Source organism: Vibrio sp. 10N.222.55.B11 (genome assembly GCF_041473705.1).
In the GTDB taxonomy this organism is placed as follows: domain Bacteria; phylum Pseudomonadota; class Gammaproteobacteria; order Enterobacterales; family Vibrionaceae; genus Vibrio; species Vibrio crassostreae_C.
Map to the genome: position 1 here is coordinate 1 of NZ_JBFRST010000047.1, position 57,671 is coordinate 57,671.

Genomic DNA, 57,671 nt, shown 5'->3' on the forward strand with positions numbered 1-57,671 from the left:
GTTTGTGACGCTTTAAGATCGGTTTGTAGAGCAAAAGTCATCGAGTTGCTTTGAACTAAGAACTGCACTCTGATACCCAGTTTACGTTCTTTTTGAGTTTGGGTGTCAGATTAGTTCTATTAGGCCAAAAACCACTCGACTGTGAATGCAGACTTTTTGGCTAAACCAATTTAGGGGCAAAAGCGAGTTAGCCCCTAATGACTCACCGACGTCGAAAACAAGTTAATAATCACGACGCCCACCAAAATCAAAGCGATACCGATGATCGCAAAGATATCGAGTTTTTGCCCGTAGACCAGCCAAGACAGCGCTGCGACTAGCACTATCCCTGCCCCACACCAAACCGCATATGCCACACCTAAAGACATAGTTTGAACCGTGAGAGACAACAGATAGAAAGCAAAGCCATAACCGACTAGCACTGCGGCAGTCGCGGGCAAAGAAGTAAATTGCTGCGTTTTAGGCAATAGAGAAGTCGCGACAACTTCAAATACAATGGCAAGTGACAGCATCACAGGAGGCGAGAGAGATAAAAGCATGTTTAAGTCCACAACAATAAAATACGGCGCTCAGAATATTGTAGTTTTATTTCCGATTCATGCGATTTTCAGCAAGTAATTATTATGATGCACCTTAAAAATTCTTAGGTGTAATTCTCGATTAAACCTACGCTTAGACAAAAAAAGAGCCCACTAATTCGTGGCTAGCAGACCCTTCATCAATCTAATCATCTAATCGGCAAAAGCGCTTAATTTGCAGACGTTGAGCCTCTTAGGATATCGCGCTTCACTTCACCTTTAAGATCGGTCAGGGTTTGCTGGTCGATATCAATCAAGAAGTGGTCACTTGCTTGGCCTGTTGCGAATTTTTCAAGAATCACGAACAAGCTACCGAAACGAGAGCGGAATACCTCTCCCACTGTATATTGGCCAAGATCACCTAGCTCTGAATCCACTGTGCCATCAAACTCGGCAAGCTCGCGGCTTAGCAGTTCGTATTGGCGTAGTTGTGTTTCACCGATATCACGGAACGCCAGTTCGTCTGCATTACGTAGTCGGTAGAAATCGGTTGCTAGTAGCTCACCACTCCACTCTGCAAAGTCAGCTAAGCTTAGCCCCTCAGTAGTTGCCAAAACCTCAGCTTCTACTTTGGCTGCCTGCCAATCTTTCTGGAACTGTTCCTCATCAACGACACCATTTGCAGTGCAGCCTTCAACTGGATAACCCAACTTGTCAGCTAATTGACAAACCGTGAACTGCGTTTCTAGTTGAGACATGATCATCATCTCTTCACCGTTCATGTGCATGATCATTTCACGCATTTCGATTGGCCAATCACTAGGAAGGAAACGCAAGCGCGTTAATTCACGGATATGCCAGTCGGTGAGTTCATAGTAACTCTTTGAATCAAGAATATTGATATCCCATATCTTAGCTTCTTCTTCCTCATTACTTGCGTTTGCTGTTAAGTACTCATGCTCTTCTTCGTAGTGACTAAATAGTTCGTTGTAACGTTCAACTTGATCGATAACCACAGTTTCAACTTCGATTTGGTTATCAGGGCGAATGTTCAGCAGCTTGTAAGCTGGGATGTAACCCGCTAACGATGGCGCTTGGATATTAAAGAGCGTGTGCTGAACACCATCGATATTGAAGCTTTTCTTACCAGTATCGTTAAAGTGCATATGACCGCCAACGTGGATATTCAATCCTGTTGCAGCAAGTGTACGACTAGTATTGTCATCTGGTTCACGAGCCAGTTGATGGCTTCCTTCACCAAACAGATCTTCAATCTCTTCAGAGGCACCGTTGTAGAAATCTGTCATTGGGAAGTGCGAGAAGGAAACAAGCGTCTTATTCTGCTCTTTGGCTGCTTTTACTACATCAGAGATCCAATCGATCACATGTTCTTTGTGAGTCAGCATCATGTTGTAGCCAGCGCTGCTTGATCCATCAAACGTGTTTCCGTCTACAGAGCTATCAGACGAATTTTCTTTAGGGCGATAAACATTCGCGTCAATGGCCAACAGCCACAAGCCTTTGACTGGCTCGACTAAGTAACTGGTATCCGGCACTTCAGAACAACTTGAGTAGCCATTCTCTTTATAACTACCACCTGTTCCTTCATAACAGATCTCGTACATGCGCTTATCAAAAGCTGCTTCTTCTTTCGCTAATTCATAGCTGTAGTTGGTACGAGCTTGCGCACTGCTATAAGGGGTTTCAAAGTAGAGATAATCTTGCTGAGGGTAGAAGCCGTGAGTACCAAGGATACTCATGATCTCTTCATAGCCCCACTCACGCACTTCTTCAGTACAGATGGTTGCTAGGTTATCGCCGTCACCGGGAATGGTTGTCCACTCATCTTCATAGCCAACACACTCTTCCTTACCCCGACTATAAATACGTTGGTTCTTACCCCCTTCTCCCAAAAAGTCCGACTTACCCGCAGGTATAGTAAATGGCCTCACTGGATCGTGGTTGCCAGGCGCTGCAAAAAACTCAAGGCCGTACGTGTCACGATAGTGGTCAAAAATGCTCACTAATCCACGCATATGTACTGGCTGACCGTCGTCACTGAAGTCCCCCGGCAGTGCTACGTACTTCACTCCGCGCTCAACCACATCATCAAGCGCTGCGATCATCGCGAAATAGTTTTCGTTGAATAGACGGGTAGAGTTCATCTGTGACTCCATCGTTCTGATCGTTGCATTCTTACCACTGATTGCATTCGGCAACCCTGCGAACGAGCCATCCTGAAAATCACCGTAAACATCATGGAAATGGATATCAGGCATGAACGCCACTTGCACTGCGCTATCCATATTGCCGCTGTCATCACTTGGCGAACTTGAATTGCAACCGACCAAAGCTGTTGCTATCAAGCCTGACAGTACGGTCAATGTACTCTTTTTCATTTTCTCTTCCCAAAAAGTTAGAACTCAAAATTTGGCGAGGAGATTAGGTGAGAAAAATGACACTATTGTTTCTGATATCTTACAAAACGTCGCATACAGAGTGCTTATGCGACATTGCTTCAATCCTTAAAATTCAATTAGTTAGTAATGATCATGAGTATTGATGACTCTATCGTACGAATCAGTTATTAATATATAAGCCGCCATAAGACAACCCCTCAAACATCAATGACAACTATGCATTCCGACTATTTGAATAAGTAGCCCTCCATCAAAAACCGGCTCGATCCGAATAAAGTAATCACAGGGAAAACAGATCAGCTCTCCATACTTATTATTACAAATACGTAATAATCATTTTCTATTTAAGGGGATTATCAAAACATGCACTCACACCTATACTAGCTCCAACAAAACGAGAGAGCGGAAACAATTAAGCTCAACTACGCTTAACGGGTTGAATTTAATTGCACAGTTATCCGCTGTACTGACATATAGGAAACATCCAATGACAATCGAAATTAAACCTGGTCAAACGCATATCAAATCAAAAGCAATGGTTGCATGGGCAGCTGGCGAGCCACTAAAAATGGAAGAAGTTGATGTACAACTTCCTAAAGCTGGTGAGGTTCTAGTTCGCATCGTTGCTACTGGTGTTTGTCACACTGACGCATTCACATTATCAGGTGACGATCCAGAAGGTATCTTCCCTTCAATTCTTGGTCACGAAGGTGGTGGTATCGTTGAGATGATCGGCGAAGGCGTTACAAGTGTTGAGATTGGCGACCACGTTATCCCACTTTACACAGCTGAATGTGGCGAATGTAAGTTCTGTAAATCTGGTAAAACTAACCTATGCCAAGCGGTTCGTGAAACGCAAGGTAAAGGCCTAATGCCAGACGGTACAAGCCGCTTCTCTATCAATGGCGAAACAATTTTCCATTACATGGGCTGCTCGACTTTCTCTGAGTACACAGTACTTCCAGAGATCTCTCTAGCGAAAGTAAGCAAAGAAGCACCACTTGAAGAAGTTTGTCTTCTAGGTTGTGGTGTAACAACAGGCATGGGCGCGGTACTTAACACAGCTAAAGTTGAAAAAGGCGACAACGTTGCTGTATTCGGCCTAGGCGGTATCGGTCTTTCTGCAATCATTGGTGCTCGCATGGCTGGTGCTAACCGCATCATCGGTGTAGATATCAACGAGAGCAAATTCGAGCTAGCAAAACAGCTTGGCGCGACTGACTGCATCAACCCAACTAAATTCGACAAGCCAATCCAAGACGTTATCGTTGAGATGACAGACGGTGGTGTTGAGTACTCTTTCGAGTGTATCGGTAACGTAAACGTGATGCGTCAAGCACTTGAGTGCTGTCACAAAGGTTGGGGCGAATCAGTCATCATTGGTGTCGCAGGTGCTGGCCAAGAGATCGCAACTCGTCCATTCCAACTAGTGACTGGTCGTGTATGGCGTGGCTCTGCTTTCGGTGGTGTTAAAGGCCGCTCTGAGCTTCCAGAAATCGTAAACCGTTACATGGCGGGTGAGTTTGGCCTTCAAGAGTTCATCACTCACACAATGGGTCTGCAAGACGTAAACGAAGCATTCGACCTAATGCACAAAGGTGAATCTATCCGTACTGTTCTACACATGGATAAGTAACACATCTTGGCCTCGATTCTTTCGAGCATCGAGGCCACAGCTACAAATGAATAGCAACAAACTGTCTTCACCACCTCCTGCCCGGTGGGTGGTGAAACTTTATGTAATATAGACAAATTTACTCCCAAACCATCAACCTAACGGAGCACAATAGATGACAATCGAAAACATTAGCCAAGTAAAGGTTGCTGGTGGTTGGCACAAACAATACACCCACTTTTCTGCAACGCTTGACTGCAACATGCGTTTTGCGATTTTCTTGCCACCTAACGCAAGCAAAGAAAACCCAGTTCCTGTTTTGTATTGGTTGTCAGGCTTAACCTGTACCGATGAAAACTTCATGCAAAAAGCCGGCGCTTTCAAAGCCGCGGCTGAGCAAGGCATCGCGATTGTTGCACCAGACACTAGCCCACGTGGCGAAGGTGTTGCCGACGATGAAAATTACGATCTCGGCCAAGGTGCAGGCTTCTATGTGAATGCCACTCAAGCGCCATGGGACAGCCATTACCACATGTACGATTACGTGGTAACAGAGCTCCCTGCATTAATTGAGTCGTTCTTCCCTGTTACATCCGTAAAATCGATTTCTGGTCACAGCATGGGCGGACATGGTGCCCTAACGATTGGCATTAAAAACGAAGATAGCTACCGTTCTATCTCTGCATTCAGCCCAATCACCAACCCAATGCAATGCCCTTGGGGACAAAAAGCCTTCAACCAATACCTAGGCTTGGATATTGAAGAGTGGAAACACTACGATGCCTCTGAGCTTCTAAAAACCAAAGGCACTAAACTGCCAATGTTGGTCGACCAAGGTGAAGCCGATAACTTCCTGATTGAACAGCTTAAACCTGAGCAATTAGTCGAAGCCGCTAAGGTAACCAATGCCGATTTAGATCTACGTATGCAGCCTGGTTACGACCACAGCTACTACTTCATCTCTAGCTTTATTGATGAACACATTGAGTTCCACGCTGCTTACTTAAACAAGTAGCCAGATGAATTTAGCCCGCACTTTGTAAACGCAAGGTGCGGGCTTTTTTATGCCTACTGATTTTATAACGGTTGCTTTTATAACTGCTTAATACGCTGCTTTAACGCTTCTAAATCTATATCATTGCCAACAATTCGTAATCGAACATACTCTTCAGTCATCGCGTCGCACGTAATAGCAAAATCGACACCCGAACATGTCTTAATACCGATACTCTCAAATAGCTTTGAAAGGTGAGTTCCTCTCTTTTTCAACAACATAATGGGCGTCGATATTGACGTGCCAACCACCTCAATATTGTTCTCAGACAACAAGCCGATCATTTGCTGCTTAAAGTATTCAGTTTTGCTGCGGTTCATTTCTAAGAAGTGTTTTGCATTGGGTAAGGTCGCCGATGCGATTTTTATTGAGGGGTAAGTCGGCGTAAACACACTCACCGCAGCTTCGATTGCAGAAGTCAGGTTTTCACTGCTGGCTAAGTAACCGAGTCGAATCCCAGCGAGCCCTAAACCTTTAGAAAAGGTTCGTAAAACTATTAAGTTGTCCAAGACTAAGGTCTGATCGAGCATAGACTGCTCAGGGGTCAGGTATTCACCATATGCCTCGTCGACAATCAAAATAGCGCCAGAACGCTCACATACTCTCGCTATCTCGACCAGATAAGCTCTGTCGTAGATTCGACCCGTTGGGTTGTTGGGATTATCGATATACACCAAGGCAGGATTTTGACTGCTTATTTTTGATGCCAACACACCGAACAGATCCGACTCGTTTTGATAATCAAACATGTTGATGGACTGGTACTTCCCGCCCACCAAAGTGAACTCTGATACTGCTTCAACAAACTGAGGGCCAATGCCTATCATGGTGCGATTGTTGTGATCGATAAGTTTATTGAAGATAAGTTCTAGCGCCCCAAGAGAGCCCGTGGTGTACGTAATACGACAATCTTCAATCCCAATAAACTGGCGAGTCAGATAAGTCAGCTCCGAAAGCTCCCTGTGGCAATAGTACTTATCAATACCGTAGATAATATCTTTGATCACATGTTCAGGAATTTCTGGTGCGCCAAATGGATTGGAGCCAAGTGAACAATCGATACGAAATGAGTGATCGACATAAGAATGGTATTCGCCACTTAACCGTGGATTTAAATGCATAAGAAAACGCTCAAAAAATATTCATGCGCTATTCTTATCGTACTGAATTTTATCTATATAGGTCATTTCGCGACAGTTCTTCGCCTTGTTTCGAGAGACTGGTTAAAAACCAAGATTGGTTCAAATAACGAATTCTCTTAAGCCATAATCAAGAGTTAAGCACTCGTGTTTACATTTCGAGTTAACCGAACCGCTTTCTTTGCGCTAGATTAAGCTGAGATAAGATAGGGTAATAACAGAGCTTGCATCTTTACTCTCCCTAGTTACCATAGCCCCATTAACATCCCCCATATTTTGAAGGTTGCTATGAAAGCAATTAAGACTCTTTTCTTCCTGATGGTTTTATTGAGCGGTCTGTTTACCGCTTGGCTGTTTATTCCAATTCCAGCGACCATGGACAAGCAAACGCTCGACGTTCCATTAACGGAACCATTCAAGCTTGTTGCGTATCGCAGCAACCCGAATGATGCGAGCAAGCCGCTGACTTACCACTACTATGTGATTTCAGATGTGGTTGGCGTAGATGATATGGACCCATTCCTGATTACCACGGACCAGTTCGTGAAGCTTGGCGAATTCGACGAGAACACATTCAACCTTACGGTTAACGGCAAGATTGATAGCTACACCAACGATTTGTGGATCAAGAAATCTGATGGCAAGCTTCAACACTGGTACGTGAGTATTAACGCGAACTATATTCGTTAAAATCGAACTGCAATAAACCTCATTTTAAAACTGCGCTTTGGCTTCCAAGCGCAGTTTTTGTTTCTAGCAACACCCTCCACTTATCCCGACCCGTTCGACATAAACTGCATTGCCTACTTTTGATTCACTGCTGCCCTTGCTCTCAAGGTGTTATAAGCTCTTTAGATACGATAAGCTCAGACCATGCTCGACGCCCAATAAATCAAAATAATAAAGGATCACCCGTGGAATTTACGCTCGACAAATTTAACGGCATCATCATTGACCCAGCAACAGCCCCTCACGATGTTGACTCATTCAATGCCGAACTCAGCGAGATCACCGAATTTTCAAAGCAGAATAGCAAAGGCATTATTTGGATTAGCTTACCTATTTCACTCTCGCACCTTATTCCGGTGGCGACTGAGCTTGGCTTTGTGTTTCACAACTGCTTAGAAGACGAGATTACGCTGATCCACAAATCCGAGATTGTAGAGTTTGTGCCTTTCATTCCGACCCACACCTTGGGTGCTGGCGCGTTAATCACTAACGAACACAACCAAGTGCTGATGATTAAAGAACACGGCATGACGGGCTACAAATTACCGGGCGGTCATATTGAGTTGGGTGAAGGCATTGAAGAATCCGTGGTTCGAGAAACCTTAGAAGAGACTGGCATCGAAGCCACGTTCGTTTCAGTGGTTGGCATGGCGACGAGACACCCGTATCAATTCGGAAAGTCTAACCTCTACTTTGTTTGTCACCTTATCGCTCAAACTCAAGAGATTGCGATTCAAGACACAGATGAAATTGCAGAAGCTAAATGGATTGATGTTGAAGAGTATATTAACAACCCCGACAGCTACCCGTTCAACCGCCAGTTAGTCGGCTCTTTGATAGGCAAACAAGGATTAGAACTCACTCAGTTAGAAGGCAACTATGGCCCAGTCCACAAGCCCGAGATCTTCTTTTCGCAAAACTAGAGCGATTCAAATATAAAAACGCCAAGCTCATAAGAACTTGGCGTTTTGCTTTTCATTTTACTTGTATTGTTTAAGCCATCTCGTTGCTAGTGACTTCCTAATAGACTGTTCTAGAACCTATCTATTTTAGAAAAATCCTAGTGGGTTAGTATCGTAGCTGATCAACAGGTTCTTAGTATTTTGGTAGTGATCGAGCATCATCTTATGTGTCTCACGGCCGATACCCGACTTCTTGTAACCACCAAACGCGGCATGAGCTGGGTAAGCGTGGTAGCAGTTCACCCAGATACGGCCGGCTTCAATGTTGCGACCCATTCGATACGCGAGGTTTGCATCACGCGTCCACACGCCTGCACCCAAGCCATATTCGGTATCATTGGCTATCTCGAGTGCTTCTGCTTCATCTTTAAACGTCGTCACCGCGATAACAGGACCGAAGATCTCCTCTTGGAATACTCGCATCTTGTTGTGCCCTTCCAACATTGTTGGCTGGATGTAATAACCATTACCGAGATCATCAGATTGCTGCGCAACTTCGCCACCTGTCAGCACTTTCGCACCCTCTTGACGACCGATTTCAAGGTAGCTCAGAATCTTATCGAACTGCTCTTTTGAAGCTTGTGCGCCAACCTGAGTATCAGTATCTAGCGGGTTACCTTGTTTAATAGTTTGAGCACGCTCGACCACCTTGGCGATGAACTTGTCGTACACCGATTCATGGATCAGCACACGTGATGGACAGGTACACACTTCACCTTGGTTGAAAAACGCCAGCAACATGCCTTCGACACACTTATCAAGGTATTCGTCTTCATGGTTAAAGATGTCTGGGAAATAGATATTTGGAGACTTACCGCCAAGCTCAACCGTTGATGGAATCAAGCTTTCAGCCGCACATTTCAAGATGTGGTGACCGACTTCTGTCGAACCGGTAAAGGCCAATTTCGCTAAACGATCGCTGGTTGCTAACGCTTGACCCGCTTCGTTACCAAAACCATTGACGATGTTGACTACGCCTGCAGGTAGAAGATCAGCGATCTTCTCCATCATCACTAAGATCGATGTCGGTGTTTGCTCCGCTGGCTTCATCACAACACAGCAACCCGCAGCCAGTGCTGGCGCCAATTTCCAAGCCGCCATTAAAATCGGGAAGTTCCAAGGAATGATCTGCCCCACCACACCGATGGGTTCTGGGAAGTGGTAGCTCGCGGTGTTTGAATCTAGCTCGGCTGCGCTGCCTTCTTGCGCCCGAATACAGCCTGCAAAGTAACGGAAGTGGTCAACAACTAACGGGATGTCTGCCGCTAGAGTTTCACGCACAGGCTTGCCGTTTTCCCACGTCTCCGCCACCGCGATTTCTTCTAGGTGCGCTTCAATGCGATCGGAAATTTTAAGTAGGATATTGGAACGTTCTGTCACACTGGTCGCAGCCCAACTAGCACGAGCCGCATGCGCCGCATCGAGTGCCAAGCTAATGTCTGCCTCTGTTGAACGTGCCACTTGGCAATACACCTGACCATTCACTGGGGAAGTGTTATCAAAATACTCGCCGCTGACAGGCTTCACCCACTCGCCACCGATAAAGTTATCGTATTGAGCTTTAAAGTTCACCACTGCGTTGTCACTACCCGGCTGTGCGTAAATCATAGTTAGATCCTTCTTCGATTTGATATTCGTTATTGAGCTAGAGCTGTCTTATTTTTGTGGCGGCTCCCCTTGAGAAAAGAACTCATGGCGAGACGCCCATGTTTATGCTTTCTGTTTAAAACACTGATACTTCGTGTTTTCTTCACAACAGTAACAACGCAAATCACACGCCAGAACTTCAAAACTTGTTGTTAAAAAATTGTAAAACTATGATTACCAAACGTTTACAACCCAAAGTGAGTTGGCATTGAACGGACGTATGGAAACCACTCCAGTGTTCAACTGTTCCAAATTGGTACACCCTCACTGTTACGACATGGAACAGTCATGCACCTTCAACAAGCAAACACCTCAGATTGGCTTTCGTCCTCTTGGCACCGCAGCACAGAAGCGGGTCTAAAACAGAGACGACTTCCTGAAGACATTCGCCTACCACAATCGATTCTTAAGCAGCGACGTCATCAATCGGCTGACTTGATCCACATCGTCGAACGCAATGCGCTGCCTTTGTTTAATCAGATGTTTGCTCGTACCGACAGTCGTTTGATTCTGACCGATATTGAAGGGGTGATTCTGGCGAGTTGGGGACAGGAGCGGTTTAAGGAGAAGCTGACATCAATTGCACTCAGCTCAGGAGCGTGTTGGCAGGAACAACTTAAGGGCACCAACGCGATTGGCACCGCGATTGTTGAAGCTAAACCCGTGACCATCATTGGTGAGCAGCACTTCATCCACCAGCATCGATTTATCAGCTGTTCAGCAAGCCCTGTGTTTGATCACCAAGGGAACATGGTTGGCGTATTGGACATTACCAGTGAGCAGCAACAGCACGACAGTTCGGTGCAGCTACTGGTTCAAAATATGGTTCAGCTTGTTGAAAACCAGCTACTGAGCCACATCCCACAAGGCACCACTCGCATCGACCTCGCATGTGAGAAATCGTTATTACACAGTGGTTGGCAAGGGATTGTAATAGCCAATGAAGCTGGGGAGGTGGTGGCACACAATCAGGTCGCCTCTCAACTATTGGATCAAACCTCGATCGTCGGTGAGAGTATCGATACCCTCTTCAACCGAACCTCATTAGACACGCCTTTTGTATTTGAGAAACAACACCTCAAACAACCAACCACCAAACGCACGCGCTCCATTTCAGCATCGTGTGATTTGCACCATGGCGAGCAACAAATCGAACACGCTTGGCAGCAAGCCAACAAGGTAATCGATAAAGGGATCAGTTTGTTGATCTTAGGAGAAACAGGAGTTGGCAAAGGCGAGTTTGTTAAAGCGCTGCACAAGCAAAGCCAGCGTAAGTCTTCGCCCTTGGTAGCGGTAAATTGTGGCGCGCTGCCTAAAGACCTTATCGAATCTGAACTGTTTGGTTACGCGCCGGGCGCCTTTACGGGAGCAAGCCACAAGGGCTTCCAAGGTAAGATCCGTCAAGCAGATAAAGGGATTCTATTTCTAGATGAGATCGCCGACATGCCTTTAGAAGCTCAGTGCCGACTACTGCATGTTCTGCAAGACAAATCCGTGGTGCCAGTTGGTTCTAATCAAAGCTATCAAGTCGATTGTCAGATCATCGCTGCAACTCACAAAAACCTCGAGCAGTTAGTCGCAACAGGTGAGTTTAGGCAAGACCTGTATTACAGACTCAATGGCTTAGCCTTCACCTTGCCAAGCCTACAACACCGACAAGACAAGCACGCTTTAATCGAGCACATTCATCGTAAATACGCCGAAGACGAACAGACAATCTGCCCGCACTTGATGAGCTTACTGTGCGCCTATTCTTGGCCGGGTAATATCCGCGAATTAGACAACTTACTTAAGGTTGCTGCTCTATTAGCAAGTGATGAACCCCAACTCACACTCGAGCATGTGCCCAGCCACCTTGCTCAACATCTCACGTCATTAGCACACGATAATCAGCATCAGCTAATGACTCCTAATGCCATCAAAGGTACAGCGAGTAACGATTTAAGAAGTACCGTTGAAGAAACCTTGCTGCAAACCTATCAAGCCAACCAAGGCAACATAAGTAAGACTTCGAGAATACTCGGTATCAGCCGCAATACCATTTATCGAAAATTGAAAAGCTTGGGAATCCTCCAATAGGAAGATGAACCTAAGCTACTCAGAACCCAGCTCCACAAGTTGATTGAGCACTTCTTTATCCAATACCGGGTGATGCTTGGTCGCTAGGATCAGCACAATATCGACCGAAGGCAACGGTGGCATATCATCGAGGATTCTCAAATCTGAAGTCACGCTCAGCTTACCCATCGCGCCAATGGCTAATCCAGCTTTAACGATCGCTCGCTGCGCTGAAGCAGTATTGCTACACGCCAATAACTGATAAGGCGTGCCCTGCTTGGTTAAGCCATTCACTGCCGCGGCGTGGTACTTACAATCGGTCTGAAACAAGGCTAATGGCACTGGTTTAGACTCATCGAACACATAATCAGGGCTGCTTATCCATACTCCGATATCATGAGTGAGCCAGTAACCCTCTTCACTATCGGGCGCTCGGGTGACAATCGCGGCATCTAAACGACCATCATCCAGCCACTCTCTCAGCGTAATGCTCGGCAGGCTATATATTTGAATAGAACAAGTGGGTTCTGCTTTCTGCAACAGGCGAATCACTTTTGGCAGAATAGTGTCATTGTAGTCTTCAGGGCAACCGAGTCGCAGAGGTTGTTTGTCTTCGTAACGCTTTACTTGCTTGAGGGCTGTATTGTGAAGGGCGACTAACTGTTCTGCATGAGAACGCAGCGCTAAGCCTGCTTCAGTGAGTATTAAGTTACGCCCTTCTTTTTGGAAAAGAGTGACGTTGAGTTCTTCTTCCAACTTACGCATCTGAGCACTGAATGCCGATTGGGTGCGATTTATCTGTTTCGCAGCACGTGTGAAACTACTGGTTTCTACAAACGCGAGAAAGCCTCGCAAAGCATCAATATCCATATTGAAATCACCACCCATCGTTTTTATTAATGTATTGCATCAAAATTATCCGTTAGTGCTCCGCAATACAATCCCCTAAGCTCAAAAGCATACTCACCAAACGCAAGGAAGCAACGATGCAGCTTTATATTGGAAACCAGAACTACTCAACTTGGTCACTGCGCGCATGGCTAATATTCGACAACTACAACCTGAGTACAGAAGTCATCAAGCTCAAGCTATTCACCTCTGATTTTTACGACACTCTGGCGAAAGTGACGCCAACGGCCAAGGTTCCAACCCTAGTTGATGGTAATGTTGCGGTGTGGGATTCATTGGCGATTCTCGAATACGTTAACGATGCCTATTTGGACGGTGCAGCGTGGCCTAGCTCAGTGAAAGAACGCGCCCATGCCCGAGCAATTTCCGCCGAGATGCACTCTGGGTTCTTTGCCGTCAGAAATGAAATGCCGATGAACTGCCGCGCACAACGAAAGCTCACACTGAGTGAAGACGCACTTAAAGACATCGCACGTACTGATGCAATATGGTCAGCACAAATGGAACAATACCCTGAAGGATGGTTGTTTGGTGAATGGTCGATTGCCGATGCGATGTTTGCACCCGTCGCATTACGCGTAGATACCTATGGAATACAACTTTCCGAAAAGGCATCGCAGTATCAACAACGTGTGCTTAACAGTCCATCGATACAAAAGTGGCTGGCAGAGGCAAGCTTAGAAACCGATGTGGTTGAAGAAGATGAGGCGGGCAAGCCAGTATAAAATACAAGACACCCTTCCAAAGCTCACTAGTCTGTGAGCTTTTATCTAAACCTTATTAATTTGGTCGATTGTGATCGCCTAATTACAATGTGCAGATGTGATTGTTTATATTCAAATAAATTCAAATAGTTAAGATAAACATCATGTTACGAGCAACGATCGCATTACTCAGTATTACTAGCTTCGCCGTATCTGCCAACGCCCATCTTCCTTCTGGAGAAGAGTGGCTCAACCATGCGACTGAAGGGCTTGCACCTTATTGGTTAATGCCTAGCGCTCAAGGAGAACCGGTAGGAAACTTCCCTACTTTCCGCTGTGATGACGGTACCTTGCTCGATATTTCTGATGTGTGCCATGAACTAAACAAAGGCTGGATCACGCCACACTTTGGCAAAGAGTTTACGCGGATGAAGTCACGTCAAACTTATGCCTATGGCGTGCTCTACCACCTTAGTGGCGATAAGCAGGCTTTAGCGCTTGCCAAGCAAGGAGCCTACTACATCATTGATCAGCTAGAAGATAAGCAAAACGGCGGCTTTATCGGCTACACAAAAGAGGGAAAAGTAGGCCAGAATTGGCAGCAGCGTACTTCTCAAGATCAAGCGTATGCATTAGTTGGCCTTGCCATGTACTACTACCTGACTCAAGACAAAAAGGTAGAAGAAGCACTCATCGCACAACAAGCTTTTATCTTTGATAAATATCGACTTAGCGACAACAGCGGTCTTGCTTGGGTACTTGCGGATGGTGAAGATGGCAAAGCCACACAGCGTGAACTGGTCGCGCAACTTGATCAGATTAACGGTTACATGCTGTTAGTCGCTCCCCTGCTAAAAGAGCCCACCAAGACAAGATGGCTTGATGATCTAAGTTGGCTGACACAAACCATGGTCGAGCACTACCACTCTGAAGATGAACAACGCTTCTACGGGGCCATTCACAGCAAAGCCGCCAAGATGCCGAATGCTAATCACAACGATTTTGGGCACACCATCAAAGCGTATTGGATGACTTACCTTACAGGCCAAACATTGAATAACTCTGAATGGAAAGAGTTTGGCATCAAAGGGATGAAACACACTCTCGTTCATGCGCAATATCAGAAAAATTTCGTGAGTGTATCCCAATATTATGGCGAAGAACTTCAGAAAGCGTGGAAAGGACAAGAGATAACTGGCTGGCAAAGCAGACCAAACACAAATTGGGCGTCATCATGGGAGTGGGCGGAGCTTGATCAAGCAGCCATGACGGTTTCGCTTGTCGATGGTTCAATGAAAGACGTCCTGCAATACACCCTACCGACCTTTCATGATGTATGGGTCGACCATAAATACGGTGGTGTCGGGCTTGACCCAAAACGCACCAAAGCTTTCCATTGGGGCAACGGTTATCACCAGTTTGAACATGCGCTGATTGGCTATTTGTTCGCTCAGCAAGTTGACGCGAAGCCAGCAGTATTGCATTACGCAAGGCCGACCAACAGCGAGGTGCCAATGGAACCGTATTACTATCAAGGCGATGTGGTGGAGCTATTGAATAAAGATGACGGAACGCAGAAGGTCAGTTTCAATAACATTCGACCTTAGCGTTGGTTGTTTGTTCTAAATGGACTTGAGATTCAGGGCTACGGGGAATGGACAAGGTCAAAGAGTTAGCACAATAGTGATGTCGCAGACCAAACAAAAGCCGCTGTTGATCAGCGGCTTTCTTGATGGAGATAAGCGGAGGTTAGTTGTCCAACCCTTTAATTGGGTTCATCGAGTGATAAACGGTGTTCACGTCACCAGTCATCGACAATGAACTCAAGTCATCAATGAAGAAACGGCTGGTCATTGTGTGCTTACCGCCATTGATAAAGATTTCGATCACTGACTTATCAACATAAACCTCGATGGTTTGCTTGGTGCTCAACCTCGGTGCTTTTCTCACTGAGCCAAACTCTTCCGCGTAGAGCTGAGACATCTTACTGCGATCAAGCATGAACTCCTTTTCTGTAGCACTGAACACGATGTTATCACCCGCAACGTTAGCAAGTGTAAACTCAAACTCGTCAGTATCAGTTTCGAGCTCAACCATGAAGCTGGTTGTATCCAATTCAAGAGCATTTTCAACCACCACAGCTTCACCCTGTAGCGCTTTCAATTCAGGTAAAGCAGACTGAACAAGATAGCCATCTTGGATTTGAAGTTCGCGTGGTAACGACAACATGCCCGCCCACTGATACTCATTAGATGGTGTATCAATCTCAGGCAGACCAATCCAAGCAATCAGAATACGGCGGCCTGTATCATCTAAATAAGTCTGTGGTGCATAGAAATCGAAGCCATAATCTGGCTGCGCAATATCTTGGTGGTTTTCCAGTTCTACCGAATCGAGATTTAAGCGGTCACCGACGATATAAGCCACCGAGTAGATATTTTTGAAATCGTATGGATTTTCGCTAGACACACCTTGTGGAGAAAACAGCATCACCGACTGATTCTCTATTTCAAAGAAATCTGGGCATTCCCACATATAGCCAAGGTTGTTGTAACGAGTTTGAATTGGACCTTTGTGCTGCCAATTCATCAGGTCTCGGCTGCAATATAGCGCCATAGAGCCAGTATTTTGAGGCGTTTGAGCACCCACAACCATCAGATAATCGCCGCCCTGTTTCCACACTTTTGGGTCGCGGAAATGTTCGGTGTAGTGATCGTTTTCGATAACCACGCCGTGCTTTTCTATTTTGCCGTCAGCAGTCATCTTGGCAAAACATTGAGTTGGCACTCGCAACCAATTTCCGTCGCGCTTGTTACCTGTAAAAAACAACAATGCATTGTCGTTTTCAACCAATGCACCACCAGAGTAAACACCGTGAGAGTCGTAATCTTGGTCTGGGTGCAAGCCAATACCGTGGTCTTCGAAATGAACGAAGTCTTTGGTAGAAAGGTGGTACCAGTACTTCATACCATGGACGGGGCCAACTGGCGTCCATTGGTAAAATAGGTGGTGTTCACCATTAAAGAAACACAGACCATTCGGATCATTAAGCAGACCAAACTTAGGCGCAATATGGTAGCTTGGATAGCCAGAGTCTTGTTTGCGAAGCTCTACCATCGCATCAATACTCTCTAGAGAAATATCTTCTATACGGCGATATCTTTGCTCTACTGTCCAGTTCGAGTTCAAACTCATACACTCTCCTCTACGGCATTCGTATTTGAAGAGTCTTTTTGAATAAACTGAGTAAGAGCTTCTTGCGTTGGAAGTGCGGTCATTGCGCCTTTTTGCGTGGTCGCCAGTGCGCCACACCCATTCGCCCACTGAATTGCAGAATCGACGACTTGTTGATTGTTCCACTCATCATCTTGAGAAAGCTTTGCAAGCAAACCGCCAACAAAAGCATCGCCTGCACCCGTGGTATCCACTGGCGTCACTGAGCGACCTGAAATCAACACACCTTGGTTTTCAAATACTCGCCAAACGCCTTTCGCGCCCTGCGTAACCAGAACAAGCGTGTTGTTAAGATCTGCAATGTTAGCCAAACCTTGTTCCATCGAAGTTGAATCGGTTAAGAAATCCAGTTCTTCTTCTGAGAATTTAACCACATCAGCCAATTCAACCGCTTTCATGACCACAGACTTAATTTCAGATGGGTTTTGCCACACTTCATCACGAAGGTTTGGATCGAAGCTGATGTAACCGCCCGCGGCTTTCATACGTCGGATCGCTTCGAAGGTACTGCTTCGGCTTGGTTCATTAGCCAAAGAGATCGAGCAGACGTGTAGCCACTCGTTTTTCTTAAATTCGGGAATGTCTTCAACAGACATAAACTGGTCGGCACTTGGCTTAACCATAAACGTAAAGCTACGCTCGCCTTGGTCATCAAGATCGACCACCACGGTTGACGTGCGTTGTTCAGGGTCCTTCACCAAACGCTCGGTATTCACACCTTCCTTTTGCAGAGTCACTTCCATAAAAGTGCCAAACGGATCGTTACCCACTCGGCCAAAAAATGCGCTTTTGCCTAAAAGGCGAGAAATCGCTACCGCGACATTAGCAGGCGCACCGCCCGGACATTTCAATAATGTCGCGTCAGTCTCCGGAATGAGGTCGACGACGGCGTCTCCAGTTACCCAAACTTGATTCATCTTTCTTACCTTAAAACTGAAAATCATGACAACCGAAAGCGATGGCAATCGAAAGCAGTAGCAACCAAAAGCAAGGTGACACTTCACGCTGTCATGTAAAAATATAAAAAGGCTAGCTAAGCCAAATCACCTAGCTAGCACCCCAAAGCTTAGGAAATGAAGTGAAAAGGGGGGCTTCACTTCTAGGGAGAAACGTTAAGCTGTTGCTTTAATGTTTTGCTTGCTGCGCTCGCGCAGACCTAAAACAACGGTCAGAGCAAAGGCAGTCACGAACGCGATAATCATACCTACCACGTAGTAGCCAATCTTTTCTGGTGATATTGAGATGATGCCAGGAATACCCGCCGCACCCAGTGCTTGTGCTTTCACATTGAACATCGTGATAAACGCGCTTGAAATCGCAGCGGCACAAACCGCAGCAATGAATGGATAGCGAAGCTTCAAGTTCACACCGAACATTGCAGGTTCAGTAATACCAAGCAAGCCAGTCACACCAGAAGGAATCGCGATACCTTTCATTTTCTTATCTTTACTCATGAAACCAACCGCCAGTGCCGCTGCACCTTGTGACACGTTAGACATCGCCGCGATAGGGAAGATGAACGTACCGCCAGTCGTTGCGATATCCGCAAGCAGCTGAGTTTCAATAGCAATGAAGCTATGGTGCATACCAGTAATAACAAACGGCGCATAAATCAAACCAAACACCGCACCGCCAATGAAGCCAGCACTGTTGTATAACCAATTTAGGCCGTCACCAAGCAGGAAGCCGATATCACGAGTAAATGGACCAACAATCGTGAATGTTAACAAACCAGTTATGAAAATCGCCAATAGCGGCGTTAGCAAGTTATCCAGAACCGAAGGAATAACTTTACGCAGCCCAAGCTCAACTTTCGCTAGAATAAACGCAGAAACAAGAACGGGTAGTACTGAACCTTGATAGCCTACTTTCTCGATTTCGAAACCTAAAATGTTCCAAACCGGAATGCTGCCCGACACTGATGCGCCACCGAAGCCCCAGCCGTTAAGCAAGTCTGGGTGAACCATCAACATACCTAAAGCCGCGCCAAGGTATGGGTTACCACCAAACTTCTTACTCGCTGAAAATGCTAATAAAATAGGTAAGTACACAAAAGGAGCATTAGCAAATGTATTGATCATGTTTGCTAAGTCGGTCAAACCCGGATTAGCGTCGATTAAAGATTTGCCATCAATGAATAAGCCTTGAGCCGTCAATAGGTTGTAGATACCCATCAACAATCCACCAGCAACAATCGCCGGAATGATTGGTACAAAAATATCAGACAGGCCTTTCACCGCGCGTTGCAGGATATTTTGGTTGTCAGCACCTGCAGACGCCACATCGTTGGTCGACATTTCCGTCATTTCAGTCAGCTTAGCCAACTCAGCATAAACTTGGTTTACGATGCCTGAGCCAAAGATGATCTGATATTGACCTGCCACTTTAAACTGGCCCTTAACCCCTTCTAGGTTATCAATCGCCTGTTCATCAATTTTATCTTGGTCTGCAACCGCAAGACGCAGACGAGTCGCGCAGTGTGCGAGTGCGGTGATATTACTTTTACCACCTAACAGAGAAAGCAGCTCTTTTGCTATTTTTGGATAATTCATTACATACCCCATTGGATTATCATTTGAGCTTTTGAATTTTCGGGAACGTTTGCAAAACAAATTTTTGCCTAGAAATAACAAATGATCAAAGATAACTGCTCAATAGTGTGAGAATGATCTTCAAATTATCTCCCTAGGATAAGAAGACAGGGTTAAAATCCCCTAATAACAGGTAAATTTGATGCTCTGTTTGCAAACAATCCCAAAACTAAAATTACAATTGGATAATGAATAATGGCTAGTCTTCATGATGTCGCTCGTCTCGCTGGAGTTTCCAAGTCGACGGTTTCAAGAGTAATCAATGATGAGTATGGCGTAAAAGACGCGACCAAGGTGAAGGTGCGTAAAGCGGTTGAAGAGTGTGGCTATCTCCCAAACCAAGTCGCTAAAGACTTAAAGTCCCAAAAAACCAACCTGGTTGGCGTGATTGTTCCTAGGGTTTCTTCCCATGCCACCTCTCAGGGTGTCGATGGTTTAACCGCCGTCTTAGAGCAAGCGGGCAAGCATGTATTATTAGCGAGCACACACCAAACACACCATAAAGAACTTGAATATATTCAGATATTTAACCAGAAGCGTGTTGAAGGCATCATCCTGTACGCGACCCACCTCGACAACCAATTAGTCAAAGCGATTCAAAGCTCTGCCGTACCCGTGGTATTGGTTGGTCAAGACGGGTCAATGTTTAACATCCCAAGCATTGTGCACGACGACACTCGCGTAGGGTTTGAAGCGGGTAATCGCCTCATAGCGAAAGCTTGTAAGCATATGGGATTCATCGGTGTGCAAGGTGATGATATTGCGGTTGATAAGATGAGATCGGAAGGCTTCGCTCAATCGCTTCAATTTAACGACCTCACACTGCAATTTCACGCCCGTGGCGACTTCACCATAGAATCAGGTTACCAACTGGCGAAGCAGTATCTCAAGGAGCACACCAAGCTCGACGGCCTATTCTGCGCCACTGACCGTATCGCAATCGGTGCGATCAGAGCCATTCAGGAAGCGGGGCTCGTTCCAGGAAAGGATATATTGGTGATCGGTGTAGGTGACGATGAGCTCGCTTCAGTATGCACACCAACGCTGTCTACGTTTAACTATGCGTTTGATAAAGCGGGAGAAAATGGAGCCAAGCTGCTACTCGACCGTATTGAGAAAAAAGGCTTTGAAATGAGCAAGATGGTGTTGACCTTCACCACTATTGACCGAGAGTCTTGCTAGCGATTTATTTCAGAGATCAGGTTATCCCAAGATAAAAAATGCCAACCTTCGAGTTGAAACGATAAGGTTGGCATTTGGTGATGCGACTATCACATCATGAGTAACACTCTCTATCTAAACGATATATCAAGCAATTAGAACCAAGTTTCCATCTGCAGTGCAAACAGAACCTCGCCGCCCTCTCCCATCGTTGCAGCATCTGCTTCAGTGCTGATCGAGTAACCATTTAGGTCTTCACTCCAATCCACATAGCTCACAGCGAAACGCAGTTCTGGTCGGTCAAAGAAACCAGTGCTAGTTGAAAGCTTGAGTGTTGGTGCAACTGTCGCTTTGTAGAAACCGCCGCTCGCTTGCTCTGTCGAGTTGTCTAAATCCATGTATTGCAATGAACCTTCGTAAACCATCTCAAAGTTCTCTGTGAACTCTTGAGCTAATCGAACGTTTAAAGAAGCCCATGTGAACTCGTCATTCTTCTTCAAACGGTCTTGGCTATGCTCTGCCATTAATGCAGGTGCTAAGCGCCAGTTGTCGCCAATGCGAGTGACACCGTAGCTAAACAGGCGAACGGCTTTCGCGTCATCCAGTAGATCACCATTTGAACCGATGCCTTTTAGCTCTGCACCTAGGCCACTACCCACTAACATACCCGTTTTAGAGAAGCCTTCGCTCAGACCAAAGAAGTTGTCTCCATGGTACGCAAACATTGCGTGTACACCGCTTTCAGCTGCGCCATTTAGGCGGCTATCGTTGTCTGCTGAGGTCATACCGCTCAACATCACTTGCCATTGGCCAATACGGTTATTCATGGTTGCAATGTAGTTTTCTACATCTGTTGACGAGCTATCAATCTCACCAAAATCTCGGCCATAAATAGAGAAATTCGCTTTCCAGTTGTCGCTCATCTGAACGTCATAAACGCCCGCACCAGTACCTGATAAGAAGACAATATCCGAATCGAAAAAGTGAATATCAAAGTTGTCGCGATCGAATCGTTTACCCGCCCAAAACGTTGCTTCAGAAAACGCTTCAGATTCAGAGAACATGCTCAGACGGTTCAGTTCTGAATACACTTGTCGCACATTCAACTGGCTTTCGCTGGCAGTCCACTCGTTATTTGTCTCAGTACTGTCGGCCAACATGATGCGAAACAAAGCACTAGAGCCATCGTCTGCAAATCGCTTATGAATCAAGTTCGCTTCAACGTAATGATCATCTTCAACACCAAGACGTCCAATTGGAGCTCCAATGGCACCCGCCGCTGTCATGTAAGGGCCAGTACCTGTCGCGCCGTTTAGGTCGTCGTTGATCAATAACCCAGAGCGAGCATAGCCGTGAAACTCAAACGAAGAAGCCTTTTCATTGGCCTCGGTAGAGACCTGCTCTGTTTGTGCAACCCTTTGTTCTAATTCATTAATACGTTGCTCTAATGCTGCAACGTCTTCACTTGCTAATACCGATGTAGTCATTAGCCCCATTGTTACAGCAACCGCTAAAATGTGTCGTTTCATTCTGATGTTCTCACGTTAATTGTTTTGGATTATCTGCAAACGTTCCCAAAATAATTCGTAAGCACATTTCGGCTTATACTTTTGATGTATAAGCTCTATATCGAAGAAGAAATAGAAATCAGTCGTGTTGATTACTTCACTTTTGTATCTGAGTGGATGATAGATCGATAATTTCGGGAACGTTACCTAAAATGCATAATTCTGATAACTTTGTCACAAGTGAAATTGATTAATGGGCGAAAAATAGTGTATCGCGCACATTAGATATCTCAGAAAAATAGAGAGAAAATCCAGTACGAGAATTAGGAAAGGCGCTAAAAAATGCAACAGGTTGGCTATAAAAATTAAAGCCTGAGAAGCGATTTTTCAGGCTTTAGAAAGGCGTTCATTGATAACAATAGGTCGTTTTTTGAAAAGTGTATGACATTAACTAACGTGACAGTTTATAGAAGAATAAAGCGTTTAAAAGACTACTTTCTCTTACCCTGCTCCACCAACTTTTCATTCCATGCCGTATTGCCGTCACGCTTAGAGACATCGTACTCCGCACAGAACTGAGATATGGTCATATTGTTATCGCCAGTGGCAAGCTTGAGAGCCAACTGAACTTGTTGAAGCTTGCTTTGCAGTCGCAAGATTTGACCAGCATTTGGGCTTTTCTCTTTGGCGTATTTTAAAGCCGCATGCTTACGTTCTGCCGCGCCCGCTCGGCGATCTGCTTCTGATAACAGATACTTGAGTTGAGCAACACTCTTGCCTTTCTTGAAGGCAGGATCAAGCAACTCAACGCATTCATCAAACGATGGATCGATAACGTATGGGTCAACTTTATGAGCTTGTTGGCGCATCCATTCGAGTGCGAGTTTTTCATCTGACATAATTACATCTTTACCAAAGAAACAGCCCTATATGGTATCGCTCAATAGCAAACCGCTGCAATAACAAATTGAGTGACTTTACGCCTTTTTACACTGTGCCGATTGACTAATTTAACAATCACAGCTCCAATAGTTGGCTTTAACGCATCACAAACAGCTCTTCGTGGTAGTGCTTTTCAATATCAAATTGATAGGTGTCTAATTCTTTTTTCAGTGATGTAGAGAACAACTCCGGCCCGCAGAAATACATCTCGTACTCGTTGAGGTCGCCACATTGATTGACAATTCTTCCGGCGTTTAGCCGCGGTGAGTGCAAGGTATCTATCACGGTCAACTTCACACCAACCGCGTGTGCTAGGTGCCACAACTCATCGATTAATTGCTTATCAACACCGCGAGTACAATAAAACAGTTGAATACGAGGATGATCTCGTTCTGTTTTGAGCGCTTCAAGTGTTGCAAAAAACGACGCTATCCCGACACCACCAGCAATCCAAATTTGTGGCTTGCTTAGGTCAAAATAAAGTCGACCATAGGGTCCTTCAACCGTAACCGCATCGCCCGCTTTCACTCGTTCATATAGGCCATTAGTAAAATCACCCAGCTCTTTGATCAAAAAGCGCAGCTCTGGATCATCACTGCCAGAAACAATGGTAAACGGATGCGGGTCTTCATTACCGAAACGCAAGTACGCAAACTGCCCAGCTTTGTGACCTTGCCAAGATACCTCCGGTTTTAACACAAGCTCCATCACTTCAGCTTGTGGAAAATAGCGAGTCGAGATAATCGTCGCTGAGTGACGATTACGACGCCCAACCAAGCCTAACAAACTGTAAATCGCTGCGATAGACCCAGCCAAAGCAAATGCCACAGTTAGATAATAAATAGGTTCTCCCCAATACGCTCGTTTAAGCAGGATTACTGAGTGGAAAGCGATAAACAGGTACGCAACCGACATCAGACGGTGCGACAATTTAAACGGTTTGTACTTCACTGCCGCCCATAGTGACGCCACCAGTAAAATGAGCAACAAGTAGAAGCCCCACTCGCCAATACTCTGAGCAATACCGCGTAATTCATTGACCCATAACTCCCATCCAGTCAAAACAGCTTGCGGCCCTGAACCATCGTGTCGAACAGGCTTATCTAACACACCAGACACCACCAATGACTTAGGTATTTGGTACCACAACCAGTGTGTCACACCCAGTGCAACACCACCGATACCGAGCCATTTATGGACTCGATATGCTTTATCCATACCTTTCAGCCAATTCTCAACCATAGGCAAACGCATCGCCAAGATCATTGTGATGGACATTAACACCAGAGACAAAATACCTGAGTACTGAATCATGGCTGAGCGCCATTCAAAGACATCGCTTGAAGCGAATAATTGCGGTTCCATCGCAAACCAAAAGGCTGACATTGTGGCAATCATTGCCCAAATGATATTGCGGACTGTTTTCATTTGTTAACACTCATAAAGACGACATCATTACTTTAGCTCCTGTGATGTAAAGGGACGTCAACGTACGTAAATCTATGCAAAGGATCTCGTTCATTGTGCTGTAGCAGAGATAAAAGAGACAAACTGCCCACGGCCAATAAGCGCTCTTTGATCGATAAAAGCGGATTCTTCGTACATATAAGTCCGTTAGTGAGCATGCTCGAAGATAACAATAAATGAGAAGAAGAGAAGATATGAAGGACATGACCCTTTCTAAACAAGATATCCAAACAATGGACCCGCGCCACCGCATTCGTTTGGTTAACTCCCTATCTGGATTTAAAAGCGCCAACCTAATTGGTACTTGTGATAAACAGGGGCTTGAAAACCTTGCGATAGTGAGCTCTGTCATTCACCTAGGGTCTGATCCCGCGCTGCTTGGTTTTATTGTTCGCCCAGATAAAAGCCGACGTCATACGCTAGAAAACATCCTAGAAACTAAGTACTTCACCGTTAACAGCATTGGTGCTGACTTTGTTAAAAAGGCCCATCAAACCTCGGCTCGCTACCCTAAACCAGTCTCAGAATTCAACGCGGTCGGTCTCACGTCCTATTACGATGATGTGTTCCCTGCTCCGTTTGTCTTGGAAAGTCCTCTGAAAATAGGCTTGGCTTTCAAAGAACAAATCACAATTGAAAGTAACCAAACTCAAATGTTGATTGGTGAAGTTGTTACAATTCACGCGCCAAAACGTGCTGTGATGCCGGACGGCTACCTTGATTTAGAAGCGTTGGATTTGGTCACGGTATCAGGGCTTGATAGCTACCACGTAACTCAAAGACTGCACCGATTAAGCTATGCAAAACCACAACAGCCACTCTTTCCACTCACTCGTGAAGGTAACCCAACTTCATGGGAAGCTTTCGAACTCAATCTAAACTAATTTTGTTCGGCAATTTGCTATCAAAAGTGCTAACGTCCTTTAATTCCAAGAGATGCATCTCACACAGGCGCATCTCACTGAGCACACTATTCATTCTTACGTCTGTTTCCAAGGACCCTTTTGAAGTTAACTCACTTTAAATACAAAACGCGCGAAGGCCCAGACTACCGACATGGCGATCAGGTGTCATTCATGGACATCAAACAAACCTTCGGTATGGGCAGCATTCGTGTGGGTGCTTGGGTGACGAAAGAAGAAAAAGAGTTGGCCGCAAATCTGATATTCGATTCGCTAGCCGACTTGGCTTACATCTTGGCTTTGCCACCAGAAGCGATTGGCCTTCGCGGCACATTAGGCTTAGCGTTCGGCAGTGGCGGCAGAAAAGGCGTACAAGCACACTATGCCCCGAACCAACGAGAATTAGCCCTCGCGAAGAATGCCGGAGCTGGCGCGCTCGCTCACGAGTTTTGGCATGCATTTGACCACTATATCGCTGAGAAAGCGTTTGAAATCGGCGATACCTCTGGCCCTCGCAAGCAGATCCTGTTCGCCAGCGACTGTTGGTTGCACGATAGAACGGTGCGACCTCATCCATTAAACGAAAGTTTGATGTCTCTGTTTGATGCCACACTGCTTAGCGACAATAACTTGGACAAACACGATTATGTGGCTCGCAGTGTGATTGCCGACAAAGCGATGTCTGCCCGTTACTTCTCACTACCCACAGAGATGATGGCGCGCGCTTTTGAATCCGTGATTGAATCGTGTTCCGATATCAAGAACGCTTATCTAGTGGATGGCACAACCAAGCCTGATATGTACCCCGTGTATCCTGATATGGCGCACCGAGAACAGATATACCAAGCCCTGCAAGGTTACTTCGCACCATTAGGCCGATCTTTGAGTAAATAGCATTTTGAGTCAGTAACTCTCTGCATATTTACAATGAATGACATGTACCATAAGTTGATCATGTGTAAGCTCTGATATAACATGTACAACAAGCGGAACATGTAGAATAGTTAATTCATGAATGATTAACTATTCTGTGTATATAGAAAGATTAAACATATCCAAAAACAACAGGGTAAATAAGTGATGAATATTGTTTCTTTTACTGAGGCCAGAAATAGCCTTAAGTCTGTGCTCGATAGAGTGATAGACGATTCTGATGTTACGGTAATAACCAGACGAGATTCAGAAGATGCAGTGGTCATGTCTCTTGATCATTTTAATTCAATGCAAGAAACCTTGTACCTAATGAGCTCGCCTAAAAACGCTGAAAGATTGGCTGAATCTATTGCTCAACTCGAAGCCGGAAATACAACCGTTCGAGAATTGAATAATGACGAATGATCGAAAGATTGTATTTACAGATAATGCTTGGGAAGATTACCTATACTGGCAAACCCAAGACAAGAAAACGCTCAAGAAACTAAATAAGTTGATTGAAGCCGCCAAAAGAACGCCCTTTGAAGGGATTGGAAAGCCGGAGCCACTAGTCGGCAACCTGTCTAGCTTTTGGTCAAGACGAATCGATGACAAGAATCGATTAGTGTATAAAGCAGATGACGATAACTTTTATATAATTGCTTGTCGTCACCACTATTAAAAGCAGTAAGCAGCACATAGAAAGGGCAGTAATGATCAGTTGGCCATCTTTGGTAAAACTCGACGGTGATGATGAGCTTATTTACGTCGCATCCGAGAACGATTTTCAGGCAGAATGCTCAGACATGATCCTGGGTGAAGATGATTACCTCATTGATTCAGAGGGTAACAGCTACGCACTTCAATCGATATCAAATCAACTGTCTCTAGCGAAACGGCCTGAGCAATATTCAGTAGAAAGCGTGACCAAGCTGATTCGAAACCACGAGTTTCAAAAAGCTGAAGTGTGCCTGATGAAGATCCACTTCCTAACGATTGAAGAAGCAATTCAGTCGCTGGCTTTTGAGCCACGTTAATAGCTCTCCTGAAAGCTAATAAACGAAACCTGTTAAAACAAAACAGCGCCAATTTAGGCGCTGTTTTCTAGGATGCAATGAGTGGTAATAACCTCAACAACTAAGACGTCGCTTTGTGCGTAATTCCTGACTTATCAACAACCCCTTCAGCAAACTCACCACGCTCAAGTTTTTCGCGTAAAATTGCATGCTGGTCTTCAGTAAAGGTATAACGAGACATAATAAATATACGTACCAAAGCCCCTAAAGCCGGCAGTAAAGCAATACAAAAGAACATGCCATTCAATGCTGTTTCTGTTTGGTCCGCATTTGGAACATAACCAATAGTTGTCAGGATCAGACCTGTTAAACCACCTGCTACCGCAACGGAAAATTTACCTGTAAATGTTTGGCCAGAGAAAGTTATCGCTGCTGTACGCTTACCACTATGGTAGTAAGAGTATTCAACGGTATCTGCAATCATCGCTGAAATAAGCGGGTTAGTCATCATAAAGAGCCCCGTTACTACTGCCAGCCACATCATCACCACCGTTGTGTTGTCATAACCTGTTAGATAAAAACCAACACGTGCGATAATTTCCAACACACATAGCGCAATAAAGATATCTCTCTTCTTGAAACGTTTAGTTAGGATTGGCGTCGCTAAACACGCGATAGCACTGACTAAAGTGATAGTACCAATCAATGAAACTAAACCTGCATCGCCCATGTTGTAGGTGAAAAAGAAAATGTATAAACCATTAACTAGATTGAAGAACACATTCATAAAGAATGCAGCCAAGATGAAGAATAATGGCTTGTTTTTACGTACCGCTTGAAAAGTATCTTTCAGTGTTACTTTTTCACAGCTCGCCGTCGAAATACGCTCTTTGGTATTGTAGAAACCGTTCAGCATAAACAGCAGACCTGCCACCATCAATACGATAACAGCAGGTAAGTAACCTTGATCAGCACGACCATCAGCAAAAAATGCGCTTAATTTAGGAAAAATAACTAGCGTTGCGCCAATACCAGCATTAACACCTAACATGGCACACGTTGCTGCTTTGGCACGCTCTTGAGGCTCATCAGTCATCACCGACGACATTGACCAAAATGGCACGTCAGAGATGGTGTAAAGGGTACCCCACAGAATATAAGTGATACCCGCATACATCACTTTAGTCGACATGTCCGCATCGATATTATAGAAGGTAGCGATGGTCACCAATACAATCAAAAACGGAGTAAACAACATGTAGGGACGGAACTTACCGAAGCGAGATTCTAACGTATCCATATAGCCAGCAATCAACGGATCATTAACAGCATCCCACACTCGTGCAATAAGAAATATGGTACTCGCAGCAATCGGCGAAATACCGAGAATATCGGTGTAGAAGTACAAGATGAACGAGCCAACCAAGCCAAAACTAAAGCATTGGCCCACGCCATAACCGAAATAAGAAATCAGCTCTCTATTGTTCAATCTATTTTTTATAGTAGTCATTGTTCATGTCTCGATTGATTTAATTCTAGTTTAGAAGCCGACCTTTTTCTCTAGGCCGGCTAAATGACAGTTATTCCACCTCTGCGAGTGTTTGAATCAACTGTACTTCGCTTGCATCATATGGCTGTCCTTGCTCATCAAGCAGATCGTGGAACCACTGACTAGCATAGTTAACGTCATTGCGTTTAATTTCAGGCCAAGGAAGGTGCGTTTGTGTTTTACCTTTCACTAATCCCCATTGATAGCAGCCAATATTCTTATCTTTAAAAATTGGCAGCTGTTCATGTAAGGAAGATTGTGCATGACGTGCTAACCACTCGGTACACATCATCGGGCGATTGTGCGCTTGCACAACTTTCAGCGCTTCATGGAACAAATCCAACGGAAGATAAGCATGGAAAGTGATAATGTCCGATAGCTCCATCGCTCGGCGATCGGTTGGATGCTCAAAAATAGGCAAACTACGGTCGAGAATACTAGGGCAATGCCATGCACCCACCGTTAGGGGCTGAGTCGGGTTCACATCGCGCGCCCACTCAAACGCTTTTTCCATCAACTCGTGGCTGAACGTCTCCATTTCTTCATCGTAAGCTAGCTCACCATTGGTGGTAAAAATCATACGGTTGGTAGGCTCGTTGTACAGATCCCAAATCGCAATACGCGGGTCGTTTTTATAAGTCGAGATAATGTCACGGATGTAAGTTTCAACGTCACCCCACTGTGACTTATCCATAACAACATTACGACCTGGGCTGGCCGCAGCTTGGCTATTATGCAGGTCAGGGACGGGGGCTTTTTGTTGACCTAGATACGGATGGTCACCGGAGAATCCACAATCATCCATTGGGGTCATCATTACCTTAATCTGGTTTCGTTCACAAATATCTAAGAAATGATCAATGCGCTCATGCAGTCCTTGGCGGTCGACTTGCCACACAATGAAAGGCAAATTGGTACGCAGCGTGTTGTAGCCAACCTCTCTCGCCCAAGCCAACTCTTGTTCCATTATTTCTGGTGAAAATGAGTCTGCTTGCCACATTTCGTTCCAGTTTACAGCCGTCCTTGGTAAGTAATTAAATCCACGTAACCATCCATGTTGTTGTTGCCATTGCCACGCTTTGTCTTCAGACCATCTTTTCATCTTACTCACCTTGAAACTAAATTATTAACTAATAATATTAGCTAATATAATGAGCTGCATTTTTATCGCTACTATCTAAGATTAAAAACGAGTGAGCAATCACAACTATCAGACTGCTCGGACAACTTTTTGTGATCCCCATCTTTAACAGGTGATCGAAAGCTGATAATTAGCTAATATCTTTAGCTAACTAAGTTGAGTTGAAATTTACGATGGCTAAAAAAATCACTATGAGTGACATTGCTGCAGCGGCAGGTGTGTCTCAATCAACGGTATCACTGGTACTTAATGGTTCAACGTCTGTAAAAATTGCAGACACCACAAAAAGTAAAGTGCTCGATACCGCCGAATCACTTGGCTACAAAAATAAGAAAGTCGCTCATGCGCTGGGTCGACCTAATAAAATAGCACTGGTTGTCAACGGGTTATCGAGTTATGACCCTTTTATTGATGCTATAAACTCAGCGCGTGAAGAGGCTTGGGCGAACGACTTTATTTTAGTGATCTTCAATTACAGCCACGATGAAGTGCTAGCGAGCAAAATTGAAGTGGAAATCAACAGCGGAGATTATGCAGGCTTGGTGTACGCATCGAGCATGACTCGTGAACTTGAACAACAACGGGTCAATACGCCTCTGCCAACCGTGCTCCTAAACTGCACAAACGAAAGCAATAGCGATGCACCAAGCATTTTACCTGCCGATATGATCGGTGCTTACAAAGCGGTCTCTCACCTTATCCAACAAGGCTATTGTCGTATTGCTATGCTCACAGGCGAAAACTGGATGCTTGCGAGCCAACAACGCAGTGAAGGCTACCGTCAGGCACTAATTGATGCCGATATTGTCCCGAACAGCAATTACTTAGCAGAGGCCAACTGGTCATTAAAAGAAGCACATCAGCAGACATTAGCTTTGTTTAAGTTAGCTCAACCACCAGAAGCTATCTTTTGTGGCAGTGATTACATGGCGATGGGGTGCTATCAAGCACTGGCTGAACTAGGGCTTAAGATCCCTCAAGATGTCGCGATCGTTGGCTACGATAACCAACAAATCGCATCGGAAAGTTTTCCTGCGTTAACATCCGTTGAATTACCTTACTCAGATATGGGCAAGCTAGCGATTGAGTCCTTAATGGCGCAAATTGAGGCTCAGCCTTTGTTATCCAGTAGACGAAAAGTGGAAGGAGAATTGATTATTCGTACATCCTCAACACCATCGGATAAGGTGGGCACATAGCCCACCAATAGTTAGGGCCTAAAACTTAAACTGATAAACCGTCTGATGTTGATAAAGCTCTCCAGACTTCAGGAGCCCGCGGTTAGGTCCCCATTCTGGCTTATTAGGACCATCTGGAAAATATTGGGTTTCTAAGCAAAGACCATCGTACAACTCATAATTTTTACTCTTACCAGGCGTCCCTGCTAGAAAGTTACCCGAATAAAACTGAATAGCAGGCTTCGTCGTTTTTACCTTCATCACGACTTCTTTTGCAGGTGCAACCAGAACCGCTGCAACCGACTCTCCATCGGTCACTTCAGGCTGAAACACAAAAGCATGATCATAACCACCAGCCATTTTCTGGTCCGACTCAGTCAGAAAATCCCGCCCAATGAGCTTTGCGTTTGAAAAATCAAAACTCGTATCCTCAACCGCCTTTATTTCTCCCGTTGGTATTAAGCCTTGATCTGTTGGTAAATAATGGCCTGAACTCAACTGCAATACATGATCCAAGCTTTTCGAACCAGAAGCCTCACCAGCCAAATTAAAGTAAGCATGATTGGTTAAGTTAACGGGGCAAGTCTTATCAGTATTGGCTTCATAAGAAATAGATACTTGGTTGTCATCCGTTAGAGAATAGGTAACTTTGACACCAAGATTACCCGGATACCCTTGATCACCATCTTTGATATGAAGAGTAAACACTACCTTTTGTGCACTTTGTTCAACAATGCTCCAACGCTTTTTATCAAAGCCCTCTACTCCACCATGTAATGAGTTTTCACCATTATTAACCCCGAGTTGGTAGCGCTTCCCTTCAAGTTCGAATTGGCCTTTAGCGATACGGTTTGCAAAACGTCCAACAATCGCACCAAAATAAGAGCTCTGCTCCATATGTTCAGCCATATTGGGTGAGCGAAGTAACACCTCTCGAGCTACTTCATTCACTGGCATAGAACAACTCAGCCAAGTAGCTCCAATATCCATGAAGGATACACTCATTCCATTGCTGTTCTTGAGGTGGACCAGTTTAGCTAACTGACCATCAAACGATGGAGTGGATGCCATATCTTGCTCTAATTGCTCAAAGTTAGTAATCATTAGTGCCTCTTCGTCTCACAAAAATAGCGTTATATCACCACTACCCCACTTGCAACTAATAATATTAGCTAATATTTTGATCTAAATTGCCTTTTACTTAATTCACATACCTTTTCAAGCGTCAGAAACAAAAACAGCGCCTCAATAGGCGCTGTTTCTCGTTTCTTATCTCGCTAGTCGATTAAGCGACAATTAAGCGATAAAAATCTGTGCCAGAGCGTAGCCTAAACAACATGCGCCCACGACACCGATTAAACCCACCGACATGAATGAGTGGTTGAAGTACCACTTACCAATCTTGGTGGTGCCAGAAACATCGAAGTTCACCGTAGCGATATCTGATGGGTAGTTCGGGATGAAGAAGTAGCCGTAAACCGCTGGCATCAAGCCGATAAGCAGGGCTGGGTCTAGTCCTAATCCAAGGCCAACCGGTAGCATCATACGTGCAGTTGCTGCTTGAGAGTTCACCACAACCGATACGATGAATAGCGCTAGTGCGAACGTCCATGGGTAGTTGGTCACCATTTCCACGATGCCAGACTTGAACTGAGGCATTGCGTATTGGAAGTAGGTATCCGACATCCAAGCGATACCGAAGATCGCAATCGCCGCCACCATACCCGATTTGAATACCACACCGTTTGGCACATCTCGCGGGTCAGTTTTAGTCGCCAGCAAAATGATACCGCCGAAGCAGAGCATCATCATTTGGATGATCACCGACATCTTGATTGGCTTGTCGCCGTCAACGATGGTTCTGATCTCAGGCACCATCGCCACGATAACAATCACCACAATCGACAATAGGAAAATCAAAACCGCATTACGAGCCGAGGTTGGCAGCACTTCATCCAAAGACGTCGCAGTAGTGCTTTCGATACGCTTTTTCCACTCAGGATCTTTTAGACGAGCTTGGTATTCAGGATCGTCGTTCAGTTCTTTGCCGCGTTTCAGGCTGTACAAAGAAAGCAAAAACGTACCAAACAGCGTTGCAGGCACCGTCACCATCAAAATGGAAAGCAGTGTAATAGAGTGTTGAATATCAGAAAGCTGCGCGAGGTAGTACACCACAGCGGCTGAAATTGGTGATGCGGTAATAGCTAGTTGAGACGCGACAGACGCAGCTGCCATTGGACGCTCAGGACGAATCCCGTTCTTCAGTGCGACATCGCCAATGATCGGCATGATAGAGTAAACCGCGTGGCCAGTACCCAATAGGAAAGTCATCGAGTAAGTCACGAACGGAGCTATCAGGGTAACGCGTTTCGGGTTCTTTCTAAGCACCCTTTCCGCCACTTGCAGCATGTATTTCAAACCACCTGCCGCTTCGAGAATCGAAGCACAAGTAACAACGGCGAGGATGATCAGCATCACGGTGACAGGTGGAGACGTTGGTGGCATCTTGAAGACAAACACCTCGATAACCAAACCAATACCAGAAACAACACCTAAGCCAATACCGCCATACCGAGATCCGATATAAAGGACGACTAATAAAAATAGAAACTCAAAATACAACATAAGCAACCCTGCTAAAAATGTGGACTAATGTTATTTTCTCCCTAAGCTCAGCCATTTACTTATTGCTTGGTCACACTATGATTGCAGGCTCCCGGTAATTGTTTTTTATAAGATTATGGTCACGTAAACAGACCTGTAAGTTTATGAAATGTAATAAGAAGCCAGACGCACAAGCTAGATTTGTTATGTGGAATAATCATAATTGTTTCTGTTAGATCTGGATGGCCTATAAAACACAAGGCTCATAACTGAACGATATTATTTCAACCACAACCAATCACATTTAAAGTCATGCAGAAGCATATTGCCGAGCCGATTGGATATATTCTTACTGAACGTTGACTCGCCTATCACTAGACACTATGTCAAAATACCCGCCCTCACGATGACAACACATTAAGAACCACGGATATGAATTTTCAAGCTGCTATTTTTGATATGGATGGGCTGCTGCTCGACACCGAGCGACTTTGTATGCAGGTTTTTGAAGAAGCATGTCACGCGCAAGGTGTTCCGTTTTTGCAAGATGTCTACCTAGGCATCATTGGTTGTAACGCAAAAACCATCGAACAGATTTTTCGAAATGGTTACGGTGAAGGGTTAGATTACCCAGCGCTGAATAATGAATGGCGCACGCGCTACAGTGCAATTGTTAAAAACCAAGCAATCCCAGTAAAAGATGGCGTGATTGAGCTGCTTGAATGGCTAAAATCGAATGACATTCCAATCGCGGTGGCGACCTCCACTCAGCTTGATATCGCAAAGAAGAAGCTTGAGCTGGCTGGCCTAGATTCGTACTTCACCTCATTAAGCACAGGCTGCGAAGTGACTCACGGCAAGCCTCACCCAGAGATCTACTTACTCGCGGCAGAACGCTTAGGTGTTGCACCTGAAACCTGCCTAGCGTTTGAAGACTCAAACAACGGTATTCGTGCATCAATGGCAGCGAACATGATCAGCTTCCAAATTCCAGATTTGGTTGAGCCTTGCGAAGAAGTTAAAGCGCTTGGTCACACGATCAGCCCGTCACTGCATCATGTGTTAGCGCAGCTTCAACAAGCCACTGCATAAGCTCTGATTACCGTTAATAGCGCTTTAATCAACACAGAATAACCTTTCTATTAAGCCGACTCACTGAGTCGGTTTTTTTTGTGGGTATTCCTTTTATAAAAGATAAAAAATCGCGCTAGAAACTGTTACAGTCGATGTGAAACGATGGAAATCGAGAAGCAATATTGATAATGGAGAAAGGGATGCGTGATAGAAAAATTTGAAAGCCAACTGCTTGATTTTGCACAGCAAGAGATGACACAAGATGCAGCGCACGATATCAGCCATATTAAGCGCGTAGTCAAAACCGCCAAGGCTTTGTGTGCTCAAGAACAAGCTAAGCTTGAAGTCGTGCTGCCCGCCGCTTACCTTCATGATTGTTTCACCTTTCCCAAGAATCACCCAGACAGAGCCCAAAGCTCACAAATGGCAGCAGACAAGGCGATCTCTTTCCTCAAATCTATCGAGTATCCCGCGTCTTATCTCGACGAGATCCATCATGCGATTGTCACTCACAGTTACAGCGCCAACATCACTCCAGAAACCTTGGAAGCTCAAATCGTCCAAGATGCTGATCGCCTAGACTCTCTCGGTGCGATTGGCATTGCACGCTGTCTGTACGTGGGGCAGAGCTTTAACGCAGAACTCTATAACCACGAAGATCCATTCGCTGAACATCGTGACTTGGATGACAAGCATTACAGCGTCGACCATTTCTACGTGAAACTGTTTAAGCTGGCTGGAACCATGAATACAGAATCCGCCAAGTTAGAAGCCAACAAGCGCACCGACTACATGCGTGGTTTTCTTGAGCAATTGGGCTCGGAAGTTTAGCGGCTTAGAAAAAGAGACACACGATAAGGAAGAGAGAAGGATATGGAAATAAATCGCTTTAAAGCCTCCGATGCCAATGAGATCGTCACTTGGTTCACATCACTCGAAGACTATGTACTGTGGGGCGGACGAACCTTTGGTTGGCCGTTAGAAGCCGCCTCCATCATCGAACGCTCTCAAGAGCCTCAAGTTGAGCTATATACCTTCTCTGAGTCTAGTGCTCTCTCTGAACTGAATTCGAACGGCAATAACTCAGAACTGATCGGGTTTATGGAGTTTCAACGTATGTCAGACAGTGAACTTCGTTTCTGCCGAGTTGCGATTCACCCAAACCAACGAGGCAAAGGGCTTGGGCAATCAATGATAGAAAGTGCATTAGACGCCGCGAAACAAATACCTGATGTCACCACCATCAGCTTAGCGGTATTTCAGCAGAATATCGGAGCAAAACGTTGCTACGACAAAGCCGGCTTTCAGGTGGTCGACAAAGAGCCGAGCGTCAAAGAGTTCAATGGCAAAACGTGGCCCTTGTATCAGATGGAATTAAAGCTCTGCTAGTTCGTTTTAATTACTAGATTTGACCCCATATCATTAAGCATTGGCTACATACTCAAGATACACAGATGTAATTTGGAACCTTCATGACCCAAGAAAAATTCGATACTATTTACCAACGTGCAGCTCACCGCAAAGGCGGAGCGGCCGAACTCGAAAAAATTGTTCGTGCGCCCCTTTCACAAGCCGAGCTATCACAAATCACCGACGATCGTTGGCTAGCCGCCTTTACTGAAAAAGTATTCCAGTGTGGTATTTCATGGAATGTAGTGAGGAAGAAATGGCCGCAATTTGAAGAAGTGTTCTTTGAATTCAATATCGAAAAAATGCTGATGCTGCCGAATGAAATGTGGGAACAAAAAGCGCAAGACCCGCGCATTATTCGCCACCTCACTAAGGTGATGACCATCCCTGCCAATGCCACCATGATCCACAATGCTAAGCGTGAGGCGGATTCCTTCTCACAAATGGTTGCCGACTGGCCATCAGAACGTATCACTGAACTTTGGGATTATCTGAAGAAACACGGCAAGCGATTAGGCGGTAACACTGGTGCCTACACTCTGCGCCAAATGGGAAAAGACACGTTTATCTTATCTTCTGACGTTGAAGCGCACCTGCGCAGCACAGATGTGATTGATAGCGGTCGTAACACCAAACGAGCACAAGTCGCGGCAAGTAAGGCTTTCAACGAGTGGCAGCAGCAATCAGGTCGTACCCTGAGCGAAATAAGCCAGATCGTCGCCTACAGCTGTGGCGATAATCGCGTCTAGTTCAATAAGAATGACTTAAAGCTTTAGAACGCACGCAGTTCACTGCAAACTAAATGTTATAAGTCATTAACAAATAAGCGTGCATCGCACTTTCATCCGGTGGCATTGTATAGATAAATGTATACAATATAGAGTAACACTCATGAATTATTCTCGATCAACCCAACTCGACTAAACAAGGGCCCTTATCTCTATGACAGTTCTCAAAAACTCTGTCTCCAAAGGTGTAAAAACAAAAGTAACAGGCCAGACTCAAGACGATGTTGTTTACTGCCATATCTTCGACGCGATACTAGAACAAAGGCTGCCACCAGCCACCAAATTAAGCGAAGAAGCGTTAGCAGAAATCTTTAGCGTTAGCCGTACTATTATCCGCCGTGCCTTGCTGCGCCTCTCCTTAGAACAAGTTGTGGTGATCCGTCCTAACCGAGGTGCTGTGATTGCAGCCCCAACAGTAGACGAAGCCAAGCAGATATTTAAAGCACGTGAAGTGATGGAAATTGCTATCACTGAGCTAGCGGTTAAGAACGCAACCAAAGCCCAAATCGACGAGTGTAGAAAACTGGTCGCGAAAGAGAACTGCGCCTTTGACCAAGGTGACTATGGTTCTGGCTTACGTTTATCTGGTGAGTTCCACATCAAATTGGCTGAAATGGCAGAGAACGCGCCACTGCTGGCTTTCCAACGCAGTTTAGTATCGCAAACCTCACTGCTGATCGCTCAATACGAAACCGGTAACCACTCGAACTGTTCTTTAGACGAGCACTCAGGCTTACTGGATGCGATTGAGTCTGGCAACGAACAACAAGCGGTAGAATTGATGCACGAGCACCTAAGCCATATTCGTTCGAAGCTCAACCTAGACAGCAGCACAGCTTCTAGCGACCTGCATGTGGTGTTCTCAGATCTGCTTAAGAGTAAGTCATAGACGATTCAAGAAGCGATTAACAACCATCATTCAACAACTTTTTGTTAACAGCTTTTTGTTAACAGCTTTTCGTTAACAGCTTTTTATTAACAATACAGGAGAGAAGTAAGCCTCTGCGTTTACTTCTCTTTGTTATGCACTCTCCCCTAAAAATAAAGACGACGATCGGCTCACATCCATCTAAAACACTGCCTATTCTAGCCTCAACAACGATCTTAGCCTCTACAGAATCACTTCCAACAGTGCCATAAACCTTGTCTTTATCTTGTATACATAGCCATCAATTCATTCACGCCATAAAACCATTCACCATCAACCCAAACCCTTATAAAACAGACGACTACGACCAAATTTAAATTGTATACAATTCATAGCAGCACCTCATTGTTGCATTTTTGTAAATAAATAGTTGACCACAGGGTCAGGATGGATAATTATTGACCTAGAAGTCAAAAAGAATACACATGGAAATATGTCGATTTACAAGGAGGTCTCTTGATTACTTTTTTGCTCAATCAGGAAATAAGACGTGAAGATAATCTGTCGCCAAATATGACAGTGCTCAACTACCTTCGTACCAAGGTTAATAAAACGGGTACCAAAGAAGGTTGTGGGTCGGGTGACTGTGGTGCATGTACGGTAGTTCTCGGTGAAGTGGTTGATGGACAGCTGCAATACCGCTCGGTGAACTCTTGCCTGACGTTCGTTTCAGCGCTGCATGGCAAGCAACTGATCACAGTAGAAGATCTACAAAACCGAGATCGCTCTTTGCACCCAGTGCAGAAGGCAGTAGTTGATTTTCACGGTTCACAGTGTGGTTACTGCACACCTGGCTTCATCATGTCGATGTTTGCCCTAGGCAAGAACAAACCCGATGCGAGCAAAGAAGACGTCATGGAATCACTGGCGGGTAACCTATGTCGCTGTACGGGCTACCGTCCAATTGTTGATGCTGCGATGTCGCTCTCAACAGACCAACCTTTGATCGACCAATTTGCTGAACTTGAACGCAACACCATCAAGAAGCTAGAAGGTATTCAAGACACCGAAGCCAACTTACGCCTTGGTCACCTCACCGCTTTTTCCCCGAAAAGCACTGATGAGTTGGCCAAGCTTTTTCAAGCGCATCCGAACGCGAAGCTGGTTGCTGGCGGCACGGATTTAGCACTGGAAGTGACACAATTCCATCGCGAGATAGAAACACTGATCAGCGTAAACCTTGTTGAAGACATGAAGGTATGCGAAGAAACCGACACCGACTTAATCATTGGTGCCAACCTACCTATCAGCGATTCTTACGCACTACTGAAAAAACACTACCCAGATTTTGGTGAACTGCTGCATCGCTTTGCTTCACTGCAAGTGCGTAACCAAGGCACCATCGGCGGTAATGTAGCGAATGCTTCGCCTATCGGTGACACCCCTCCTCTGCTGATTGCCCTTAACGCAAAGATCAAACTTCGTTGCGGTGACGAGTCACGCACCATGCCGATTGAAGATTACTTCATCAGCTACAAAGTGACGGCGCAAAAAGAGAGTGAGTTCATTGAACAGATCATCATTCCTAAGCCAACTAACGACAGCTTCCGAGCTTACAAACTGTCTAAACGTTTAGACGACGACATCTCTGCGGTGTGTGGTGCGTTTGATATTCAAATCGAAGACGGCAAGGTTTCTTACGCTCGTATCGCTTTCGGCGGTATGGCTGCAACACCTAAGCGCGCGGCGCGTTGTGAAAATACGTTATTAGGCAAACCATGGACAGACGCTAATATTAAGTTAGCGATGCAGGAACTGTATAACGACTTTGAGCCGCTATCTGATTTCCGTGCCAGCCAAGAATACCGTTCATTGTCGGCAGCCAATATGTTGCGTCGTTACTTCATTGAACAGCAGAACAAAAACAACCAAATCGAAACAAGGGTAACGTCTTATGTCTAAATCAAATTCCTCTGTTCACAAGAGCAATGCGATGACCCACGAAGAGATGGTTACCATTGCAAAACAAGACCTAAAAACTGGCGTAGGTAAAAGCGTAAAACACGACAGTGCAGCCAAGCAAGTCACGGGCGAAGCGGTATACATTGACGACCGCCTAGAGTTCCCAAATCAGCTGCACGTCTACGCACGCCTGAGCACTCAAGCACACGCGAACATTACCAATATAAATTTATCACCGTGTTACGAATTTGAAGGCGTGGCGATTGCCATTCAAGCCAAAGACGTACCAGGTGAATTGGACATTGGTGCAATCCTACCGGGCGACCCACTGCTTGCCGATGGCAAAGTAGAATACTACGGCCAACCTGTGATTGCTGTGGCAGCTAACGATCTAGAAACCGCACGCAAAGCCGCGCACGCAGCCGTTATTGAATACGAAGAGCTACCAGCCATTCTTGATGTGAAAGAAGCGCTGGCAAAAGAGCACTTCGTAACAGAAAGCCACACTCAACAGCGTGGTGACTCAAAAGCAGCACTGAAAAAAGCGAAACACGTGATCTCTGGTGACCTAGAGATCGGTGGCCAAGAGCACTTCTATCTAGAAACTCAAATCAGTAGTGTAATGCCAACCGAAGACGGCGGCATGATCGTCTACACCTCTACACAGAACCCGACCGAAGTTCAAAAGCTGGTTGCGGAAGTGATTGGCGTGCCGATGCACAAAGTCGTGATTGATATGCGTCGTATGGGTGGTGGTTTCGGTGGTAAAGAGACTCAAGCAGCCTCTCCAGCCTGTATGGCTGCGGTGATTGCCCACCTTACAGGCCGACCGACCAAAATGCGTCTGCTGCGTAATGAAGACATGCAGCAAACTGGTAAGCGCCACCCGTTCTACAATCAATACACGGTCGGTTTTGACGACAATGGTGTGATTCAAGGTGCGGATATTACCGTTGCAGGTAACTGTGGCTACTCACCAGACTTATCAAGCTCTATCGTCGACCGCGCGATGTTTCACTCAGACAACGCTTATTATCTAGGCGATGCAACTGTGGTCGGTCATCGATGCAAAACCAATACCGCATCGAACACCGCTTACCGTGGCTTTGGTGGCCCGCAAGGCATGATGACCATTGAACACATCATGGACGAGATTGCGCGTTACCTGAAAAAAGATCCTTTGGAAGTACGTAAGGCGAACTACTACGGCGAAGAAGGCCGTAACGTGACCCATTATTACCAAACCGTTGAAGACAACTTTTTACCTGAGATAACCGAACAACTTGAACGCAGCAGTGACTATCACGCACGTCGTAAAGAAATCGCTGAGTTCAACAGGCAGAGCCCTATCTTGAAGAAAGGCCTTGCTATCACACCAGTGAAATTCGGCATCTCGTTTACTGCGACTTTCTTGAACCAAGCAGGTGCGCTCATCCATATCTACACCGATGGCAGTATTCATTTGAATCACGGTGGTACGGAAATGGGGCAAGGCTTGAACATCAAAGTGGCACAAATCGTTGCACAGGAGTTCCAAGTCGATGTCGAACGTATCCAGATCACCGCTACAAACACAGACAAAGTTCCGAACACATCACCAACCGCAGCCTCATCGGGCGCCGACCTCAACGGTAAGGCCGCGCAAAACGCCGCAATAACCATTAAGCAGCGCCTGATCGACTTCGCTTCTTCGCACTTCAAAGTGTGGCCTGAAGAAGTGGTGTTTAAAAACGGCATGGTGCAGATCCGCGATGAGATCATGACCTTCAACTCATTTGTTGAACTGGCTTGGTTCAACCAAATCTCGCTATCAAGCACTGGCTTCTATCGCACTCCGAAGATCTATTACGATCACGAGAAGGCGCGTGGTCGTCCGTTCTACTACTACGCCTATGGTGCTTCTTGTTCAGAAGTCATCATCGATACCCTGACTGGCGAGAACAAGATTCTGCGTGTCGATATTCTGCATGACGTAGGCGCTTCATTGAACCCGGCGATTGATATCGGCCAAGTCGAAGGTGGCTTTGTACAAGGTGTCGGTTGGTTAACAACGGAAGAGTTGGTGTGGAACCAGCAAGGCCGCTTAATGACCAACGGCCCTGCAAGCTACAAAATCCCTGCGATTGCTGATATGCCAATTGATTTCAGAACGCACCTTTTGGAAAACCGCAGCAACCCAGAAGACACAGTATTCAACTCGAAAGCCGTGGGTGAGCCACCTTTCATGTTGGGTATGTCGGTATGGAGTGCATTGAAAGATGCGATTAGCTACGTGGCCGTTGATGGAGCGATTCCTAAGCTCAACACACCAGCAACGCCAGAGCGCATTCTGATGGCGATTCAGGAAGTCACTGAAACCGCTCCGACTTCGGTCGATGCTCAATCAGAAACGGCTTAGAGCTGACAGATATGGCATAGGGCGTAATAAACAGCTTAGGAAGCACAGAAGGGATTTAGGAGGACATATGTTTAAGGATAATTGGATTCACGAACTGGCAAAGCTGGAAGAGAGCTACGAACCATGTGTCATGGTGACAGTGCTTGAAGACAGAGGCTCAGTGCCACGTGATGCGGGCACCAAGATGCTTGTCACTCGTGACCGAATCATCGCTACGATTGGTGGTGGTCACCTTGAACATGTGGCCACTAAAATGGCTCGAGAGATGCTGATTGCCAGTGAAAAGTCGCTCAAAGTGGAACGTTTTAACCTAGGCGCTCGTTTGGGCCAGTGTTGTGGCGGAATGGCAACATTAAGCTTTGAACCGATTGGCACTCAGCAGAATCACCTTGTGCTGTTTGGCGCTGGGCACGTTGCCAAAGCGCTGCTGCACATTGTCGCGACTCTGCCCTTCCGTGTGACCTGGATTGATGAACGTGAAGAAGTGTTCCCTGAAACGCTGCCACACGGTGTTAAAAAGCTTGTCTCAGACGACCCAGTCGGTGAAGTGAAACACATGCAACCAAACAGTTATTACCTTGTGATGACCCACAACCACCAGCTCGATTTTGACCTAACCAAAGCCATTATTGACCGTGAAGACAGCCGTTACTTTGGCATGATCGGCTCGCTTACCAAGCGTAAGAAGTTCGACTTCCGCTTAGAGCAGCGCGGCTACAGCCAAGAACAAATCGAAACCATGCTTTGCCCGATTGGCATTAGCGCCGTGAATGGCAAACATCCTGCCGAAATTGCGGTATCGGTTGCGGGTGAACTGATCGCACACTATCAAGGCCAAGCGCTTGAACAAAAGCGCCCAACCAAACAATATCGAAATCAGGGTTTGACCGATCAACACAGTCAACCAAGCGACGTAGGCGAACCACCATTGGAAGAGAAGATCGCCTAACACAAGTCGCAAAGCTTCAGTGGCCATAACGTCGCTGAAGTCATTAAAAGGAAGTAAACATGACAACGCAACGCAAAGCTTATCGCGCCAGCATTTTACATAGCGTCGCCGACCCAAAAGACGTCGGTATCGATGAGTCTTACGACTATTTTGAAGATGGTGTTTTAGTGGTTGAGAACGGCCATGTCGTCGACTTGGGCCATGCCGATGAGGTATTGGCTCGCCAACCTAAAACACTCAAAGTAAAAGAATACAAAGACAAGCTGATCACCTCTGGCTTTATTGATACGCACATCCACTACCCTCAAACAGGGATGATCGCGTCTTACGGTGAGCAACTTCTTGATTGGTTAGAAAACTACACCTTCCCAGAAGAAAAACGCTTTAAAAACCCAGTTTACGCACACAAAGTGGCGAAGCTATTCCTAGATGAATTAGCAAGCAACGGCACCACCACGGCACTGGTATTTGGCACGGTACACAAAGAGTCGGTCAACGTATTCTTCGAAGAAGCTGAGAAGCGCAACCTACGTATGATCGCAGGTAAGGTATTGATGGATCGCAACGCTCCAGACTACCTTACCGACACTCCAGAATCTGGCTATGCTGACTCCAAGGAACTGATTGAAAAATGGCATAACCGCGGCCGTTTGCTTTACGCGGTGACACCTCGTTTTGCGCCAACCAGTACACCAGAGCAACTTGCTACTGTAGGTAAACTGCTAGAAGAATATCCAGATGTGTACATGCACACTCACCTTTCTGAAAATGAGAAAGAGATCGAGTGGGTGAAATCGCTGTTCCCAGAGCGTGACAGTTACCTAGATGTCTATGACCATTACGGACTACTTCATAAGCGTTCGGTATTTGCTCATGGTATTCACCTTTCTGATTGTGAATGTAAACGCCTTGCTGATACTGAATCTGCTATCGCCTTTTGCCCAACTTCGAACTTGTTCTTAGGATCGGGTTTGTTCCGATTACCTGAGATGGAAGAACACGGCATTCGTGTCGGCGTGGGGACTGATGTCGGCGCAGGCACTAGCTTCTCGATTCTGCAAACCATGAGTGAAGCGTACAAGATCATGCAGTTACAGCATAAGAAGTTGCACCCGGCTAAGTCGCTATTCTTGGCAACACTAGGCGGTGCACGTTCACTGCATCTAGAAGACAAGATTGGTAATTTGGAAGTCGGTAAAGAAGCGGATTTCGTGGTATTAGATCTACACGCAACTCAGCTGATGCGCTTTAGAATGGAACAAACCACCAAGCTTGAAGAAAAACTTTTTGTATTGATGAGCTTAGGTGACGACAGAACCGTTAGCGAGACTTACATCTACGGCGAAAAGGCCTACGATGTGAACTTCAAAGATTACAAGAAGCTCGTTAGTTAGTTCGCTAATAAACACACGCTAGGTAACCTTTGTTGTTAAGAACCCGTCCAGATTCGCCTAGCTTTTAAAGACCAGCCGTTAACGCCGCTGGTCTTTTTTTGTCCCTAATTCAAAGAAATACAAATAATTGCTCGTGGTGTGCTCCACACCCATGACGCGGCTGCCTTATGTTGATAGGTTAGGTTTAATGGCATTAGGTTGTAATTTGTCCGTTTAAAACAAATCATCACTCTCGCTTAGAAAGGAATTCTATGTTCGAACAGGTCGTCAGCATTCTGTTTCCCGTTTTTGCTTTAGCCAGTGCTGGCTTTGCGGTGGGTCGTTGGCTCAAGCCCGATTTCAAACCGATCAATCGCATCAACATGGATGTGTGTATTCCTGCGCTAGTATTTGCATCGCTGACCACCATGCCTCTCGACACCGAACAACTGCCACTCATCACCGCCTCTTTGGTCGCGGTGTTGGTGCCTGCTTTATTGATGATACCAATCTGTAAGATCTTTAAGCTCAACTTCAAAGCTTGGGCTCCGCCACACATGTTCCGCAACAGTGGCAACCTCGCGATTCCCCTATTCACGTATACCTTTGGTGAGAGTGCATTAGCCCCTGCAGTACTGCTGTTTGTGGTATCGGCGTGTGTTCATATTAGTGTCGGTTTAGCACTGCTGAGTGAAGGTAACCCGATCAAACAGATCCTCAAGATGCCGATATTCTTAGCCGCAGCATTAGCGATGACGCTCAACCTGTCTGGAATTGCAGTCTGGAATCCAATCTATGAAGCCACATCGCTACTCGGCCAAGCAGCCGTGCCTATCATGCTGTTGTCGTTGGGTTCGCAAATGGTCAACTTGAGACTGAGCGGATTAAAAGTCGGCTTGTTGTGTACCGCTCAATCGCTGTTCACCGGAGCCATAGCCTTTACCATCATCTACTTCTTTATCCCGCTGCCAACGCTACACCTACAAATGATGGTGCTGTTCACCATGCTGCCACCCGCCGTGATGAACTACCTGTTTGCAGAACGCTTCAATGTAGAGCCCCCCAAGGTCGCGTCTATGGTGTTATTCGGCAACTTCCTGAGTGTTGTCACCTTGCCTATTTTGCTGACGTTCGCGCTGTCTTTGTCATCTTAAAGAACCGCGAACCTTCAGGTTTACGACCTTTAAAACTTAGCCAATCAATAAAAAGGGAACGCAACTTAGCAAAGTTGACGCTCCCTTTTCAGACTATATTTTCTATTTATCTCAAGCTGTGCCTCTCTCCGCAAGCACCTCTTTAAATGCGAACATGCCATTTAACGCCGCTGGGAATCCCGCATACACCGACATCTGCAATATCACTTCTTTAATCTCTTCCTCGCTGCATCCAACATTGAGTGCCGCATTCAAATGCACCTTAAGCTGAGGGACACAATTACCGAGTGCGGTAAGGGCAGCGACGGTCGCGATCTCTCGTGATTTCAAATCCAAACCGGGGCGTGAATAGATATCACCAAAAGGATACTCGATAGTATATTTTGCAAGATCAGGGCAGATGTCTTGCAGGCTTTCAATAACCTGTTGCCCTGCTTCTCCGTCGATATGATTAAGTCTTTCTAAGCCAATGTCGAAACGTGATTGATTCATGAGTTTGTTCCTGTATTTATAGTTCACAGGAACACCTTACAAGTTAGAGTCGACTCTAAGTCAACGGACTTTTCCATCTCGATACAAACTAATTTTTTGCTCTAGCGCAGCCAGATGCTTTTGCTGCTCTTCGATATGGGACCTCAAATTCTGTTGATGTTGTTCGAGCAACACTTGGCGCTGCGAAGTCGATTCTGGCCCTAATTCCCTTAGCTTTGCGTATTCTAAAATCTCATCCAGTGGCATTGCGGTGTCTTTTAAGCGCTTCACGAACTCAATCCAGGTAACGTCTTTCGATGTATAGACTCGATGCCCGCTGCTGTTTCGCTGAACATTTTTCAACAAGCCGATTTTTTCATAGTAGCGAAGCGTGTGGGCTGACAAACCCACCAACCGAGAAAACTCACTCACATTCATTACTTCACCTTTTCTATCTGGGTATAGGAACTCAAACTATGCGCACTTATCTAATTTGAGCTCTGCGGTCACTTTCGTCAAACGCAACGCAATAGCGAAACAGACTAAGTAAGGACTCACATACCAGAAGAGGCTTTCTAATGGCTGCTTCACCTGCGCTTCTCTGGTTTTTATGTATTGGTTTTTCTGCATCTCATACTGACTCAGCATACCATCCACCCACACGGCATCACTTTCCACCAGCGATACACTAGGCGCAGGAACTGTAAAATCCGATGCGTTGGGTAACAAGGTGAAATCAACGTCTTTGAACGTGATCGCCGTATTCAAATACCACAAACACGCTTCATGGTGCTGAGCGTGATTATCCAAAGATGGTTGACCTGTGCAGGTATCACTTCGCAGCTTATCCAAAGAAAACTGCTGAACCGATTCTAAAATCGCCACCGCTCTGGTTTGTTCGGTTTCAACCCAATCGCCCGCTACTTTCGCACGAATCTCAGACACCGCACCCAGCATCCCGATACCCGCCAAGAACGGCCATAAATAATCCATGAGCTTCCATTTTCGTCGGCTCAAGTTGAACCCACACCAAATCGGAAGATGAAAAAGGAGCGTTAGCCCAAGCGATAGCAAAACGAAATTCAAAGAGCTAGAGAGCATGAGTTCGCTATCAAAGAAGTTCTTCATAATGAGAGACTTGCCTGTATAACAAAGAGAAATTTGATACTAAATTCGATATTTGAAAAGAGTGTAAGAGGAAAGTAAAAACAGCACAAAAAGTTAGGATTTGGATGAATAATATCCAATCGAAACTTGTTGTTATTTCAAAGCCAACACATGCTCGATAAAAGCCGACTTCTTTCACGGTACTCTTCTTGCGACCAATCTTCACAAGACATTTTGAGGGTGTTGTATTGCTCCACTAATTCCGGATCCGCACGTAGCTTGTCACGAAACCTTAGAAAACATTCGAACTCAGAACCATTGGCAACTACTTGCAAGGCCACGTCATGTCCTGATGTAGACTCCAACATGCACAGTTCCGGCGTTCTTAAGGTATCGAGTTTCTCATTGAAGCCGAGTGTTGTGAGTTGTTCAATGGCGTACTCAAGTTCACTCGATTCAATACCGACGAATATATCCAAGTCGCCTTTAGATACTGCAGATGGAATAGAAGATGCGCCTACGTGCTCAACTCTCGCATTAAGGATTAGCTTTTTGATGTCACGTTCGTATCGGACAAACAGCTCGTTGCAAGCCGCTTGGTATTGTTCCGCAGGGTAAAATTTCATATATCTTCACTCCGAATCACAAACTATTGAAGACACCAATTGCAAACAGAAGCAACACGATACTAATAGCTCCGATATAAGAGATTCTGGTTCGCTCTTTGTCGGTTGGAATCAATGGGGGAAAGCGCCCTAGTGTGAATACTTTACAGACTATCCAGCCAGCTCCGTAACCAATGAACTCAATCAAGATCGACTGAAACAGATACCTAAAGAATGAGCTCAATGCCCTAAAATACGCGACTATCAAGTCTTCCATTTTTTGTCCTAAGTAAAGTCAATTTGGACTAAAAATGCCATGGGTAGAGATTCATATCAAGAACCTTATACAGGACTGCGCACGCAATGAATCAGTTTAAACGTAAGTACTTACTATCGACATGCAATGACTCACAGAGCTTCCTTGCTAAACGATATAGCTAAAAGACTGTAAGCCACCTATGCGAGATACCAAGCTTAAGTAAGTTCTCTTCAGCTGTTTTTATCTCGCTAGCTACCCATAATCGTATTTAATAACGCTTCAAAATCTACGCTTGATACGCCCTCAATAACTTCATTAAGCCAAGTTGTGACAGTCGCAATATTGGCTATTGAAGATAATTTCCTGGAAATAGAAGACTTCTCTATTTCTTGTGTACGTAGTTCTTTATCTGGAATGCTAGCGAATTGATTTAGTTCATTCGCGAACCCTAGCCTTTCTTGAGGTTTTGATTCAGACAACGCTTGAAGAAATTTTTCATCGGTTGAGCCAGCAACAATCCCCATGCCATTGTTAAGGAAAGTAGTTGTATCCATTTCAACTTCTACACCTTCTCCTAAAAGCATACCGATACCATTTTCTTCAAAATGGCAATCGCTCATCTTAATCGTTGTTTTCGGGTGTTGAGTTGAAGTTGGTTTCTTTCTAAATGGAATAACGTTACTCATTAATGGTTTCCTATATGCCTAGGTCAAGTTTAGGTGGATGCACACTTGATATTTCAATACAGCTTTAACTTTAATAAGAATAATCAAGTAAAATTGTTAGCATAGGTAACATTAAGATTTGATTACACCAAAATACTTAATAAAACCCAATTCTTCGAACTCTAAACCACATATGCACCTAGAGTCACCAACTGAATGATAATTCTGCATTTCCTTTGTCCAAAAACAAAAAGCCCCGGTTATAGGAACCGGGGAAACAGGGTGGGATGAGTTTGGCGCGTGCCCGTAAACCAAACTCTCCCCAAGCCTCACCTAAGACTCATGCTCTTAGGTAAAGGATTTACATCATTATTGAAGCGTAGCGCCTTGCTCTACCCAAGTGCCGATCAGTGCGCGTTCTTCGTCGGTCATTTGAGTCATGTTGCCGAGCGGCATCACCTTGGTTGTTACGGTTTGAGCAACAATCCTTGGGACGTTGGCTTTAATCTCTTCAGGGGTATCAAACATCACACCGGCTGGCGCAGCAGCAAAAGCGGCGTGGCTCGGGGTTGATGAATGACACACAGAACAGCGCTCTTGAATGACTTTGTTAATGGTTTCAAAGCTTACACCTGCGCTAGCCGTTTGCATTGCGTGGTCTGCAGGTACAGCTTGAGAACTAGTCGTCGTTGACGCTGTGTCGTTTCCAGCAAGCTCTTCTGTCGCTGATTCAGTCGCGCTGACTTGCACTTCTTGAACCACAGGTGCTTGCACAACCGGAGTCATCTGTTTTTTCGCGTAAGGTGAGGTCACAAACGCAAGCGTGATCATACCCAATGCCGCGACTGGCACTGTCCATGCAAACTTCTGACTACCGTGACGGGTATTGAAGTAGTGGCGCACCAAGATACTGAAAATCGCTAGCCCAGCAAGGATCAGCCAGTTGTATTCAGAGCCATAAGTGCTTGGGAAGTGGTTACTGATCATGATGAACAGCACTGGCAGGGTCATGTAGTTGTTGTGACGAGAACGCAGTAGACCTTTCGCTGGCAATGCCGGATCCGGTTCGCGCTTCTCTTCAATCGCTTTCACCAAGTTACGTTGTGCAGGCATGATAACGCGGAATACGTTACCCACCATGATGGTACCAATGATTGCACCCACATGAATGTAAGCACCACGGCCACTGAACACTTGAGTTAGGCCGTACGTCGCAGCGACGAGCAGCAAAAACAGCACAACGCCAAGCAACACGGGGGTTTTACCTAAAGGCGAGTCACACAGTAAGTCGTAGATAAACCAACCAGCAACGAATGAACCAATACCAATCGCGATTGCCGTTGTTGAATCAAGGCCAGAGCCCGGTGCAATCAGGTAGATTTCAGCGTTAAGGTAGTAAACCACACCCAGTAGACACACACCGGTGATCCACGTGAAGTAGGCTTCCCATTTGAACCAGTGCAGGTGCTCTGGCATCTCTGGTGGCGCAAGTTTGTACTTCTCTAGGTGATAAATACCACCGCCGTGAATTGCCCATAAGTCGCCTGAAAGGCCAGTTTTTGGGTTTACTCGGTTAAGGTTGTTCTCTAACCAAACAAAGTAAAATGATGCGCCTATCCATGCAACACCAACAATCATGTGAGCCCAGCGTATTGCTAAGTTCAACCATTCTGTAATATGCGGATCCATAATAAACTCCTGTATCACAACGCTTTAGCTAAGCGTTGCTCTTCCTTGTTGTCTTCCGTTGGCATATCTTCCAAATGCAATGCCACTAGGTCGTTCTCAAAATAAACTTCATCACAGTTATGTCCTTCTCCGCCTCTATCGACGATCAAGAACTGGTCTTGATCGGTGAGGGCGAGCACTGGGTGATGCCACACCCCTTTGTGATAGTTCACTCCTTGACGACCGTTGCTCAAGAAAGCTCGGCTATTGGCTAATGTTGGATCGTCGCCTTTTGGCGCAACAACAATTAAATAGGGTTGACCAAGTAATGGAATGAATGCCTGAGAGCCAAGTGGATGACGCTCTAACATTTTGATGGTCAGTGGGTAGCTCAACGGTGTGGCTTGGAAGATGCTGATGATGGCTTCTCCATCTTGGTCTTGCACATCCGTTGTCGCTAGCTTGTGGTAGCGACGTGTTGATCCACTATTGATCATGAAGAAATCACTATTATCGGACTCGATAACATCGCCAAACTCTGCAAAAGCCTGCTTGGTTAACGGTTCGATAGATAAACGACGTATTCCATTACTCATACTCATTTCCTTACCTATTTCGCTTTCGTACCAAACAGACGCAAACGGCTGATACCACCATCTGGGAATATGTTTGCACGTACGTGGGTAATCGCACCAAGGTCGTTTACCTCAGAAATGAATTCGTGAATCTCATGCGCTTGCAGCTTTTGTGCTGGCAAGAGTTCACGCCAAAATAGGCTTTGTGTTTCCACTTGGTCGTCGGTGCCACCTTTCACGTAAGCCGCTTGGATTGAGCAGCTGTCTGGGTAGTTACCTTTGAAGTGTGCCGTATCCACAACGATACGTTCGATATTACCTGGGTGGCCTAATGCCACGATTACCCAATCGTTACCCGGTGTGCGACGACGTGCTGTTTCCCAGCCATCACCCATGTTTTCACCACGGCCTGGGCCTAAGATGTTGGCTTTGTTACCGTAGTGCTCATCGCTACATGCGAGTGCTCGGCCACCGTGTTCAACGGCTGCTAGGTCAACTTGTTGCTGAGAATCTATTGCGTCCCAATCCACGCTTGGTCGGCCATAAACACGTAGACGTGCGACACCGCCGTCTGGGTAGATGTTCAAACGTAGGTGCGTAAATACTTGGTCACTTTCGATTTCTTCAAGATGATGATGATCACCTTGTAGTGCCATTGAAGGCAGAATTTCTTGCCACTCTGTTGAGTCTGTTGGCTCACCTTGTGGTGAATAACACGCGTCAATTGATGCCGAAGGTGGGAAGTTACCTGTGAAGAATGAGGTATCAATATCAACGCCAGCAATGGTGCCAGCTAGACCAAGGCGAACGACACAGTAATCGTAACCTTCGCCGCGTTTACGTCTGCTTTCCCAACCGTCCATCCACTTGCCGTTGTCGTCATATAAGTCGTCTTTCCACTCTGGCGCTGCGTGGCTAAGTAGACGGCTTTTATCTGCGAAAAAATCGTCTGTTGCGAAGATAGCTTCTGCACCGAGTTTTTCGTCTGCAAGGTTTATGTATTGTTCAAATGTTTGGGTCATGTCCGTGTAATCCTATCCAATTAATCAAGTAATAATAAAATGAGAACTTAGTGGCTTATAAAGCGAGCTCTTAGCGCACTAAGACTGGGCTGAGATAGCTGTTAACTCCGTTAACTTACATATCCCAGAGACGAAACATCGCGATCTTGTTGATCTCTTGAATCGCCGTAGCAAACTCAGTTTCACTATCATTTCCTAATCGCATCTCGAACGACTCAAGAATTTGGTAACGATTGGCTCCCTTCACCGCCATGATAAAAGGGAAATTGAAGCGACTTTTGTAGCTGTTGTTGTAAGAAGTGAATTTTTCAAATTCTTCGGCGTTGCACTGGTCGATGCCCGCCCCCGCTTGTTCTTTGGTCGACGACTCGGTGAGTTCGCCGTTTACTGCTGCTCGACCGGCTAAATCCGGGTGAGCGTTGATCAAAGCCAACTGTTTGCCTTGGTCTGCACTTAACAAGGTCGATGCCATTTTCAGATGAAGATTCTCGATATGATCGTCTTCGGCATTCAAACCTTGGTCATACACCACTTCTGCAACCCATGGGCTGTGTTCGTAGACATCAGCAAAGTGAGCGACAAAGGTATCGCGGTCCATGGTTGTTGGTTGGCATGATCGAAATTCAGTCACGTAAGCCTCCTTGCTTCACTGCTACTTTTGCTGTTGATGATTAGCGTTATTTGGTTGATATGGATGATGTTGGTGCCAGTGGTTGGCGATATCGATTCGACGACATAACCACACGCTGTCGTGCTGTTTTACGTAATCTAAGAAACGTCTCAATGCAGCAATACGACCGGGGCGACCAATCAGACGACAATGCAGCCCAACCGACATCATTTTCGGTGCGGTTTCGCCTTCCATATAAAGGGTGTCAAACGTGTCTTTCAGGTATTGGAAGAACTGCTCACCAGAGTTAAAGCCTTGCGCCGTTGAAAAACGCATGTCGTTCACATCAAGTGTGTAAGGGATCACCAATTGCGGATGACCAGTCTCGGTGTGCCAATAAGGCAGGTCATCATCATAGGCATCTGAGTCGTAAAGAAAGCCGCCTTCTTCTGCGACTAAGCGACGCGTATTTGGCCCTGTACGACCGGTATACCAACCTTGCGGGCGCTGACCCGTCACTTGTTGGATGATCTCAATCGCTTTAGTCATGTGGTCGCGCTCTTCTGACTCATCAATGTATTGATAGTCGATCCAGCGATAACCGTGGCTACAAATTTCGTGGCCCGCTTCGACCATAGCTTTGGCAACGTCTGGGTGACGCTCAATCGCCATTGCGACAGCAAATACGGTCAGTGGGATTTCATATTCATCGAACAAGCGAAGAACACGCCACACACCCGCACGGCTACCATATTCATAGATGGATTCCATGCTCATGTGACGTTCGCCTTTGATCGGCTGTGCTGACGGGATCTCTGAGAGAAAGGCTTCAGACTCGTCGTCTCCATGTAACAAACAACGCTCACCGCCCTCTTCATAGTTCAATACAAAAGAAACCGCGACGCGCGCATTACCTGGCCATTGAGGGTTGGGAGGGTTAGCTCCGTAACCGATCAAATTTCTTGAATAATCCTTATTCATCCAAGTACTCCTAACATAAGTGGTTGGCTTAGCCGCTCTTTAGCTGGTTCATCAATATGATTCTTCTATTGGTGATTCCGCTATTGGTTATTTCAAAACCGAGTAACCTTACCCCTGTACATTTATTGTATACAATTATTTATCTCGATGTAAAGATTTTGTTATTCAAGTTAAATTTTGTTACTTTTGTGATTTAAAAACAATAACTTAACAAATCACAACCTCACCAAAAAACGATAATCAGGATCTATAAAGCCAGAAAAAAAGACACAATAGTTTACATTTTTACAACAATTCGCTTTACTAATTGTGTACAGTTCGTACATAGTTAGTGATAACAAAGTGACCAGTTGCACTCTTTTGCAAGGTCGAAATGGATACATAAACCACGGAACAGAGGAGCGCCAAAGCGCTATTAAAGGACTATGGGAAGATTAACAACACACGTATTAGACACCACACACGGCTTACCGGGTGCAGAGATCAAGGTAGAGCTTTATAAGGTCAATGAAGACTCAACAGAAAAGTTGGCGACGGTAATCACTAACTCCGATGGCCGAACCGATGCGCCGATTCTGGCTGGGAATGAATTCCGACCGGGAAAATATCAATTGGTATTCTATGTAGCCGACTACTACAAAAACAAAGGTGTGGAATTGGATGGCGTGCCTTTCCTAGACGATGTGGTTATTCGCTTCGGCTTGGATGATCCCGATGCGCACTACCACGTTCCTCTTCTCGTCTCGCCTTACAGTTTCTCAACCTATCGGGGCAGTTAGTCCCGTGACCTAGAACTTCGAACTAGGCTCAATCACCAAATATTAAACAGATTCACGTGTACACCCCAAAGGTGTGCACCCACTAAACACGCTCATATAAAAATACTAATAACGTTATTAGTTAGAGAGTTGATGACTAATCAACTGATAGCTAAAGAAATAGCGGCTAGGAAAAACCTTAAAACTTAATATTGAAATCTCGCTGTATTCAATAAATGGATCACAACATAAAAGGACTTGCAGACATGAGTGAGAGTAAAACAGAAATACTCAACCAAGATGCGAACAACGGAATTTTAGAGAAACTCTTTAAGATTAAGGCACACGGAAGCAGCGTAAAAAATGAGTTAGTCGGCGGTGTCACCACCTTCGCGACCATGGCTTATATCATCTTCGTTAACCCACAAATCATGGCCGCTTCAGGTATGGATGCAGGGGCGGTATTTGTCGCTACCTGTATTGGTGCCGCGATTGGTTGTTTGTTAATGGGCTTATTCGCGAACTGGCCTGTCGGACTTGCACCGGGCATGGGCTTGAACGCCTTCTTCTCTTTCACGGTTGTGAGCGAAATGGGTTACAGCTGGGAGGTGGCACTGGGTGCGGTGTTTATCTCCGGTATCTTGTTTGTCGGGATGAGCTTTTACAAAGTCCGCCAATGGATCATCGAGAGTATTCCACAGAGCTTGCGCTATTCAATGACTGCAGGTGTTGGTTTGTTCTTAGGTCTAATTGGCTTAAAAACAGCGGGTATCGTCGTCGAAAACCCAGCAACTTTGGTTTCATTGGGTGACTTCACGAAACCAGAAGCTCTGCTTGCTGCGATTGCATTCTTGATCATTGCGGTTCTGAGTGAGCGTAAAGTGTTTGGCGCGGTGCTTATCGGTATTTTGAGTGTAACGCTAGTCGGCATGATGCTTGGCCTAGTTCACTACGATGGCTTCTTCGCTGCACCACCAAGCTTAGCGCCTACCTTTATGGCAATGGATATCGCCGGTGCACTAAACGTATCGATGATCAGCGTTATCTTGGCTTTCCTTTTTGTAAACATGTTTGATACAGCTGGTACCTTGATGGGCGTAGCTGAGCGTGCAAACCTGACCAACCCTGAAACGGGCAAGATTGAAGGCCTAAGCAAAGCACTGAAAGCCGACAGTATTTCAAGCGTGGCAGGTGCGTGTGTAGGCTGTCCGCCAGTAACCAGTTATGTAGAGAGTGCAGCCGGTGTTGCAGCAGGCGCACGTACAGGTCTTTCAGCAATCGTGGTTGGTGTGTTGTTCTTAGCGGCAATTTTCCTATCACCGCTTGCAGGCATGATCCCCGCTTACGCAACGTCTGGTGCTCTTATTTACGTCGCATTCGTGATGATGAGCAGCATGCAGCACGTGGATTGGAAAGACTTCACCAACGGTGCTCCCGCAGCCATTACAGCGTTAATGATGCCACTGACCTTCTCTATCGCGAACGGTATCGCATTGGGTTTCATTACCTACACAGTGCTTAAGTTGGCGACAGGTAAAACCAAAGATGTGTCTATCTCGATGTACTTCCTAGCGGCTATCTTCATCGCCAAGCTAGTGTTCATCGGTTAACCCTATAGCTCCTGAGCAGTCATTTCTTGATTGCTCACAACGTTGCTTGGCTGGTTCGCGAGCCAAGCAACAATATGATTTTTAAGAAAGCTAATTGTATTGATGACGAGAGAGCAGAATCCCTACTGATTCAGTGCACCTTTTTTATGACCCTACGCAGTTTGTAGAAGTCATTATTTGACCGCCAATCGCCTGTAAACGGAAACGGAAACGCAGGCAGAGGAATATCAAATGAAACTTCTGTACACCCTTAATGAAAGACCGCCCCATGGGCTAACCCTTCTACTCGCTTTACAGCATATGCTCGCCTCGATTGGTGGCATCGTTGCTGTCCCTCTTATTGTCGGTGCCTCTATCGGCCTACCTAACACAGAGATCGTCTCACTGATCAATGCGGCGCTATTGGCATCCGGTATTGTGACCGTCGCGCAATGTCTCGGCTTTGGCCCTGTAGGTATTCGACTGCCCGTGGTGATGGGTTCGAGCTTTGCTTTTTTAGGTGTGGCTATTTCGATCGGTAACGAAGGTGGTGTTGCCGCTATCATGGGCTCAGCACTTATCGGCTCATTCGTGGTAATTGGTGCCAGCTTCTACATGGACAAGGTTCGCAAGCTGTTCCCGACCGTGGTAAGTGGTGTGGTGGTTACCCTAATCGGCTTAACCATTTTACCGGTTGCCATGAACTGGGTTGGCGATTCTCCTGCCAACACGGAACAATTCGCTACACTACCTAAACTGTTTCTAGCACTGGTCTCTTTGGGGATCGTGATTGGCGTATCGGTTTACTGTAAAGGCGCGGTTGCGGCCTCCGCTATCGTGATTGGCCTAGCGGGCGGTTACATTGTGGCGCTATCACTCGGCATGGTCGACCTTGAGCAAATCAGCTCTGCCGCTTGGGTTGGCGGACCTGAGCCCTTCAAATATGGCTTTACCTTTTCTGCGAGTGCCGTCATCAGTATGAGCTTGGTGTACATCGTGGTTATCGCCGAAGCTACGGGTGATTTCATGGCATTAGGCAACAACTGCCAAACCCAAGTCAGCGGTAAAGATCTAAAACGTGGTCTGCTAGGCGATGGCCTTGGTAGTACGCTCTCTTCGATTTTAACAGCGATGCCATTGGCGTCATTCAGTCAAACGTCGGCATTGTAGGCATCACAGGGGTAGCAAGTCGCTATGTAGTGGCTGCAACAGGTGGTTTACTAATTTTAGGCGGTTTATTCCCGAAATTAGCTGCAATTGCCGTCACGATTCCGAAACCTGTTTTGGGTGGTGTGGGCTTTGTGATGTTCGGTATGATTGCTTACGCGGGTATCCGCATGTTGATCAAAGCCGCAGACACCAAACGAAATGCCTTGGTAATCTGTGTAGGTTTGGCGTCTGGCTTGGCCGTCACTTTCGAACCAA

Annotated in this window: 51 protein-coding genes and 2 pseudogenes (1 of these 53 running past the window's edge); 27 read left to right on the forward strand and 26 right to left on the reverse strand. The window is 45.7% G+C overall.

The features are described 5' to 3' along the window. Window positions 1–194 precede the first annotated feature (194 nt). A complete protein-coding gene (locus AB4503_RS17010) occupies window positions 195–539 on the reverse strand; it encodes a multidrug efflux SMR transporter (protein ID WP_065584843.1) in 345 nt (114 codons plus the stop codon). Window positions 540–748: 209 nt separating this feature from the next. Beyond that, window positions 749–2,917 carry a metallophosphoesterase gene (locus AB4503_RS17015; protein WP_102332236.1) on the reverse strand — a complete coding sequence of 723 codons (2,169 nt, stop codon included), beginning with the start codon at window positions 2,915–2,917 and terminating at the stop codon, window positions 749–751. Between the two features lie 508 nt (window positions 2,918–3,425). Between AB4503_RS17015 and AB4503_RS17020 the strand changes: the two genes are divergently transcribed. Together AB4503_RS17020 and fghA are read left to right on the forward strand one after the other, a co-directional pair. After that, window positions 3,426–4,574: an S-(hydroxymethyl)glutathione dehydrogenase/class III alcohol dehydrogenase gene (locus AB4503_RS17020; RefSeq protein WP_017076927.1), complete on the forward strand. Its 1,149-nt coding sequence runs from the start codon at window positions 3,426–3,428 to the stop codon at window positions 4,572–4,574. A gap of 154 nt (window positions 4,575–4,728) precedes the next feature. Next, window positions 4,729–5,568: an S-formylglutathione hydrolase gene (fghA, locus tag AB4503_RS17025; protein ID WP_372115435.1), complete on the forward strand. Its 840-nt coding sequence runs from the start codon at window positions 4,729–4,731 to the stop codon at window positions 5,566–5,568. Window positions 5,569–5,645: 77 nt separating this feature from the next. Here fghA and AB4503_RS17030 read toward each other — a convergent pair whose 3' ends face one another. Then, complete coding sequence (locus AB4503_RS17030; protein WP_017061632.1) at window positions 5,646–6,728, reverse strand: pyridoxal phosphate-dependent aminotransferase; 1,083 nt, start codon at window positions 6,726–6,728, stop codon at window positions 5,646–5,648. A gap of 306 nt (window positions 6,729–7,034) precedes the next feature. Between AB4503_RS17030 and AB4503_RS17035 the strand changes: the two genes are divergently transcribed. Together AB4503_RS17035 and AB4503_RS17040 are read left to right on the forward strand one after the other, a co-directional pair. Next, window positions 7,035–7,436 carry a hypothetical protein gene (locus AB4503_RS17035; RefSeq protein ID WP_017061631.1) on the forward strand — a complete coding sequence of 134 codons (402 nt, stop codon included), beginning with the start codon at window positions 7,035–7,037 and terminating at the stop codon, window positions 7,434–7,436. Window positions 7,437–7,660: 224 nt separating this feature from the next. Further along, window positions 7,661–8,398, forward strand: a complete 738-nt coding sequence (locus tag AB4503_RS17040; RefSeq protein WP_102398053.1) for an NUDIX domain-containing protein — start codon at window positions 7,661–7,663, stop codon at window positions 8,396–8,398. A 126-nt stretch (window positions 8,399–8,524) separates the two neighbouring features. Here the strand turns inward: AB4503_RS17040 and AB4503_RS17045 are convergent, their stop codons facing one another. Beyond that, window positions 8,525–10,045, reverse strand: coding sequence for an aldehyde dehydrogenase family protein (locus tag AB4503_RS17045; RefSeq protein WP_137002175.1), 1,521 nt, complete (start codon window positions 10,043–10,045; stop codon window positions 8,525–8,527). Between the two features lie 327 nt (window positions 10,046–10,372). Here AB4503_RS17045 and AB4503_RS17050 point away from each other — a divergent pair, with 327 nt between their 5' ends. Continuing rightward, window positions 10,373–12,163, forward strand: a complete 1,791-nt coding sequence (locus AB4503_RS17050; protein ID WP_137002176.1) for a sigma-54-dependent Fis family transcriptional regulator — start codon at window positions 10,373–10,375, stop codon at window positions 12,161–12,163. A 15-nt stretch (window positions 12,164–12,178) separates the two neighbouring features. On the opposite strand, the gene AB4503_RS17055 is transcribed toward AB4503_RS17050, so the two are convergent. Beyond that, window positions 12,179–13,030, reverse strand: coding sequence for a LysR family transcriptional regulator (locus AB4503_RS17055; protein ID WP_372115436.1), 852 nt, complete (start codon window positions 13,028–13,030; stop codon window positions 12,179–12,181). Between the two features lie 98 nt (window positions 13,031–13,128). Here AB4503_RS17055 and AB4503_RS17060 point away from each other — a divergent pair, with 98 nt between their 5' ends. Further along, complete coding sequence (locus AB4503_RS17060) at window positions 13,129–13,776, forward strand: glutathione S-transferase family protein (RefSeq protein WP_372115437.1); 648 nt, start codon at window positions 13,129–13,131, stop codon at window positions 13,774–13,776. A 143-nt stretch (window positions 13,777–13,919) separates the two neighbouring features. Further along, a complete protein-coding gene (locus tag AB4503_RS17065; RefSeq protein WP_372115438.1) occupies window positions 13,920–15,362 on the forward strand; it encodes an N-acylglucosamine 2-epimerase in 1,443 nt (480 codons plus the stop codon). A gap of 142 nt (window positions 15,363–15,504) precedes the next feature. Here the strand turns inward: AB4503_RS17065 and AB4503_RS17070 are convergent, their stop codons facing one another. The 3 genes from AB4503_RS17070 to AB4503_RS17080 form a co-directional block, all read right to left on the reverse strand. After that, the gene (locus tag AB4503_RS17070) at window positions 15,505–16,950 is read right to left on the reverse strand and encodes a sucrose-6-phosphate hydrolase (RefSeq protein ID WP_372100790.1); all 1,446 of its coding nucleotides are present in this window, start codon (window positions 16,948–16,950) and stop codon (window positions 15,505–15,507) included. After that, a complete protein-coding gene (locus AB4503_RS17075; protein WP_017061624.1) occupies window positions 16,947–17,906 on the reverse strand; it encodes an aminoimidazole riboside kinase in 960 nt (319 codons plus the stop codon). Before AB4503_RS17075 ends, AB4503_RS17070 begins: the two co-directional genes overlap by 4 nt. 195 nt (window positions 17,907–18,101) lie before the next feature. Beyond that, a complete protein-coding gene (locus AB4503_RS17080; protein ID WP_017064972.1) occupies window positions 18,102–19,541 on the reverse strand; it encodes a sucrose-specific PTS transporter subunit IIBC in 1,440 nt (479 codons plus the stop codon). A gap of 234 nt (window positions 19,542–19,775) precedes the next feature. On the opposite strand from AB4503_RS17080, the gene AB4503_RS17085 reads away from it, so the two are divergent. Next, window positions 19,776–20,762, forward strand: coding sequence for a LacI family DNA-binding transcriptional regulator (locus tag AB4503_RS17085; protein WP_102332242.1), 987 nt, complete (start codon window positions 19,776–19,778; stop codon window positions 20,760–20,762). Between the two features lie 134 nt (window positions 20,763–20,896). On the opposite strand, the gene AB4503_RS17090 is transcribed toward AB4503_RS17085, so the two are convergent. The 3 genes from AB4503_RS17090 to AB4503_RS17100 form a co-directional block, all read right to left on the reverse strand. Beyond that, a complete protein-coding gene (locus AB4503_RS17090; protein WP_102320859.1) occupies window positions 20,897–22,270 on the reverse strand; it encodes a carbohydrate porin in 1,374 nt (457 codons plus the stop codon). Window positions 22,271–22,740: 470 nt separating this feature from the next. Further along, window positions 22,741–23,148 carry a hypothetical protein gene (locus AB4503_RS17095; RefSeq protein WP_017054885.1) on the reverse strand — a complete coding sequence of 136 codons (408 nt, stop codon included), beginning with the start codon at window positions 23,146–23,148 and terminating at the stop codon, window positions 22,741–22,743. Window positions 23,149–23,287: 139 nt separating this feature from the next. After that, window positions 23,288–24,619 carry a ferric reductase-like transmembrane domain-containing protein gene (locus AB4503_RS17100; protein WP_372115439.1) on the reverse strand — a complete coding sequence of 444 codons (1,332 nt, stop codon included), beginning with the start codon at window positions 24,617–24,619 and terminating at the stop codon, window positions 23,288–23,290. 233 nt (window positions 24,620–24,852) lie between these two features. On the opposite strand from AB4503_RS17100, the gene AB4503_RS17105 reads away from it, so the two are divergent. The 5 genes from AB4503_RS17105 to AB4503_RS17125 all read left to right on the forward strand — a co-directional run bounded on the left by AB4503_RS17105 (window position 24,853) and on the right by AB4503_RS17125 (window position 27,509). Then, a complete protein-coding gene (locus AB4503_RS17105; protein WP_108194371.1) occupies window positions 24,853–25,542 on the forward strand; it encodes a flavin reductase family protein in 690 nt (229 codons plus the stop codon). A 120-nt stretch (window positions 25,543–25,662) separates the two neighbouring features. Further along, window positions 25,663–26,454: a CLCA_X family protein gene (locus tag AB4503_RS17110; RefSeq protein WP_017061617.1), complete on the forward strand. Its 792-nt coding sequence runs from the start codon at window positions 25,663–25,665 to the stop codon at window positions 26,452–26,454. A gap of 186 nt (window positions 26,455–26,640) precedes the next feature. Then, window positions 26,641–26,898, forward strand: a complete 258-nt coding sequence (locus AB4503_RS17115) for a type II toxin-antitoxin system Phd/YefM family antitoxin (RefSeq protein WP_372115440.1) — start codon at window positions 26,641–26,643, stop codon at window positions 26,896–26,898. Beyond that, entirely contained in the window at window positions 26,888–27,154 is a 267-nt protein-coding gene (locus tag AB4503_RS17120) for a Txe/YoeB family addiction module toxin (protein ID WP_017061615.1), read from the forward strand. The genes AB4503_RS17115 and AB4503_RS17120 overlap by 11 nt, the downstream gene beginning before the upstream one ends. Window positions 27,155–27,185: 31 nt before the next feature. After that, on the forward strand, window positions 27,186–27,509 hold the full coding sequence (locus AB4503_RS17125; RefSeq protein WP_017067464.1) for a DUF4144 domain-containing protein: 324 nt from the start codon (window positions 27,186–27,188) through the stop codon (window positions 27,507–27,509). A gap of 100 nt (window positions 27,510–27,609) precedes the next feature. Here the strand turns inward: AB4503_RS17125 and AB4503_RS17130 are convergent, their stop codons facing one another. Together AB4503_RS17130 and AB4503_RS17135 are read right to left on the reverse strand one after the other, a co-directional pair. Further along, window positions 27,610–28,998, reverse strand: coding sequence for an MFS transporter (locus AB4503_RS17130; protein ID WP_065584826.1), 1,389 nt, complete (start codon window positions 28,996–28,998; stop codon window positions 27,610–27,612). Window positions 28,999–29,068: 70 nt separating this feature from the next. Next, entirely contained in the window at window positions 29,069–30,139 is a 1,071-nt protein-coding gene (locus AB4503_RS17135) for a cellulase family glycosylhydrolase (protein ID WP_017064984.1), read from the reverse strand. A 212-nt stretch (window positions 30,140–30,351) separates the two neighbouring features. Here AB4503_RS17135 and AB4503_RS17140 point away from each other — a divergent pair, with 212 nt between their 5' ends. After that, on the forward strand, window positions 30,352–31,377 hold the full coding sequence (locus tag AB4503_RS17140) for a LacI family DNA-binding transcriptional regulator (RefSeq protein ID WP_017064985.1): 1,026 nt from the start codon (window positions 30,352–30,354) through the stop codon (window positions 31,375–31,377). A gap of 18 nt (window positions 31,378–31,395) precedes the next feature. Here AB4503_RS17140 and galM read toward each other — a convergent pair whose 3' ends face one another. Together galM and AB4503_RS17150 are read right to left on the reverse strand one after the other, a co-directional pair. Beyond that, a complete protein-coding gene (galM, locus tag AB4503_RS17145; RefSeq protein WP_017064986.1) occupies window positions 31,396–32,460 on the reverse strand; it encodes a galactose-1-epimerase in 1,065 nt (354 codons plus the stop codon). A gap of 192 nt (window positions 32,461–32,652) precedes the next feature. Continuing rightward, on the reverse strand, window positions 32,653–33,981 hold the full coding sequence (locus AB4503_RS17150; protein ID WP_010432780.1) for an anaerobic C4-dicarboxylate transporter: 1,329 nt from the start codon (window positions 33,979–33,981) through the stop codon (window positions 32,653–32,655). A 411-nt stretch (window positions 33,982–34,392) separates the two neighbouring features. Between AB4503_RS17150 and AB4503_RS17155 the strand changes: the two genes are divergently transcribed. The 10 genes from AB4503_RS17155 to AB4503_RS17200 all read left to right on the forward strand — a co-directional run bounded on the left by AB4503_RS17155 (window position 34,393) and on the right by AB4503_RS17200 (window position 45,936). Then, entirely contained in the window at window positions 34,393–35,052 is a 660-nt protein-coding gene (locus tag AB4503_RS17155) for an HAD family phosphatase (RefSeq protein ID WP_017064987.1), read from the forward strand. Between the two features lie 186 nt (window positions 35,053–35,238). Then, on the forward strand, window positions 35,239–35,865 hold the full coding sequence (locus AB4503_RS17160; protein WP_372115441.1) for an HD domain-containing protein: 627 nt from the start codon (window positions 35,239–35,241) through the stop codon (window positions 35,863–35,865). 42 nt (window positions 35,866–35,907) lie between these two features. Beyond that, window positions 35,908–36,423: an N-acetyltransferase gene (locus tag AB4503_RS17165; RefSeq protein WP_017064989.1), complete on the forward strand. Its 516-nt coding sequence runs from the start codon at window positions 35,908–35,910 to the stop codon at window positions 36,421–36,423. An 83-nt stretch (window positions 36,424–36,506) separates the two neighbouring features. After that, window positions 36,507–37,193, forward strand: a complete 687-nt coding sequence (locus tag AB4503_RS17170) for a DNA-3-methyladenine glycosylase I (RefSeq protein ID WP_017064990.1) — start codon at window positions 36,507–36,509, stop codon at window positions 37,191–37,193. 193 nt (window positions 37,194–37,386) lie between these two features. Further along, a complete protein-coding gene (locus AB4503_RS17175) occupies window positions 37,387–38,121 on the forward strand; it encodes a GntR family transcriptional regulator (protein ID WP_372115442.1) in 735 nt (244 codons plus the stop codon). A 495-nt stretch (window positions 38,122–38,616) separates the two neighbouring features. After that, the gene (xdhA, locus tag AB4503_RS17180; protein ID WP_076667181.1) at window positions 38,617–40,062 is read left to right on the forward strand and encodes a xanthine dehydrogenase small subunit; all 1,446 of its coding nucleotides are present in this window, start codon (window positions 38,617–38,619) and stop codon (window positions 40,060–40,062) included. Further along, the gene (gene xdhB, locus AB4503_RS17185) at window positions 40,055–42,460 is read left to right on the forward strand and encodes a xanthine dehydrogenase molybdopterin binding subunit (RefSeq protein ID WP_372115443.1); all 2,406 of its coding nucleotides are present in this window, start codon (window positions 40,055–40,057) and stop codon (window positions 42,458–42,460) included. Before xdhA ends, xdhB begins: the two co-directional genes overlap by 8 nt. A gap of 67 nt (window positions 42,461–42,527) precedes the next feature. Beyond that, the gene (gene xdhC / locus AB4503_RS17190; RefSeq protein WP_102428171.1) at window positions 42,528–43,409 is read left to right on the forward strand and encodes a xanthine dehydrogenase accessory protein XdhC; all 882 of its coding nucleotides are present in this window, start codon (window positions 42,528–42,530) and stop codon (window positions 43,407–43,409) included. A gap of 59 nt (window positions 43,410–43,468) precedes the next feature. After that, entirely contained in the window at window positions 43,469–44,803 is a 1,335-nt protein-coding gene (guaD, locus tag AB4503_RS17195; protein WP_372115444.1) for a guanine deaminase, read from the forward strand. A 251-nt stretch (window positions 44,804–45,054) separates the two neighbouring features. Further along, window positions 45,055–45,936, forward strand: coding sequence for an AEC family transporter (locus AB4503_RS17200; protein ID WP_372115445.1), 882 nt, complete (start codon window positions 45,055–45,057; stop codon window positions 45,934–45,936). A gap of 111 nt (window positions 45,937–46,047) precedes the next feature. Here the strand turns inward: AB4503_RS17200 and AB4503_RS17205 are convergent, their stop codons facing one another. The 11 genes and pseudogenes from AB4503_RS17205 to puuE form a co-directional block, all read right to left on the reverse strand. Beyond that, a complete protein-coding gene (locus AB4503_RS17205; protein WP_017061604.1) occupies window positions 46,048–46,428 on the reverse strand; it encodes a carboxymuconolactone decarboxylase family protein in 381 nt (126 codons plus the stop codon). A 60-nt stretch (window positions 46,429–46,488) separates the two neighbouring features. Next, window positions 46,489–46,845 (reverse strand): MerR family transcriptional regulator, encoded by a 357-nt coding sequence (locus AB4503_RS17210; RefSeq protein WP_017061603.1) that lies wholly within the window; start codon window positions 46,843–46,845, stop codon window positions 46,489–46,491. 36 nt (window positions 46,846–46,881) lie between these two features. Further along, window positions 46,882–47,400 (reverse strand): hypothetical protein, encoded by a 519-nt coding sequence (locus tag AB4503_RS17215; RefSeq protein ID WP_371721295.1) that lies wholly within the window; start codon window positions 47,398–47,400, stop codon window positions 46,882–46,884. 267 nt (window positions 47,401–47,667) lie between these two features. Beyond that, window positions 47,668–48,140: pseudogene (locus AB4503_RS17220) on the reverse strand (GrpB family protein). Between the two features lie 16 nt (window positions 48,141–48,156). Next, on the reverse strand, window positions 48,157–48,396 hold the full coding sequence (locus AB4503_RS17225; RefSeq protein ID WP_372115446.1) for a hypothetical protein: 240 nt from the start codon (window positions 48,394–48,396) through the stop codon (window positions 48,157–48,159). 230 nt (window positions 48,397–48,626) lie between these two features. Further along, entirely contained in the window at window positions 48,627–49,064 is a 438-nt protein-coding gene (locus AB4503_RS17230) for a hypothetical protein (protein ID WP_004732861.1), read from the reverse strand. A gap of 348 nt (window positions 49,065–49,412) precedes the next feature. Then, complete coding sequence (locus AB4503_RS17235) at window positions 49,413–50,732, reverse strand: urate hydroxylase PuuD (RefSeq protein WP_017061599.1); 1,320 nt, start codon at window positions 50,730–50,732, stop codon at window positions 49,413–49,415. A 14-nt stretch (window positions 50,733–50,746) separates the two neighbouring features. Continuing rightward, window positions 50,747–51,307, reverse strand: coding sequence for an ureidoglycolate lyase (locus tag AB4503_RS17240; protein WP_017061598.1), 561 nt, complete (start codon window positions 51,305–51,307; stop codon window positions 50,747–50,749). Between the two features lie 14 nt (window positions 51,308–51,321). Further along, window positions 51,322–52,308, reverse strand: a complete 987-nt coding sequence (gene alc, locus AB4503_RS17245) for an allantoicase (RefSeq protein WP_372115447.1) — start codon at window positions 52,306–52,308, stop codon at window positions 51,322–51,324. Between the two features lie 115 nt (window positions 52,309–52,423). Next, complete coding sequence (gene uraD / locus AB4503_RS17250) at window positions 52,424–52,939, reverse strand: 2-oxo-4-hydroxy-4-carboxy-5-ureidoimidazoline decarboxylase (protein WP_017067791.1); 516 nt, start codon at window positions 52,937–52,939, stop codon at window positions 52,424–52,426. A 21-nt stretch (window positions 52,940–52,960) separates the two neighbouring features. Continuing rightward, entirely contained in the window at window positions 52,961–53,899 is a 939-nt protein-coding gene (gene puuE / locus AB4503_RS17255; protein WP_017083064.1) for an allantoinase PuuE, read from the reverse strand. 425 nt (window positions 53,900–54,324) lie between these two features. On the opposite strand from puuE, the gene uraH reads away from it, so the two are divergent. From uraH to AB4503_RS17270, 3 genes and pseudogenes are all read left to right on the forward strand, one after another. After that, complete coding sequence (uraH, locus tag AB4503_RS17260) at window positions 54,325–54,678, forward strand: hydroxyisourate hydrolase (RefSeq protein WP_102393993.1); 354 nt, start codon at window positions 54,325–54,327, stop codon at window positions 54,676–54,678. A gap of 245 nt (window positions 54,679–54,923) precedes the next feature. Beyond that, window positions 54,924–56,267 (forward strand): NCS2 family permease, encoded by a 1,344-nt coding sequence (locus AB4503_RS17265; protein ID WP_372115448.1) that lies wholly within the window; start codon window positions 54,924–54,926, stop codon window positions 56,265–56,267. Between the two features lie 231 nt (window positions 56,268–56,498). Continuing rightward, window positions 56,499–57,671 (forward strand): annotated as a pseudogene (locus AB4503_RS17270) (nucleobase:cation symporter-2 family protein) (it continues 278 nt past the right edge of the window).

Excerpts from the sequence above, each read along its gene's own strand:
- AB4503_RS17010 (WP_065584843.1), bottom strand. The coding sequence starts at position 539 with ATGCTTTTATCTCTCTCGCCTCCTGTGATGCTGTCACTTGCCATTGTA.
- AB4503_RS17015 (WP_102332236.1), bottom strand. The coding sequence starts at position 2,917 with ATGAAAAAGAGTACATTGACCGTACTGTCAGGCTTGATAGCAACAGCT.
- AB4503_RS17020 (WP_017076927.1), top strand. The coding sequence starts at position 3,426 with ATGACAATCGAAATTAAACCTGGTCAAACGCATATCAAATCAAAAGCA.
- fghA (WP_372115435.1), top strand. The coding sequence starts at position 4,729 with ATGACAATCGAAAACATTAGCCAAGTAAAGGTTGCTGGTGGTTGGCAC.
- AB4503_RS17030 (WP_017061632.1), bottom strand. The coding sequence starts at position 6,728 with ATGCATTTAAATCCACGGTTAAGTGGCGAATACCATTCTTATGTCGAT.
- AB4503_RS17035 (WP_017061631.1), top strand. The coding sequence starts at position 7,035 with ATGAAAGCAATTAAGACTCTTTTCTTCCTGATGGTTTTATTGAGCGGT.
- AB4503_RS17045 (WP_137002175.1), bottom strand. The coding sequence starts at position 10,045 with ATGATTTACGCACAGCCGGGTAGTGACAACGCAGTGGTGAACTTTAAA.
- AB4503_RS17050 (WP_137002176.1), top strand. The coding sequence starts at position 10,373 with ATGCACCTTCAACAAGCAAACACCTCAGATTGGCTTTCGTCCTCTTGG.
- AB4503_RS17055 (WP_372115436.1), bottom strand. The coding sequence starts at position 13,030 with ATGGGTGGTGATTTCAATATGGATATTGATGCTTTGCGAGGCTTTCTC.
- AB4503_RS17060 (WP_372115437.1), top strand. The coding sequence starts at position 13,129 with ATGCAGCTTTATATTGGAAACCAGAACTACTCAACTTGGTCACTGCGC.
- AB4503_RS17065 (WP_372115438.1), top strand. The coding sequence starts at position 13,920 with ATGTTACGAGCAACGATCGCATTACTCAGTATTACTAGCTTCGCCGTA.
- AB4503_RS17070 (WP_372100790.1), bottom strand. The coding sequence starts at position 16,950 with ATGAGTTTGAACTCGAACTGGACAGTAGAGCAAAGATATCGCCGTATA.
- AB4503_RS17075 (WP_017061624.1), bottom strand. The coding sequence starts at position 17,906 with ATGAATCAAGTTTGGGTAACTGGAGACGCCGTCGTCGACCTCATTCCG.
- AB4503_RS17080 (WP_017064972.1), bottom strand. The coding sequence starts at position 19,541 with ATGAATTATCCAAAAATAGCAAAAGAGCTGCTTTCTCTGTTAGGTGGT.
- AB4503_RS17085 (WP_102332242.1), top strand. The coding sequence starts at position 19,776 with ATGGCTAGTCTTCATGATGTCGCTCGTCTCGCTGGAGTTTCCAAGTCG.
- AB4503_RS17090 (WP_102320859.1), bottom strand. The coding sequence starts at position 22,270 with ATGAAACGACACATTTTAGCGGTTGCTGTAACAATGGGGCTAATGACT.
- AB4503_RS17095 (WP_017054885.1), bottom strand. The coding sequence starts at position 23,148 with ATGTCAGATGAAAAACTCGCACTCGAATGGATGCGCCAACAAGCTCAT.
- AB4503_RS17100 (WP_372115439.1), bottom strand. The coding sequence starts at position 24,619 with ATGAAAACAGTCCGCAATATCATTTGGGCAATGATTGCCACAATGTCA.
- AB4503_RS17105 (WP_108194371.1), top strand. The coding sequence starts at position 24,853 with ATGAAGGACATGACCCTTTCTAAACAAGATATCCAAACAATGGACCCG.
- AB4503_RS17115 (WP_372115440.1), top strand. The coding sequence starts at position 26,641 with ATGAATATTGTTTCTTTTACTGAGGCCAGAAATAGCCTTAAGTCTGTG.
- AB4503_RS17120 (WP_017061615.1), top strand. The coding sequence starts at position 26,888 with ATGACGAATGATCGAAAGATTGTATTTACAGATAATGCTTGGGAAGAT.
- AB4503_RS17125 (WP_017067464.1), top strand. The coding sequence starts at position 27,186 with ATGATCAGTTGGCCATCTTTGGTAAAACTCGACGGTGATGATGAGCTT.
- AB4503_RS17130 (WP_065584826.1), bottom strand. The coding sequence starts at position 28,998 with ATGACTACTATAAAAAATAGATTGAACAATAGAGAGCTGATTTCTTAT.
- AB4503_RS17135 (WP_017064984.1), bottom strand. The coding sequence starts at position 30,139 with ATGAAAAGATGGTCTGAAGACAAAGCGTGGCAATGGCAACAACAACAT.
- AB4503_RS17140 (WP_017064985.1), top strand. The coding sequence starts at position 30,352 with ATGGCTAAAAAAATCACTATGAGTGACATTGCTGCAGCGGCAGGTGTG.
- galM (WP_017064986.1), bottom strand. The coding sequence starts at position 32,460 with ATGATTACTAACTTTGAGCAATTAGAGCAAGATATGGCATCCACTCCA.
- AB4503_RS17150 (WP_010432780.1), bottom strand. The coding sequence starts at position 33,981 with ATGTTGTATTTTGAGTTTCTATTTTTATTAGTCGTCCTTTATATCGGA.
- AB4503_RS17155 (WP_017064987.1), top strand. The coding sequence starts at position 34,393 with ATGAATTTTCAAGCTGCTATTTTTGATATGGATGGGCTGCTGCTCGAC.
- AB4503_RS17165 (WP_017064989.1), top strand. The coding sequence starts at position 35,908 with ATGGAAATAAATCGCTTTAAAGCCTCCGATGCCAATGAGATCGTCACT.
- AB4503_RS17170 (WP_017064990.1), top strand. The coding sequence starts at position 36,507 with ATGACCCAAGAAAAATTCGATACTATTTACCAACGTGCAGCTCACCGC.
- AB4503_RS17175 (WP_372115442.1), top strand. The coding sequence starts at position 37,387 with ATGACAGTTCTCAAAAACTCTGTCTCCAAAGGTGTAAAAACAAAAGTA.
- xdhB (WP_372115443.1), top strand. The coding sequence starts at position 40,055 with ATGTCTAAATCAAATTCCTCTGTTCACAAGAGCAATGCGATGACCCAC.
- xdhC (WP_102428171.1), top strand. The coding sequence starts at position 42,528 with ATGTTTAAGGATAATTGGATTCACGAACTGGCAAAGCTGGAAGAGAGC.
- guaD (WP_372115444.1), top strand. The coding sequence starts at position 43,469 with ATGACAACGCAACGCAAAGCTTATCGCGCCAGCATTTTACATAGCGTC.
- AB4503_RS17200 (WP_372115445.1), top strand. The coding sequence starts at position 45,055 with ATGTTCGAACAGGTCGTCAGCATTCTGTTTCCCGTTTTTGCTTTAGCC.
- AB4503_RS17205 (WP_017061604.1), bottom strand. The coding sequence starts at position 46,428 with ATGAATCAATCACGTTTCGACATTGGCTTAGAAAGACTTAATCATATC.
- AB4503_RS17210 (WP_017061603.1), bottom strand. The coding sequence starts at position 46,845 with ATGAATGTGAGTGAGTTTTCTCGGTTGGTGGGTTTGTCAGCCCACACG.
- AB4503_RS17215 (WP_371721295.1), bottom strand. The coding sequence starts at position 47,400 with ATGGATTATTTATGGCCGTTCTTGGCGGGTATCGGGATGCTGGGTGCG.
- AB4503_RS17225 (WP_372115446.1), bottom strand. The coding sequence starts at position 48,396 with ATGGAAGACTTGATAGTCGCGTATTTTAGGGCATTGAGCTCATTCTTT.
- AB4503_RS17230 (WP_004732861.1), bottom strand. The coding sequence starts at position 49,064 with ATGAGTAACGTTATTCCATTTAGAAAGAAACCAACTTCAACTCAACAC.
- AB4503_RS17235 (WP_017061599.1), bottom strand. The coding sequence starts at position 50,732 with ATGGATCCGCATATTACAGAATGGTTGAACTTAGCAATACGCTGGGCT.
- AB4503_RS17240 (WP_017061598.1), bottom strand. The coding sequence starts at position 51,307 with ATGAGTAATGGAATACGTCGTTTATCTATCGAACCGTTAACCAAGCAG.
- alc (WP_372115447.1), bottom strand. The coding sequence starts at position 52,308 with ATGACCCAAACATTTGAACAATACATAAACCTTGCAGACGAAAAACTC.
- puuE (WP_017083064.1), bottom strand. The coding sequence starts at position 53,899 with ATGAATAAGGATTATTCAAGAAATTTGATCGGTTACGGAGCTAACCCT.
- uraH (WP_102393993.1), top strand. The coding sequence starts at position 54,325 with ATGGGAAGATTAACAACACACGTATTAGACACCACACACGGCTTACCG.
- AB4503_RS17265 (WP_372115448.1), top strand. The coding sequence starts at position 54,924 with ATGAGTGAGAGTAAAACAGAAATACTCAACCAAGATGCGAACAACGGA.